At 54.1% G+C, this 57,671-nt stretch carries 53 protein-coding genes and 1 rRNA gene (1 of these 54 running past the window's edge); 24 read left to right on the top strand and 30 right to left on the bottom strand.

All coding sequences use genetic code 11. From position 1 onward, the window contains the following. The 3 genes from ACN0VL_RS06875 to ACN0VL_RS06865 all read left to right on the top strand — a co-directional run. On the top strand, nt 1-275 hold the final stretch of the coding sequence (locus ACN0VL_RS06875; RefSeq protein WP_417615805.1) for a dicarboxylate/amino acid:cation symporter. It extends 1,048 nt beyond the left edge of the window; 275 of the gene's 1,323 nt are visible here — the last part of the coding sequence; its start codon lies beyond the left edge, outside the window; its stop codon occupies nt 273-275. A gap of 229 nt (nt 276-504) precedes the next feature. Next, nucleotides 505-1,992 carry a diguanylate cyclase gene (locus ACN0VL_RS06870; protein ID WP_417615803.1) on the top strand — a complete coding sequence of 496 codons (1,488 nt, stop codon included), beginning with the start codon at nt 505-507 and terminating at the stop codon, nt 1,990-1,992. Nucleotides 1,993-2,217: 225 nt separating this feature from the next. Next, entirely contained in the window at nt 2,218-4,443 is a 2,226-nt protein-coding gene (locus ACN0VL_RS06865; protein ID WP_417615801.1) for an NADP-dependent isocitrate dehydrogenase, read from the top strand. Nucleotides 4,444-4,577: 134 nt separating this feature from the next. On the opposite strand, the gene ACN0VL_RS06860 is transcribed toward ACN0VL_RS06865, so the two are convergent. Continuing rightward, a complete protein-coding gene (locus tag ACN0VL_RS06860; RefSeq protein WP_417615799.1) occupies nt 4,578-4,952 on the bottom strand; it encodes a DUF488 domain-containing protein in 375 nt (124 codons plus the stop codon). 243 nt (nt 4,953-5,195) lie between these two features. Between ACN0VL_RS06860 and ACN0VL_RS06855 the strand changes: the two genes are divergently transcribed. From ACN0VL_RS06855 to ACN0VL_RS06805, 11 genes are all read left to right on the top strand, one after another. After that, entirely contained in the window at nt 5,196-5,954 is a 759-nt protein-coding gene (locus ACN0VL_RS06855; RefSeq protein ID WP_417615797.1) for a MipA/OmpV family protein, read from the top strand. Between the two features lie 396 nt (nt 5,955-6,350). After that, on the top strand, nt 6,351-7,373 hold the full coding sequence (dctP, locus tag ACN0VL_RS06850; RefSeq protein ID WP_417615795.1) for a TRAP transporter substrate-binding protein DctP: 1,023 nt from the start codon (nt 6,351-6,353) through the stop codon (nt 7,371-7,373). Between the two features lie 142 nt (nt 7,374-7,515). After that, nucleotides 7,516-8,109: a TRAP transporter small permease gene (locus ACN0VL_RS06845; protein WP_417615793.1), complete on the top strand. Its 594-nt coding sequence runs from the start codon at nt 7,516-7,518 to the stop codon at nt 8,107-8,109. A 54-nt stretch (nt 8,110-8,163) separates the two neighbouring features. Beyond that, nucleotides 8,164-9,450 (top strand): TRAP transporter large permease, encoded by a 1,287-nt coding sequence (locus tag ACN0VL_RS06840; RefSeq protein WP_417615791.1) that lies wholly within the window; start codon nt 8,164-8,166, stop codon nt 9,448-9,450. Between the two features lie 477 nt (nt 9,451-9,927). Next, nucleotides 9,928-10,371: a universal stress protein gene (locus ACN0VL_RS06835; protein ID WP_417615789.1), complete on the top strand. Its 444-nt coding sequence runs from the start codon at nt 9,928-9,930 to the stop codon at nt 10,369-10,371. Between the two features lie 603 nt (nt 10,372-10,974). Next, a complete protein-coding gene (locus ACN0VL_RS06830; protein WP_417615787.1) occupies nt 10,975-13,248 on the top strand; it encodes a nitric-oxide reductase large subunit in 2,274 nt (757 codons plus the stop codon). A 220-nt stretch (nt 13,249-13,468) separates the two neighbouring features. Next, nucleotides 13,469-13,756 (top strand): flagellar biosynthesis protein FlgE, encoded by a 288-nt coding sequence (locus tag ACN0VL_RS06825; protein WP_417615785.1) that lies wholly within the window; start codon nt 13,469-13,471, stop codon nt 13,754-13,756. A 1-nt stretch (nt 13,757) separates the two neighbouring features. Then, a complete protein-coding gene (locus ACN0VL_RS06820) occupies nt 13,758-14,597 on the top strand; it encodes a putative metalloprotease CJM1_0395 family protein (protein WP_417615783.1) in 840 nt (279 codons plus the stop codon). Nucleotides 14,598-14,842: 245 nt separating this feature from the next. After that, nucleotides 14,843-15,331: a YgjP-like metallopeptidase domain-containing protein gene (locus ACN0VL_RS06815; protein WP_417615781.1), complete on the top strand. Its 489-nt coding sequence runs from the start codon at nt 14,843-14,845 to the stop codon at nt 15,329-15,331. A 150-nt stretch (nt 15,332-15,481) separates the two neighbouring features. Next, on the top strand, nt 15,482-16,096 hold the full coding sequence (locus ACN0VL_RS06810) for a c-type cytochrome (RefSeq protein ID WP_417615779.1): 615 nt from the start codon (nt 15,482-15,484) through the stop codon (nt 16,094-16,096). Next, nucleotides 16,096-17,151: a c-type cytochrome gene (locus ACN0VL_RS06805; protein ID WP_417615777.1), complete on the top strand. Its 1,056-nt coding sequence runs from the start codon at nt 16,096-16,098 to the stop codon at nt 17,149-17,151. Before ACN0VL_RS06810 ends, ACN0VL_RS06805 begins: the two co-directional genes overlap by 1 nt. Nucleotides 17,152-17,238: 87 nt before the next feature. Here ACN0VL_RS06805 and ACN0VL_RS06800 read toward each other — a convergent pair whose 3' ends face one another. The 8 genes from ACN0VL_RS06800 to ACN0VL_RS06765 all read right to left on the bottom strand — a co-directional run bounded on the left by ACN0VL_RS06800 (nt 17,239) and on the right by ACN0VL_RS06765 (nt 24,586). After that, on the bottom strand, nt 17,239-18,225 hold the full coding sequence (locus ACN0VL_RS06800; RefSeq protein WP_417615775.1) for a transporter: 987 nt from the start codon (nt 18,223-18,225) through the stop codon (nt 17,239-17,241). A gap of 2 nt (nt 18,226-18,227) precedes the next feature. Beyond that, the gene (locus ACN0VL_RS06795; protein WP_417615774.1) at nt 18,228-19,466 is read right to left on the bottom strand and encodes a VpsR-related response regulator; all 1,239 of its coding nucleotides are present in this window, start codon (nt 19,464-19,466) and stop codon (nt 18,228-18,230) included. A 231-nt stretch (nt 19,467-19,697) separates the two neighbouring features. Then, entirely contained in the window at nt 19,698-20,153 is a 456-nt protein-coding gene (locus ACN0VL_RS06790) for a hypothetical protein (protein WP_417615772.1), read from the bottom strand. Nucleotides 20,154-20,180: 27 nt separating this feature from the next. Beyond that, on the bottom strand, nt 20,181-20,855 hold the full coding sequence (locus tag ACN0VL_RS06785) for a C39 family peptidase (protein WP_417615770.1): 675 nt from the start codon (nt 20,853-20,855) through the stop codon (nt 20,181-20,183). Nucleotide 20,856: 1 nt separating this feature from the next. Then, a complete protein-coding gene (locus ACN0VL_RS06780) occupies nt 20,857-21,180 on the bottom strand; it encodes a hypothetical protein (protein ID WP_417615768.1) in 324 nt (107 codons plus the stop codon). 46 nt (nt 21,181-21,226) lie between these two features. Continuing rightward, nucleotides 21,227-22,063 (bottom strand): hypothetical protein, encoded by an 837-nt coding sequence (locus ACN0VL_RS06775; protein WP_417615766.1) that lies wholly within the window; start codon nt 22,061-22,063, stop codon nt 21,227-21,229. Nucleotides 22,064-22,557: 494 nt separating this feature from the next. Beyond that, nucleotides 22,558-23,847, bottom strand: a complete 1,290-nt coding sequence (locus ACN0VL_RS06770) for a mechanosensitive ion channel family protein (RefSeq protein WP_417615764.1) — start codon at nt 23,845-23,847, stop codon at nt 22,558-22,560. Between the two features lie 55 nt (nt 23,848-23,902). Further along, on the bottom strand, nt 23,903-24,586 hold the full coding sequence (locus ACN0VL_RS06765) for a glutathione S-transferase (protein ID WP_417615762.1): 684 nt from the start codon (nt 24,584-24,586) through the stop codon (nt 23,903-23,905). Between the two features lie 268 nt (nt 24,587-24,854). Between ACN0VL_RS06765 and ACN0VL_RS06760 the strand changes: the two genes are divergently transcribed. Beyond that, nucleotides 24,855-26,315, top strand: coding sequence for a DUF3360 family protein (locus ACN0VL_RS06760; RefSeq protein WP_417615760.1), 1,461 nt, complete (start codon nt 24,855-24,857; stop codon nt 26,313-26,315). A gap of 204 nt (nt 26,316-26,519) precedes the next feature. Here the strand turns inward: ACN0VL_RS06760 and ACN0VL_RS06755 are convergent, their stop codons facing one another. Beyond that, nucleotides 26,520-29,942 carry an SbcC/MukB-like Walker B domain-containing protein gene (locus ACN0VL_RS06755; protein WP_417615758.1) on the bottom strand — a complete coding sequence of 1,141 codons (3,423 nt, stop codon included), beginning with the start codon at nt 29,940-29,942 and terminating at the stop codon, nt 26,520-26,522. Then, entirely contained in the window at nt 29,939-31,165 is a 1,227-nt protein-coding gene (sbcD, locus tag ACN0VL_RS06750) for an exonuclease subunit SbcD (protein WP_417615756.1), read from the bottom strand. Before sbcD ends, ACN0VL_RS06755 begins: the two co-directional genes overlap by 4 nt. Before the next feature lie 251 nt (nt 31,166-31,416). Between sbcD and ACN0VL_RS06745 the strand changes: the two genes are divergently transcribed. Beyond that, nucleotides 31,417-32,328 (top strand): DMT family transporter, encoded by a 912-nt coding sequence (locus ACN0VL_RS06745; protein WP_417615754.1) that lies wholly within the window; start codon nt 31,417-31,419, stop codon nt 32,326-32,328. Between the two features lie 77 nt (nt 32,329-32,405). Here the strand turns inward: ACN0VL_RS06745 and ACN0VL_RS06740 are convergent, their stop codons facing one another. Beyond that, a complete protein-coding gene (locus ACN0VL_RS06740) occupies nt 32,406-33,023 on the bottom strand; it encodes a glutathione S-transferase family protein (RefSeq protein WP_417615752.1) in 618 nt (205 codons plus the stop codon). A 165-nt stretch (nt 33,024-33,188) separates the two neighbouring features. Further along, nucleotides 33,189-33,713, bottom strand: a complete 525-nt coding sequence (locus ACN0VL_RS06735; protein WP_417615750.1) for a MarR family winged helix-turn-helix transcriptional regulator — start codon at nt 33,711-33,713, stop codon at nt 33,189-33,191. 306 nt (nt 33,714-34,019) lie between these two features. On the opposite strand from ACN0VL_RS06735, the gene ACN0VL_RS06730 reads away from it, so the two are divergent. Then, on the top strand, nt 34,020-34,397 hold the full coding sequence (locus tag ACN0VL_RS06730) for a c-type cytochrome (protein ID WP_417615852.1): 378 nt from the start codon (nt 34,020-34,022) through the stop codon (nt 34,395-34,397). Between the two features lie 105 nt (nt 34,398-34,502). Here ACN0VL_RS06730 and rep read toward each other — a convergent pair whose 3' ends face one another. Further along, nucleotides 34,503-36,521, bottom strand: a complete 2,019-nt coding sequence (gene rep, locus ACN0VL_RS06725) for a DNA helicase Rep (protein WP_417615748.1) — start codon at nt 36,519-36,521, stop codon at nt 34,503-34,505. 258 nt (nt 36,522-36,779) lie between these two features. On the opposite strand from rep, the gene ACN0VL_RS06720 reads away from it, so the two are divergent. Then, complete coding sequence (locus ACN0VL_RS06720; RefSeq protein ID WP_417615746.1) at nt 36,780-37,994, top strand: aminotransferase class V-fold PLP-dependent enzyme; 1,215 nt, start codon at nt 36,780-36,782, stop codon at nt 37,992-37,994. Then, nucleotides 37,994-38,425: a SufE family protein gene (locus ACN0VL_RS06715; protein ID WP_417615744.1), complete on the top strand. Its 432-nt coding sequence runs from the start codon at nt 37,994-37,996 to the stop codon at nt 38,423-38,425. The genes ACN0VL_RS06720 and ACN0VL_RS06715 overlap by 1 nt, the downstream gene beginning before the upstream one ends. Nucleotides 38,426-38,538: 113 nt before the next feature. Here the strand turns inward: ACN0VL_RS06715 and tcdA are convergent, their stop codons facing one another. Together tcdA and ilvC are read right to left on the bottom strand one after the other, a co-directional pair. Then, on the bottom strand, nt 38,539-39,333 hold the full coding sequence (gene tcdA / locus ACN0VL_RS06710; RefSeq protein WP_417615742.1) for a tRNA cyclic N6-threonylcarbamoyladenosine(37) synthase TcdA: 795 nt from the start codon (nt 39,331-39,333) through the stop codon (nt 38,539-38,541). A 346-nt stretch (nt 39,334-39,679) separates the two neighbouring features. After that, nucleotides 39,680-41,167, bottom strand: a complete 1,488-nt coding sequence (gene ilvC / locus ACN0VL_RS06705) for a ketol-acid reductoisomerase (RefSeq protein WP_417615740.1) — start codon at nt 41,165-41,167, stop codon at nt 39,680-39,682. A 149-nt stretch (nt 41,168-41,316) separates the two neighbouring features. Here ilvC and ilvY point away from each other — a divergent pair, with 149 nt between their 5' ends. The 3 genes from ilvY to ACN0VL_RS06690 all read left to right on the top strand — a co-directional run bounded on the left by ilvY (nt 41,317) and on the right by ACN0VL_RS06690 (nt 42,795). After that, nucleotides 41,317-42,201 (top strand): HTH-type transcriptional activator IlvY, encoded by an 885-nt coding sequence (gene ilvY / locus ACN0VL_RS06700; protein WP_417615738.1) that lies wholly within the window; start codon nt 41,317-41,319, stop codon nt 42,199-42,201. A gap of 155 nt (nt 42,202-42,356) precedes the next feature. Continuing rightward, nucleotides 42,357-42,623, top strand: a complete 267-nt coding sequence (gene ubiK, locus ACN0VL_RS06695; RefSeq protein ID WP_417615736.1) for a ubiquinone biosynthesis accessory factor UbiK — start codon at nt 42,357-42,359, stop codon at nt 42,621-42,623. Beyond that, nucleotides 42,610-42,795, top strand: a complete 186-nt coding sequence (locus ACN0VL_RS06690) for a hypothetical protein (RefSeq protein WP_417615854.1) — start codon at nt 42,610-42,612, stop codon at nt 42,793-42,795. The genes ubiK and ACN0VL_RS06690 overlap by 14 nt, the downstream gene beginning before the upstream one ends. A gap of 29 nt (nt 42,796-42,824) precedes the next feature. Here the strand turns inward: ACN0VL_RS06690 and fre are convergent, their stop codons facing one another. The 4 genes from fre to trxA form a co-directional block, all read right to left on the bottom strand. Continuing rightward, entirely contained in the window at nt 42,825-43,523 is a 699-nt protein-coding gene (gene fre, locus ACN0VL_RS06685; protein ID WP_417615734.1) for an NAD(P)H-flavin reductase, read from the bottom strand. Between the two features lie 2 nt (nt 43,524-43,525). Beyond that, the gene (gene ubiD / locus ACN0VL_RS06680; RefSeq protein WP_417615732.1) at nt 43,526-45,025 is read right to left on the bottom strand and encodes a 4-hydroxy-3-polyprenylbenzoate decarboxylase; all 1,500 of its coding nucleotides are present in this window, start codon (nt 45,023-45,025) and stop codon (nt 43,526-43,528) included. Between the two features lie 111 nt (nt 45,026-45,136). Further along, entirely contained in the window at nt 45,137-46,402 is a 1,266-nt protein-coding gene (gene rho, locus ACN0VL_RS06675) for a transcription termination factor Rho (RefSeq protein WP_417615730.1), read from the bottom strand. A 182-nt stretch (nt 46,403-46,584) separates the two neighbouring features. Then, nucleotides 46,585-46,911 carry a thioredoxin TrxA gene (trxA, locus tag ACN0VL_RS06670; RefSeq protein ID WP_417615728.1) on the bottom strand — a complete coding sequence of 109 codons (327 nt, stop codon included), beginning with the start codon at nt 46,909-46,911 and terminating at the stop codon, nt 46,585-46,587. Nucleotides 46,912-47,025: 114 nt separating this feature from the next. Between trxA and rhlB the strand changes: the two genes are divergently transcribed. After that, nucleotides 47,026-48,333, top strand: coding sequence for an ATP-dependent RNA helicase RhlB (gene rhlB, locus ACN0VL_RS06665; RefSeq protein ID WP_417615727.1), 1,308 nt, complete (start codon nt 47,026-47,028; stop codon nt 48,331-48,333). 5 nt (nt 48,334-48,338) lie between these two features. Next, nucleotides 48,339-49,829 carry a guanosine-5'-triphosphate,3'-diphosphate diphosphatase gene (gene gppA / locus ACN0VL_RS06660; RefSeq protein ID WP_417615725.1) on the top strand — a complete coding sequence of 497 codons (1,491 nt, stop codon included), beginning with the start codon at nt 48,339-48,341 and terminating at the stop codon, nt 49,827-49,829. A 490-nt stretch (nt 49,830-50,319) separates the two neighbouring features. Here the strand turns inward: gppA and hemB are convergent, their stop codons facing one another. From hemB to rrf, 10 genes are all read right to left on the bottom strand, one after another. Further along, on the bottom strand, nt 50,320-51,342 hold the full coding sequence (hemB, locus tag ACN0VL_RS06655) for a porphobilinogen synthase (protein WP_417615723.1): 1,023 nt from the start codon (nt 51,340-51,342) through the stop codon (nt 50,320-50,322). Nucleotides 51,343-51,372: 30 nt separating this feature from the next. Then, on the bottom strand, nt 51,373-52,152 hold the full coding sequence (locus tag ACN0VL_RS06650; protein ID WP_417615721.1) for a TatD family hydrolase: 780 nt from the start codon (nt 52,150-52,152) through the stop codon (nt 51,373-51,375). Continuing rightward, entirely contained in the window at nt 52,149-52,898 is a 750-nt protein-coding gene (gene tatC / locus ACN0VL_RS06645; RefSeq protein WP_417615719.1) for a twin-arginine translocase subunit TatC, read from the bottom strand. Before tatC ends, ACN0VL_RS06650 begins: the two co-directional genes overlap by 4 nt. Beyond that, nucleotides 52,899-53,258 carry a Sec-independent protein translocase protein TatB gene (tatB, locus tag ACN0VL_RS06640; protein WP_417615717.1) on the bottom strand — a complete coding sequence of 120 codons (360 nt, stop codon included), beginning with the start codon at nt 53,256-53,258 and terminating at the stop codon, nt 52,899-52,901. 2 nt (nt 53,259-53,260) lie between these two features. After that, nucleotides 53,261-53,527 carry a Sec-independent protein translocase subunit TatA gene (gene tatA, locus ACN0VL_RS06635; RefSeq protein ID WP_417615715.1) on the bottom strand — a complete coding sequence of 89 codons (267 nt, stop codon included), beginning with the start codon at nt 53,525-53,527 and terminating at the stop codon, nt 53,261-53,263. Nucleotides 53,528-53,602: 75 nt separating this feature from the next. Further along, on the bottom strand, nt 53,603-55,240 hold the full coding sequence (gene ubiB, locus ACN0VL_RS06630; protein ID WP_417615713.1) for a ubiquinone biosynthesis regulatory protein kinase UbiB: 1,638 nt from the start codon (nt 55,238-55,240) through the stop codon (nt 53,603-53,605). After that, nucleotides 55,237-55,857: a ubiquinone biosynthesis accessory factor UbiJ gene (locus ACN0VL_RS06625; RefSeq protein ID WP_417615711.1), complete on the bottom strand. Its 621-nt coding sequence runs from the start codon at nt 55,855-55,857 to the stop codon at nt 55,237-55,239. Before ACN0VL_RS06625 ends, ubiB begins: the two co-directional genes overlap by 4 nt. After that, nucleotides 55,857-56,612, bottom strand: a complete 756-nt coding sequence (gene ubiE, locus ACN0VL_RS06620) for a bifunctional demethylmenaquinone methyltransferase/2-methoxy-6-polyprenyl-1,4-benzoquinol methylase UbiE (protein WP_417615709.1) — start codon at nt 56,610-56,612, stop codon at nt 55,857-55,859. Before ubiE ends, ACN0VL_RS06625 begins: the two co-directional genes overlap by 1 nt. Before the next feature lie 57 nt (nt 56,613-56,669). Beyond that, on the bottom strand, nt 56,670-57,056 hold the full coding sequence (crcB, locus tag ACN0VL_RS06615) for a fluoride efflux transporter CrcB (protein ID WP_417615707.1): 387 nt from the start codon (nt 57,054-57,056) through the stop codon (nt 56,670-56,672). Between the two features lie 405 nt (nt 57,057-57,461). Further along, nucleotides 57,462-57,576: ribosomal RNA gene (gene rrf / locus ACN0VL_RS06610) — 5S ribosomal RNA — on the bottom strand. Nucleotides 57,577-57,671 lie beyond the last annotated feature (95 nt).

Below are 57,671 nucleotides of genomic sequence, written 5' to 3'. Positions count from 1 at the left end.
CCGCGGGCGTACCGGGCGTGGGTCTCGTCATGCTGGCCATGGTGCTCAACCAGGTGGGTCTGCCGGTAGAGGGCATAGCGCTGATCATCGGCGTGGATCGTCTGCTCGACATGATACGAACCGCGGTCAACATCACCGGCGATGCGGTCGTCACCTGTGTGGTTGGCAAAAGCGAAGGGGCCATGGATGTGGCGCGGTTTAACGACCCCGGCGCCGGCAAACAAGAAGAAAGCATTCACTTTGCCTCCGCGACGGCTCATCACAGCCGGGACTAGCCCGGGTGTCACTGATCATTTTCCGAGGCGTTAGCCGAGAGTGATGTGGGTCTTTGTTGACCACACCTTGAGTGGTTGTCTGTATCAGCGAGATACAGGCAACCCTCACCCGCATCGGGTGACCGTTCGAGTTCCCCTGACAGTGTGACTGCAGAATATCGAGGGCAAGGATTGCTCTCTGACAGCCAAGACGCCATGATAGTCTGATAACCATTGCATGAGATCAGAAATGGACTCAGTCTTTGTTGTTGCCGTCAAACGGTATTTTTCCAGGATACTGGGGTTAACAGGCCATGCCTTGTGGCCAATGCTGCTCTTGTTATTACTCGGAAGCCCGCCGTTATCAGCCGCCCCCCTTCAGGTCGCGCTGACCCTGACCGACAAGGCCTATGTTAGTGCGCACCCCGTCGTGCCTGTTTGTGTCGATCCCGACTGGTTACCCTTTGAGGCGATAGACCAGCATCAAAATCATGTCGGTATTGTTGCCGACTTGCTGGCCCTGGTGAGAGAAAAGACGGGGTTGCAAATCCAGCTGTACCCCACCACCAGCTGGGAAGAGAGCCTGGCGGCCTCACAAAGCGGACAATGCCTGGCCTTGAGTGCACTCAACCAGACACCGGAGCGCGAGCAGTGGCTTATTTTTACCGATCCCCTGCTGGAAGACCCCAATGTCTTGATTACCCGGGAAGACCATCCGTTTATTTCCGATCTGGCCAGCTTGGAAAATCACTCCATTGCCCTGCAGCGCGGCACCGCCATGGCGGAGCTGTTTGCCCGGGACTTTCCCAATCTGACCATTATTGATACCGATACCGAAACAGAAGCCGTGCAACTGGTGGCGGATGGCAAAGCGGATCTGACGCTGCGCTCCCTGGTGGTCGCCGCACACACCATCAAGCGGGCCGGCTGGTACAACCTCAAGGTATCGGGCCAGATCCCCGGGTATGAGAATCAGCTGCGCATCGGCGTACTCAAGTCGGAACTCACACTGCGCAATATTCTTAATCGCGGCATATTCGCCATCAGCGAGCAGGAGCGACAACAGGTGATGGACAGGCACCTGAACCTGCAAGTGGTGTCGGAAGTCGTCACCGACCACACCCTGGCCTATGGTTTGGGTCTATTGCTGCTGGCGGTTATCGGCACCAGCCTGTTCTGGATGCGCCGCCTGGGTGCCGTGAACAAACAGCTGAATATCATGGCGCAAACCGATGCACTCACCCAGCTGACCAATCGCCACGGCTTGAATTCAACCCTGGCAACAGATTTGGAGCGCGCCCAGCGTTATCAGCATCCGCTCTCGGTCATCATGATGGATATTGATCATTTCAAGCAGATTAACGACCAATATGGCCACCTGACGGGAGACAAGGTGCTGGTGGAATGCAGCCGACTGCTAAAAGACAACCTGCGTAAATCCGATATTATTTGTCGCTGGGGCGGAGAAGAGTTTCTGATACTCTGCTTTGAGACCACTCAGGAGCAGGCGACCCTGCTGGCGCAGCTGTTACTGGAAAAGCTTCGCCATCATCACTTTACCGAGGTGGGCAGTATCACCGTCAGTGCCGGTGTTGCCCAGGCGCGACCGAACGACAACGCCGAAACCCTCACGCAACGGGCTGATACCCTGCTGTACGAAGCCAAGCACAACGGCAGAGACCGCGTCTGCGTGGCCGACGCCACCCCGGACTTGGCCACCGCGACCAGCGACCTATAACCGGCAAATGGTGCCGATATCGGGTATAACACCTCATACCCGGCCGTGATTACGGGTTTGAAACCACAGAATTGACTTAAGTCACTTAAGTCTTGGGGGGCATCTGTCATACAATGGTGCCGAGTATTTACTGCAGCGGCCCCGGTCAGCGTCACTGGCAAGCGATGCCGGGGATCATATCAAGCCGTTGCGTCCCAAATTATCAAACAGGGAAAAAGCGAAATAATGACCACCAAAGAACCCACTATAGTCTATACCTTAACCGACGAAGCTCCCGCCTTGGCCACTTACTCTTTGCTGCCCATAGTGCGCACTTTTGTGAGTGCGGCCGGCATCAAGGTGACTCTCAGCGACATTTCCCTGGCCGGTCGTGTTCTGGCCGCATTTCCCGAGCTGCTGAGTGAAGAGCAACGCGTGGCAGACGGCCTGAGTGAGCTGGGTGAGCTCACCCTGGATCCGAGTGCCAACATCATCAAGCTGCCCAACATCAGTGCCTCTGTGCCCCAGCTAAGAGCCTGTATTGCCGAGCTGCAGGCCCAGGGTTTTGCCATTCCCGATTTGCCGGAAGAAGCAAAAACCGACGAAGAAAAGTCGGCAGCCGAACGCTACTCCCGCATTCTGGGCAGTGCCGTTAACCCCGTATTACGCCAGGGCAACTCGGATCGTCGTGCCCCGACTGCGGTGAAGGCATTTGTACGCAAGTACCCTCACTCCATGGGAGCCTGGAGCAAGGCTTCCCGCTCTCATGCCGATTACATGCAGGGCGGCGACTTCTTCTCCAGCGAGCAGTCGGTCACCATAGAGAAGGACCAGACGGTCCGCATCGAGTTCGTCGATAGCGCCGGCCAGGTACGGGTTAAAAAGTCACTGCCACTGCAGGCCGGTGAAGTGCTGGATGGCATGTTCATGAGCGCCAAGGCACTGTCTGACTTTTTTGAACAGACACTGCAAGATTGTAAAGAAAACGGTGTGATGTGGTCTTTGCACGTCAAGGCCACCATGATGAAGGTGTCTCACCCCATCGTCTTTGGCCATGCGGTTAAAGTCTTCTACCGCGATGTATTCGAGAAGTACGGCGACCTGTTCGACGAACTGGGTGTGAACCCCAATAACGGCATGAGCAGCGTACTGGAAAAAATTAAAACTCTGCCACAGTCGACCCAGGATGAAATCGAGCAGGCGATCCACGACTGCTACGAGAGCCGCCCCGAAATGGCCATGGTCGACTCGGTGAAAGGCATTACCAACCTGCACGTGCCCAGCGACGTGATTGTTGATGCCTCCATGCCCGCCATGATCCGTAACTCGGGTCAGATGTGGGGTCGCGACGGCAAGCAAAAAGACACCAAGGCCGTCATGCCCGAGAGTACTTATGCGCGCATCTATCAGGAAGTGATCAACTTCTGCAAAACCAACGGTGCCTTCGATCCTCGCACCATGGGGACTGTACCCAACGTGGGCCTGATGGCGATGAAAGCCGAAGAATACGGCTCTCACGACAAGACCTTTGAACTGTCGGAAGATGGCATCATGCGTGTCGTCGACGAAAGCGGCAAGGTACTGATGCAACATGCCGTTGAACAAGGCGATATCTGGCGCGCCTGTCAAACCAAGGACGCCGCCGTTCGCGACTGGGTCAAGCTGGCCGTTACCCGTGCACGTCAGTCCAATACCCCTGCGGTATTCTGGCTGGATGCCGAGCGTGCCCACGACCGTGAGCTGCGTAAAAAAGTGGAAGCCTACCTGCAAGAGCATGATTTGAACGGCCTGGATATTCAGATCATGTCTTACAACGAAGCCATTCGCTTCTCGATGGAGCGTATCAAGCGCGGCCAGGATACCATTTCCGTCACCGGTAACGTGCTGCGTGACTACCTCACCGACTTGTTCCCCATTCTGGAACTGGGTACTTCGGCCAAAATGCTGTCCATCGTGCCCATGCTGGCCGGTGGCGGCATGTACGAAACCGGTGCCGGTGGCTCTGCGCCCAAGCACGTACAACAGCTGCTGGAAGAAAACCACCTGCGTTGGGACTCGCTAGGCGAGTTTCTCGCCCTGGCGGTGTCACTGGAAGAGCTGGGCATCAAAGAAGGGAACGCCAAGGCCAAGATACTGGCCAAGTGTCTGGACAAGGCCACCGAGTTGCTGCTGGATAACGGCAAGTCGCCCTCACGCAAAGCGGGCGAACTCGACAACCGCGGCAGCCACTTCTACCTCAGCCTGTACTGGGCTCAGCAACTGGCCGCCCAGGACGAGGATGCCGAACTGGCCGCTCACTTCGCACCACTGGCTGAAACGCTGGCGAACCACGAAGAGAAGATCCTGGCCGAACTGGAAGCGGTTCAGGGCCAGCCCGCAGGGCTAGAAGGTTATTATCACATCGACGCTGCAGCCCTCGAGAAAGTGATGCGCCCCAGCGCGACACTGAACCAGGCGCTTTCAGCCCAGTAAACACAGGTCCGTTTTAAGACTGCCCGTACAAAACCCAGCCCATGGCTGGGTTTTTTTATTGGGCGCTAGGAGTGAGGGGTGAGGAGTGAAGAATAACCACCGCCTGCAGATTCAATGTTTTTGCGCCTAACCCTTCACGACTTACCCCTTACTTGTTTATCCCCCAGCATCGCCAGATAGTGTTTCAGCACCACCGCATTATTGTGCCGTTCATCTTTGGCGCTGTACACCAGAGTGACTTTGCGTTCATTCGCCAGCTGCGCCAGCTCGCGCAATGTTTCTCTATGCTGCTTTAGTTCACTTAAATAACGGCGACGAAAGTCGTCCCACGCCAGCTGCTCGTGATGGAAGGCGCTGCGCAACTCATCACTGGGAGCCACCTCTTTCAGCCAGTCATCCAGCCTGGCCTCTGCTTTGCTGACTCCTCTTGGCCATAGTTTATCGACCAGCACACGGTAACCATCCTGGGGACTGGCCGCGTCGTACGCTCGCTTCAGGCTGACTGACATCCCGCTCCCTCCCTGCCGTAGACAATCTCAATATAGTCAACTTATCGGCGCCCATAACGGGCGGTCGCAACCATCCACGCCATCGCCACCATGCTAAGCTCACTCCGACAGCCATGCGTTTCAATCTGGAAACGGTTGGCATTCAGTTTTGCACCCATAAACACGCCCGCTCGGTATTTACCGGAGCGACCAGGGACAGGTGTGGCTTATTAACCATTAACAATAAGAGAGGATAGCCGTTTTATGTCGCGTTCATTTATCTATTCTTTGGTCGCCCTGACTCCCCTGCTGGCCGCCCCGGCCATGGCGCAGACTCCCTGGAGTGGCACTATAGGTGCCGGCGTTATGGTCGCTCCCGACTATCTGGGCAGTGATGATTACAAAAGTCGGGTATTACCCGATCTCAACATAAAATATGGTGAGCTGTTTTATCTGAATGCGCGAGACGGCCTCGGCTGGAATTTATATCAGCAGCCAGACTGGACCCTTTCCCCTTTTATCGGCTACCACCTGGGGCGCGATAACACCGGCGACCTAAGCGACTTCCAGAAAGTTGATGCCGGCGTGACCGGCGGCATACGACTCAGCTATCAACCCGACCACTGGCGTTACAGCCTGCAAGCCGAAACCCCGCTCGGCGGTGATCTAGACGGCTATCAAATTACGATGCGGGCGGGATGGCGCAGCCAGATTGCCCCAGACTGGTACGCCGGCTTTGGCCCCAGCCTGGTTTACAGCAGCAAAGAGTGGACGCAGGGTATGTTTGATGTCTCCGCGCGCGATGCGGCTCGCAGTGGCTTGGCTCGCTATCAAGCCGACCAGGGCTACTGGCGGCTGGGATTAAGCGGCCACATTAGCTATCGCTTTGCCCCCGACTGGTCAGTTACCGGCCTGGCCGGCATCACCCACCTGAGCGGTGATGCCAAGGACAGTCCCATCGTCAGTCAGGCAGGCGATGCCACCCAAACCCTGACGGCTGTGGTGCTGAACTACCACTTCTAACCCCGCACACTGACGCTTGATCTGGCAGCCCACTGCCAATATCACCATGAGGCAACACGCTTGCCTCATTCAGCCTGATCGCCATCTCTACCAACCCCCACCAACGCCAACAATCATTAGTGATATAAACATATTATTGCAGTCACGCCTATATCACACCTTATTCAACCCGATTTTGTGCTGATTACCGTTTATTACAAAAATAAACCACCAACAATAAACAAATCGTTAAAAAATAAACAAAAAGAATAAAAAACCACCAGATAAGTATATTTAAAAGTCGATAGCCAGCAATAATCAAGACTTAATGACAGCAAACCCTTGCGTCATGGGATTTCTTTTGCCAGTCTGGCACATAACAATGACGTTAGAGCACGAAACAATGGGGATTAATTAATGAACAAGCCATACAGTTTAAAGCGAACGTTAAAGCAACTCACTGGTTTATCCGCGCTGGCACTATTCACCTGTACTGCTGCTCAGGCCGCTAATTGGCGCTACGCTCATGAAGAGTATGCGGGCGACGTGCAAGATGTATATGCCTATAAATTCAAGGAATACATCGAGGAAAACTCGGATCACACCCTGCAGGTGTATCGCTTTGGTGAACTGGGCGAATCCGACGACATCATGGAGCAAACCCAGGCCGGCATTCTCAACTTCGTTAACCAGTCTCCCGGCTTTACCGGCTCCCTCATCCCCGAAGCGCAAATCTTTTTTATTCCCTACCTGATGCCCACCGACATGAGCTCGGTCGTGAAGTTCTTCCGCGAAAGCAAGGCCATCAACGAAGATTTTCCCAAGCTGTATGCAGAAAAAGGCCTGGAGCTGCTGACCATGTATCCCGAAGGTGAGATGGTGATCACCCTGGATGAAAAAGCCACCACGCCGGAAGAGCTGAACAACAAGAAAATCCGCGTCATGACCAACCCGCTATTGTCGGAAACCTATTCCGCCTTTGGCGCCACCCCCACTCCGCTCCCCTGGGGTGAAGTCTATGGAGCACTGCAAACCAACATGATCCAGGGGCACGAAAATCCCATCTTCTGGATTGAGTCGGGCAAGCTGTATGAAGTGTCTCCCAACCTGATTTTTACCGGGCACGGCTGGTTTACTACCGCCATGATGGCCAACCAGGACTTCTATAACGGCTTGTCTGATGACGATCAGCAGCTGGTACACAAGGCGGCCGATTACGCCTTCGAGGAGATTCTGCAACACATAGACGGACTGGCCGATCGTTCACTGAAAAAAATTACCGACAGCAGCAAAGACGTCACCGTTACTCGCTTGACGGATGAACAGATTGGCGCCTTTAAAGCCCGTGCCCCACAGGTAGAAGAGAAGTTCATTGAGATGGCCGGCGACAGTGGCAAGGCGCTACTAGAACAGTTCAAACAGGATCTTGACACATTGTAATACTGGCTTGTTCATGCCCCACCCACAGGCGGGGCTTTCTTTTCACTCCAGCCCTGGGGCTGTTATGGCTTCAGGGCTTGGGACTTGCGGCCGGGCTGATACAACCAGCCTCGGCCGGCAAACCTAGTCTTGGAGTAACACTATGTCTGAGCCTGTTCCTGAACTGGACGACGATATCCCCTCTTATACCTCGGGTTTGCCCGGCGTGCTCGGCATTATCGACGAATGGATAGCCCGCACCGAAGCCGTGATGCTGGCTGCGGGCGTGTTGCTGATGGCCATCAACACCTGTGCCAATGTGATCGCCCGCTTTGTGTTTGGCGAAGGCTTCTTTTTTTCCGGCGAAATCAACCGGGTGTTAATTATCTTTATTACCTTTGCCGGCCTGGGCTATGCCGCCCGCCATGGCCGCCATATTCGCATGTCTGCGCTATACGACTCCCTGCCAGCCAAAGCAAGAAAAGTATTGATGGTATTCATCGCCCTGTTTACCGGCGCCATCATGTTCTTTCTTAGTTATCACGCCTACGGCTATATAGAAGCCCTCTACAGTCGTGGTCGCATTTTGCCGGCGCTGGGCTTTGAAATTTGGTGGATTTACCTGTGGGCACCGGTCGGGTTTGCCATTACCGGTATTCAGTACTGGCTCACCGCCGTTAAAAACTTCACCAGCCCGGATGTGTATTTATCTACCGGTGTAATGGATGGCTATACGGATACCGAAACCGAGGTCTGATCCGGCATGAAGTTAACAAGTCTGACTCCCATAAAAATAAAAAAGGCATAAACCATGGCAACTCTATTAATGGCCATCATGATTGGGCTGCTGTTGTTGGGCTTTCCCATGATGATACCGCTGATCACCGCCTCCGTGGTTGGCTTTGTAATGATGTTTGACGGCTTCGGCCAAATGGGCACCTTTATACAGCAAATGATGGCCGGCATCCGTCCTGCCTCGCTGATTGCCGTGCCCATGTTTATTCTGGCCGCCGACATCATGACTCGCGGTCAGTCAGCCGATCGCCTCATCAATATGGTGATGGCCTTTATCGGCCACATCAAAGGCGGGCTGGCCATCAGCACCGCCACTTCCTGTACCTTGTTTGGCGCGGTCTCCGGCTCAACTCAGGCTACCGTGGTGGCGGTAGGCTCACCGCTGCGCCCCAAAATGCTTAAAGCGGGCTATTCCGACTCCTTTACACTGGCGCTGATCATCAACGCCAGTGATATTGCGTTTTTGATCCCGCCCAGCATCGGCATGATTATCTATGGCGTTATTTCCAAGACCTCGATTGCCGAGCTGTTTATTGCCGGCATAGGCCCGGGGTTGCTTATTCTGGTGATGTTTTCGCTGTATTGTTTATATTACGCTCATAAGAATCAGGTGCCCACCGAGCCGAAAGCCAGCTGGCCAGAACGCTTTAATGCGGCACGAAGGGCACTGTGGCCGCTGTTCTTCCCGGTGATTATTGTCGGCGGTATTTATGGGGGGATTTTCAGCCCCACCGAAGCCGCCGCCGTGTGTGTGCTGTACGCTTTCTTGCTCGAATTTGTGGTGTTTCGCTCGCTCAAGTTGCCCGCAATCTATCGCATCGCCAAGTCCACAGGCCTGATCACCGCCGTGGTCTTTATTCTGGTGGCGGCGGGTAACGGCTTTTCCTGGATACTGTCGTTTGCACAGGTACCACAAGCTATTCTGGAGTCGGTAGGCGTCAACCAGGCTGGCCCGGTCGGCGTCCTGGTCGCCATTTGCGTGGCCTTCTTTATTGCCTGTATGTTTGTCGATCCCATAGTGGTCATTCTGGTGTTAACCCCCATTTTTGCCCCGGCTATTCAGGCAACCGGCCTGGATCCTGTGTTGGTGGGGGTGTTAATCACGTTACAGGTGGCCATTGGCTCGGCTACCCCGCCCTTTGGCTGCGATATTTTTACCGCCATCGCCATTTTCAAACGTCCCTACATGGATGTAATACGGGGGACGCCGCCCTTTATTTTCATGCTGGTGACGGCGGCAGGCTTGATTATTGCCTTCCCGGAAATAGCCCTCTTCTTGCGTGATTTGGCTTTTCCCGACTAGGCGCTGTAACAAAATATCGCGGTAAGCCTTACGCCTTACGTTAAAGACAAACACCGTCTTTTTTGACTTACAGCGTACGGCTTATACCAAACTGATTAAATAGCAGATCTATTTCTGCTCTATAAATGTCGGACAAAGGGTCTCCTCCACCGACCCGCTACAAGCACATCCCTGTGACGCTCAGCACATGACGTCCCTGTCATGTGATGGTCGGCGGAGAAGATCCCTTTATCCTCCTTGATGCTACGGAGTTGCCTGTCCGTGCTGTCTACAGGCAACTCGGTGCTTGAGAAGAGGCAGCAGAGATCGCCTCCCACGACCGTGAAATGCCATGGAGGGCATTTCCCGAGCCCTCAAGGATGAGTTCATGGCGTGTCGTGGGAGGTGGCTGTGGTGCCTCTGGTACTCAGGCGCAAAGAGGAGCAGAACTTTACTGTAATTGGTATTAAAGCGTACAGCCGATAGAAGGAGAACCGCGTGTTTAATAAAATAGTCGTGGCCGTCGATGGCTCAGCCTTGTCATTGAGGGCGCTAAACAAGGCGGTGCAACTGCAGGCTCTGCTGCCTAATGTCGAGATTTACCTGATCTGTGTTTACAAGCATCACAGCCTGTTTGAGGCCAGCCTGTCTATTGGCCGGCCGGTGGGTATGGACATCCCCGACAGGGTATTGTCTGACTACGCGAAAGAAGTGGTCATTCACGCCAAAGAGCACGCCTGGCAACAGGGAGCGACTCATGTCCGCGGGTTTGTCAGAAGCGGACGTCCTTCGAGAGTCATAGTAAAGTTTGCCAGTGAGAAGGAAGCCGATCTCATAGTAGTAGGCACCCGCGGCACCCACAGCGACAAAGACGGCATACTACTGGGCAGTGTGTCGCACCGCGTCACCAGTGCCGCCAAGTGCCCGGTGTTGGTGGTGTGAGTGTTTGCAAAGGTTCAAAGTGAAGGGGGAAGAGAACAATATAACAGCGAGTACGATGAAGTTTCAGCGAATGCCCCGCCCACACCAGTACCTCACGGTTTCGTGCTCGTAGTGGTGGAATAGGCACTGGACAGACCGACAGTCGGCGATAAAAACCTACCTGACCATAACCATTCCGCACGCTGTCGTGTAGCTGGCTGCCAGTGGCTGCCTATTACGCATCCCCCTCCCTGCTCTGTATCTCTTCGCCCAAATGCTGAAGTTCACCATTCTGTAACCCTATAAGCCAGGACACACCAGCCGGGTCAAGGCCGATATCGACCAACTTATCGACCAGCCTATCGACCATATTATTGATCGATATCATGTGGTTTACCGGTAGCCGTAGGTAGAGTTGCGGCAACGGGCCCACCGGGTAGAGGGGATTCGATACCCTTTGCCCGTCGGCCCCCGCGATTGACCTGGACGCAATGCGTCAGCAACGGGAAAGCCATATGCACAAGGAAGAGCAAACACGACCTCACTCAACACCTTACCTAAAAAGCGACATCTTGTTTGAAAAGGATGTTCCAACGTCAATTAACGCACACCGGGAGGTGAGCCATGGCTAATTATCGGCGCCTATGGACGATATTAATCATCGTTCTGACTTTTAGCTTTGCCGTGCTCGGCTACTTTGGCCGAGAAGTGTATCGAACCGCACCGCCCATTCCGGCCCAGGTGGTCACCGAAAGTGGCACCCTGCTCACCACCAAAGAAGGTATTCTGGATGGTCAAACCGCATGGCAATCCGTCGGTGGCATGCAGTTGGGCTCTGTTTATGGTCACGGGGCCTATCAGGCGCCGGACTGGACTGCCGACTGGTTACACCGTGAGCTAATCGCCTGGCTGGAATTAGCCAGCGTCGATGAGTATGGTCAAGCTTACGCGGACTTGAACGACGATCAGCAAGCCGTGCTGAACAGTCGTCTGAAAAAAGAATATCGCACCAATACCTATAACAGCAGCACGGATGTGTTGGTGGTGTCGGATCGTCGAGCCGCCGCCATGGCCAATACCGCCGCGTATTACCATAGCTTGTTTGGTAACGATCCCGCGTATCAGAGCTCACGCCAAAGCTTTGCCATGAAGGAAAATACGCTGCCTAGCGCCGAACGGCGCACCGCCATGACCAATTTTTTCTTCTGGACCGCCTGGACGGCCGGTACCGAACGTACTCCGGGGGAAGCCACTTATACCAACAACTGGCCACCCGAGCCGCTCATTGACAACAAACCCAGCGCAGAAAACGTGGTGTGGTCGTTGATCAGTATAGTGTTACTGGTGGCCGGTGTTGGCGGCTTTATCTGGGCCTGGGCCTTCTTGCGTAACGAAGACAAAAAAGCGCCAGCCGCCCCGGTTCAAGATCCCTTAACCACCTTCAAACTGACGCCGTCACAAAAGTCGTTGGGCAAATACCTGTTTTTGGTGGTGGCGCTGTTCACTTTCCAAATTTTGATGGGGGGTGCCACCGCGCACTACACGGTAGAAGGTCAGCATTTTTACGGCTTCGAGCTGTCTAAATGGTTCCCCTACAGCCTGCTGCGTACCTGGCACTTGCAAAGCGCCTTGTTCTGGATTGCCACCGGCTTCCTGGCGGCGGGCCTGTTTCTTGCGCCCCTCATCAATGGCGGTAAAGATCCCAAGTTCCAGAAACTCGGTGTCGATATCCTGTTCTGGGCCCTGATCGCCGTGGTCGTCGGTAGCTTCGCGGGTAACTACCTGGCCATCGCGCAAATCATGCCGCCTAACCTGAACTTCTGGTTGGGTCATCAGGGCTATGAATACGTGGACCTGGGTCGGCTGTGGCAGATAGGCAAGTTTATTGGCCTGGTGCTGTGGCTGGTATTGATGTTGCGCGGCATGGTTCCGGCATTACGCCAGCCTGGCGACAAGCACATGCTGATCTTGTTAACCGCCTCCGTTATCGCCATTGGCCTGTTTTATGGTGCCGGTTTCTTCTACGGTGAACGTACCCATATTTCAGTCATGGAATACTGGCGCTGGTGGATAGTGCACTTGTGGGTAGAGGGCTTCTTTGAAGTGTTTGCCGCCGTCGCCCTGGCCTTTATCTTCTATAACATGGGTTTGATCTCCAAGCGTATGGCCACCACGGCCAGTCTGGCTTCTGCCTCGCTGTTTTTGGTCGGTGGCGTACCTGGTACCTTCCATCACATGTACTTCTCGGGTACGACCACGCCGGTCATGGCGGTGGGTGCCACCTTTAGTGCGCTGGAAGTCGTACCATTAGTGGTGATGGGCTATGAAGCCTGGGAAAACTGGAGCTTGAAGAAGAGCGCCCCCTGGATGGAAAAGGTAAAGTGGCCTTTGATGTTCTTTGTGGCCGTCGCCTTCTGGAACATGTTGGGTGCCGGTGTACTGGGCTTTATGATCAACCCGCCCATCGCGCTCTATTATATCCAGGGGTTGAACACGACCGCAGCGCACGCCCATGCCGCCCTGTTTGGTGTGTATGGCTTTCTGGCCCTGGGCTTCACGCTGATGGTGTTGCGTTATATTCGCCCCAATATGGTGTTTAACGAGACGCTGATGAAAACCGGTTTCTGGTGGTTGAATGGTGGTCTGATACTGATGTTATTCACCAGCTTGCTACCGGTTGGCATTATCCAGTTTGTCGCCAGCGCCAGCGAGGGTCTGTGGTATGCCCGCAGCGAAAGCTTTATGCAGCAAGGCTTGCTGCAAACCTTACGCTGGGTGCGTACCTTTGGTGATGTGGTGTTTATCATAGGCGCGCTGGCAGTGACCTGGCAGGTGATTATCGGCCTCTGGCCGCGCCGTAAACGGCAAGATCAAGGCATGGCCGAGTGGGCAAAATAACGCTGCTACCTGCCTGAACAAGATCATAATAAAAGACCGCCATGGCGGTCTTTTTATTTGCCTGGCACAGATAGCTCAGCCGGCTGTTCTCTGATTGCCGGTTACCAGGCTCTGGTATTGACTGTCCATTACGGCACTAAAGATAATCAGGCTCGCTTTCAATTGTGTCCGTTATGGTCAATAATTGGCCATACTCAAGGGATTCTTGTGAGGATGCTGCATGAATATTCAATCTGCCTTTGCTGCGGGTTTGCAAGGCTATCAACGCTCGGCGGACAGCGTGACCGATGCGTCACTGAACATCAGCCGGCAAAATATTAATGCCCTTGCCAATCAGTCGAGCACCGGTGCCGAGGTCAATCCGGATCAGTTTGTGGATGCCAGTAAAAAAACCACCGCCGACGGCCTTGTTCAGCTGCAACAAGCCGAACTGCATGCGCAGGCCAACGTGCACAGCATCAAGACTGCCGATGATATGCTCGGCACCTTAATTGATATTCGGGTGTAATATGCACATCTCTCGTCCCATTCAGGATCTCTCTACCTTTACCCAGCCAGTGGCTGCCAGCCAGATCCAGCAGGATAACGAGCAGCGCCCACGTATCGAACCCGTGGTCACCACAGAACAAGCCGCCACCGGGCAATCGGCAACAGACAGCTTTAGCTCATCCGAACAATCCGATGTACCCGAGTTGTATAATCGCCAGGGTAAGACGGATGGTGCGGCCCACAAGGATGATGACCAGACCAGCGAATCGGCTGCAACAGAAACAGATGAGGAGATAGCCGCTTCAACGAAGAAAAATGCAGCGGGCAAAGAGCTGACTCCCGAGCAACAGGAGGCGCTGCTGCAGCTACAACAACGGGATCGGGAAGTACGGGTACATGAGCAACAACATGCCAGTGTAGGTGGCCAACACACAGGAGCGCCCAGCTACCAGTATGAAACTGGCCCCGATGGCAAACAGTATGCCGTAGAGGGGAAAGTATCGGTCGATCTCTCTCCCGTTGCCGGCGACCCCGTGGCCACCATAGAGAAAATGCAGCAGGTGAAAGCGGCGGCACTGGCCCCCGCCGAACCCTCACAGGCGGATAAAAATGCCGCCGCCCGTGCCGAGCAACTCATTATTGAAGCCCGTGCCGAGCTGCAGCAGGCAGCAGCGCCGGGTAAAGATGGCCTGTCGAGGGCCGAAAAGCCCACCACGGTCAAATCGCAAACGGACATTGCCACCGACACGCCCACCGCCAAAGATGCCAGCGGCCAGATGCAACTGAGAAATCAGGTCATTGCCGGCGTATACGGCAAAGCGGCGCAAGCTCATTCACAACAGCTGCTTAATCTAGCTTAAGCAATCTCTTATAACTGATGTGGATTTTAGTGCTGGTTTGCCTTTATCGTCACCCTCGCGAAGGAACGTCATCCTCGCGTAGGCGGGGACGGGGGTCCAGTGCCTTTGCAGGCGCCACGCAGGCTGACAGTTCTGCACCACAAGTCCTGGATTCCCGCCTTCGCGGGAATGACGGCAGATCCACACCTGTTATACTGAGCCACTTACAGCTTGGTTAGCATCCCCGTTTTAAACAGCGAGTACATGTGACAGATCTTAAATACCTCGCCGGCTACCCGGCGTCCATTCAGGCCCAGGCCGCCGAGCTTATCCACAGCGGCAAACTGGGGGCCTATCTTGATCGCAAATATCCCCAGGTTCATGAAGTCCAAAGTGATAAAGCACTATATGGTTATGTGAATGAGCTTAAAAACCAGTATCTGCGCAAAAGTGGTCCGCTTAGCCAGGTGCGTTACGACAGCAAGCTCAAGGTACTCAAGCATGCCCTGGGCGTGCATACCTATCAGTCTCGAGTACAGGGCAGCAAGTTAAAAGCCCACAACAGCATCACGGTTGCCAGCCTGTTCAAGGCTGCACCGCCCGAGTTTCTCCGCATGATAGTGGTACACGAGCTTGCCCACTTTAAAGAGAAAGATCATAACAAGGCGTTTTATCAGCTGTGTTGCCACATGGAGCCCGATTACCATCAGTTAGAGCTGGATACCCGGCTCTGGCTACAGTGGCGAGAGCAATAACCCCGCCCTTTTCACAACTGATGTGAATATTTTATTTCTGAAATGTATGCCGCAGATCAAGTCTGCCAAGCTTATGTGGTAAGTACGTATATCCCCCCGGTCGGCACACTTCTAGAATACGGTCGCAAGCATAGCCTCAGGATAATAACCATGAAAAGACTCGTATTCTTAGCCAGTGCCCTGGCTATCAATGCATTGCCGGCTACGGCCGACATGCCCCCACAGGCCGCACTCTGTGTCAGCTGTCATCAGGCAACGGGCCTGGGTATGGCAAACCTGGCCCCCTCTATTGCGGGTATGCCTGCCACCTATCTGGCCGCTCAACTGGCCCTCTTTAAATCCGGTGAGCGTAATAATGCCATCATGAGACCCATGGCCATGGCCCTGGACGAAGCGGGTATCAAGGCGACCAGCGAGTGGTTTGCCAGCCTGCCACTCGAACTGCCCGCAGACCCTGCGTTTCGTGGTGAAAAGCAGCCACAAGACATGACCGAACTCGGTGAAAGGCTGGCTTACCTGGGTGACTGGCAACGTGACTTGCCGAGCTGCGTGGCCTGTCATGGTCCGGAAGGGGTGGGAGTTGGCGAAACCTTCCCTCCCCTTGCCGGCCAGCATGCCGACTATATTGAAAGCCAGTTAAAGGCCTGGCAGGACGGTTCGCGCAGCGACGACAGCAACGGCTTGATGGGGCATGTGGCAAAAAAACTGACCGCGGAAGAAATGACTGCCGTTGCCAATTACTTTGCCAGCGTGGAGGCTAAATAATGATCAAACTTTCTTCTACACTATGGCTTGGTTTGTCGCTGGCTGCCGCGAGTAACGCTTATGCCGCCAATGTCGGCAAGCTGGCCATTCAGGATGAACTGCCGGTAGGCAAGGCGGTGGGCGAGTATCCGTTGCCACCAAACTGGAGCCAGTTGCCTGAAGGTGAGCTGGGTGAAAAAGTAGTGCGTGGCTATGAGTATTTCGTGAATACCCAGTCGCTGGCACCCGAGTTTGTGGGTAATGGCCTTAATTGCGTCAATTGCCACATGGATGCAGGTAAAAAAGAGAATGCCGCGCCACTGTGGGCCGCCTACATGAGCTACCCGGCATTTCGCAAGAAAAACAACAAGATCAACTCTTACCAGGAGCGAATTCAGGGCTGTTTCCTGTATTCCATGAACGGGACTCCGCCACCAGCGGACGATCCGGTACTGGTTGACCTGTCTGCCTATGCTTACTGGCTGGCGCAAGGCACCCTGAGCGGTGAAGGCTTTGAGGCCGCAGCCATGCCGGTGCCCTCAGATGCCGAACTACTCAAAGGCGGCAAGCGGGACGACTTCCCCTTTATGCAAGCCTACCTGGAGGCGGGTGGCAGCAAAGAGCCAGCACTACCCGGCCGTGGTTATCCCAAACTGGACGAACCGGAGCAGGCCCCGGACATCGCTCGTGGCAAAGCGGTATACGAACAGGAATGTTCGGTGTGTCATGGCGCCAACGGCGAAGGACAAATGGTTAACGAGCGTTATGTCTTCCCGCCACTGTGGGGACCGGACACCTATAACTGGGGTGCCGGCATGCAGCGGGTGAATACGGCTGCCTATTTCATTAAAAGCAATATGCCGCTCGGCCAACCCGGCAAGCTGACCGATCAGCAAGCCTGGGATGTTGCCATGTACCTGGATACCCATGAACGCCCGCAAGATCCGCGTAACAATGGCGACATTGCCCAGACCCGCGAGCAATTCCACGGTGGCAAGAGCTATTACGGTACCGAAGTCGACGGCAAGCTGCTGGGCAGCGAAAGCTACCCCAACCACCCGAACAAACCTCGGTAGATCTCGGTAAGAAAGGAAGAACAGACAACAAGGGCCGGTTATCCGGCCCTTGTTTTATCTGGTCATGGCTGTGATTCAGCCATCATCTTAAAACATGATGGGCATGCCGAAATTCAGCTGCACATCCGGGGCATCTTCGGTCAAACCGGCCTGCAGGCTCATGTTAACCGATGAATTTTCGCTAAGTGCCAGAGAAAAGCCTGTGGTCAGGCTGTCCAACTGCAGCACCTCTCCGGTTTTTCTACCATTTATCTCCGATTCAAACACGGTTCTGTGGTTAACCCCCAGGCTGAAGGACAATCGTTCGTTGACGGCAAAGCCCATCCCCATTCCCAGGAAGAAGCTGTCCCCCAAGGTATACTTGTCATTGGCCAGGTTATCACCATCATTAGGATCAATGTCTATCCCGGCATCCGCTTCCATATTCCAGGTATAGCCACCGGTGGCAAATAGCACAGCCGGATCCAGGGGGTAGATCATGGTCAGGCTGGGTTCAAATGACCAGGCACCAGAGCCGGTTGGCGGATCCTTGAATATCCCATTTGCGTCGACTTCTTGATCAAATGCCGATTCACCGGTATCCGACTTGATTCTTAACCCACCAATCCAGAAGGGCGCCGATTCCAGGTTAAACTGGTAGCGTATTGCTGCTTCGATGTCTCCCAGCCCGCCACCATCAGATGTGAACTTTTCAGGATTATTGGATGAGCCTAACGGTCTTTTAGTAATACTGTCGTGTCGATATACAAAGGGAGCCCTTAGCTCCAGCTCAATGCGGTTGGTCAGCCCGTAACGAGCCGCCAGCGCCCAGGTAAAAGTGGTCAGGTCGGCATCTTCCGCCTCTATAATCCCGACCAGCAGCGCCGGCACTTGAGTAAAACCCAGAATAGAGATGCGATTAGAGGTGTTTTGTGAATAGCTGAAAGTAGGCTCAATTTCGAAACGACCTTTGGGGGTCATTAACCCTTGAGTGGCAAGGGAACTGGCTACGGTGTCAACGACTTGTCTATCTTGCGCCTGAGCAGCACCCATCACAGAGAGCAGCAAGCCGGCTGATATTATCCTTTTTTTCATAGTTATCTCCTGATTCCATATCTTGCTATCAATCGATGTAACGAAGCCCTGGAAATACAAAGCAATTCGGCGGCCCTGCCTGGACGATCCGACACCAGATTAAGTGCTTTCTTTATCGCGAGTGCTTCAGCCTCCTCCCTTGCCTGCCTTAAACTCAAATTAGCGCATTGCTCTGGAGTTCGCTTGTCTTCCAACCCCATTAGATCCGCACTTAAATACCTTCCCTCACAAGAAGATACTCCAGCAACAATTTTTTCGATAAGCTCGGTGACATTACCCGGCCAGTCATACTTTATGATGGCCTGTTCGGCACCATGCGAAAATCCTAATATTATTTTATTTTGCTCTCGACTCAACTTGTAAAGATAATACCTTGCTATTAGAACGCTATCCTGGCCCCGATTTCTTAGTGGTGGTATGCTTATCCAGTTACTCTTCAACAGCATTAAGAACTCAGAGTCAAACAAGCCGCACCCGTCCACTTCATCAATAGGCAAGCCACAGCAAAAAACAAACTCACGCCTGCCTTTTAACTCTAAAGATGAAGCACAGATATGCATTTGTACATCTTGTGGCAAGCATTCGACACCAGCAACCATAATGCAGGCAGACTCATTCAACCCACCATAAAGCAAGCCATCCAGCTGAGATATATAGTCATTTGATTCATGGCTGCTTGAACTAACTTCTAAAAACCGCAGTCCATTAAAGTTCGCCCAGCTTTTAACCAGCAGACGCTTACCTGTCCCGCTTTCCCCTGACAAGGTAATAATACCCGCAGTATGGTGGTAGAGCTGTAATAAGGATTGCTTGAAATGTTCATGCCGCCCTATCACTTCCCCTCGATGAAATGACAAGCTCAATTTTTTTTTAAGGCTTGTCACGCCATAAGCTCGCCCTACTGTAATAAACAGCTTATCTTCCAATACTGGAGCCGTGTGATAATCGTAACAGTGCCTAGCAACGAAGAACTGCCACTCTTGTTTAAGAAGCTGATTTTTAGAGAGAACTGCAATCCAGGATACTCCCTTGTAGCGTTCTAACCAGCATTCCAATTTTGTATCAGGCTGCTCGAGTTCGCTGCAATCAATAATACCAATCGATACTTCTGAGCTATCAAGGTACCCCCCTGCAGCGTCCAGATTTTGATGTCTGACGAGGGTCCAGTCTGGATGCTGAATGCCTGATACGCGCAGGCTAGAAGAATACTGAAGAACTAGGATCTCCCTTTCTAAGGCCATCTTGCACCACCCGCATCATCCAATGATACTTATCACTATAGAACAAAACTATAGAGCAGAACCGATAAAATACGACAGGCAAAATGAAGAAAAAACAAACACTGTAAAATCAAACAATTACCATTGCGCGATAATTATGCATAACTAAAACAAAGATGAATGAGTCCTATGCATAAAAAATCCAGCAAGAATCGTACCTATCTTGCTGGATTTGTATGTTTAATTGCAAAATCAATAGCCTCCCATTCTCACCGCATCCCTAAGCCTGCTTGATGCTCTCAGGCCGTCTTGATAAGCCTTGATATTTATTGGTGTCACTATATCTATGTGCAACTTAACGTCGGTTCTGACATTGTTTGCGGCATTATCCACTATAAAACCCAACTGCCCCCGGCCATTTAACGGGACAATATTCAAGCCTTTAACCCCAGCCACATCTGCTATTACCGCAGGATGAGGGCTGTTTCTATCCATGTTAAAAAGATTGCTGAAAAAAACGCTCTGCCCATTAACCAACGCCTCCATTTTAAGACCAATTGAATAATTTACACCTGGCAAGGAGAAACCGCCTCGTTGCTGTTCCAATATGCTTTCCGATAAGGCAGGCGTATTTTCAAGTGAAACGTCATAACTTTTCGAAAAGGCTATAGCAGGAATAAGCAGCACTGAGACTATCAGCCATTTCATAATTATTACCCCACTAAATTGTGACATTCAGTAATCGAACTCGGATGGTAACATCAAGTCCGTAAGATGAGGCAGCCGCTGCATAAGCGCCATTCTCGACGGTGCACTAGGTGCTGAATGTTCCCAATCCTCTCTCTGATTAAAGCTCGCTTTGGCAACTTCAGTATTATCTCTGATAAAGAGAAAGATGCCATTACTGCTTTCATCAAACTTATCGCCATCCATTATATGTAACCCTATGGAGGGATCACCGATAAGAACCTTGTCATCCTTCACGCCTTTGACAACCACAAAATGATTATAACCATTGTAGTTAACCAGAGCTATCGACGGCATTCCCAGCTTGGTCAAATTATCTCTTGTCAATTGATAACCTTCGGACTTAAGCCCTCTCCTCGCCAAAAAGTGCTTCATATCCAGCATGGAAAAGCCTTTTTCTTCTATTTTCTTCTTGTCACCAAACTTGAACATCTCCTCAAAAATCATTGCTTCGGTAAATGGCATACCATAATGATGAGTCAGTAAAGAAGCCAAGGCAGCAGAACCACAGCTAAAGTCATACTGCTGCTTAACTATCTCACCAAACTTAATCTCACCAAAGCTCTTGACCGGCACCCTAAAATGCCCCCCTCCAGCTCCCGGCAAGTTTATAGCAAAACTTACCACTGGAAACAGAACCAAAAGTAATAGTAGTTTTTTCATATTATCTGGCCGACACTATGTTAACGGAGGTACTCATATTGGTAATGTTATTATTACCCGATGACAGGCTAATCATAATAATACCATTGGACCCCGATAAAGCCCCGGCTGATATATTGTTAGCTCCCGTCAACACTATTGAGTTAGATATATCGTTCCCTGCTATCACCCCTCCCTGGCCTGTTATATTATCCTGATCAATCAAGTTGGCCATGCCCCTGCTCCCGTCCAGAAGTGCATTGTCGGCAACAGGCAGCATGTCCAGTTCCTGGCCGGCGAAGATGGAAGAGCTTAAAAGAGCCGATAACAATATTACCCTTTTCATATTCCCTCCTTGAAATAAGCCGGCCCTCTCGAGCCGGCATAAAAGGTTAGAACTGCACGCTGGCATTGACGTTCACGCTTTGTTGACCCATAGCGCTTTGTCCGGAAATAGCCTGCTGGGTATTAATACCGTGGGTTGCACCGGTATTGCCGACGGTATTGTTACCGGACGTGATCATGGATACCGACCAAACGTTAGTGGCTGCATTGGCTCGGGTTTTCTGATCCAGATCCTGATCGGCCATCAACATGCCAAGGCCTGCACCTGAACCTAAACCGGCACCCAATCCATTACCGGCACCAACGCCAAATCCTGTGCCATCGGCATCATTACTGCCATGGCCTAGCCCCAGCCCCAGAAAGCCTAAGCCCAAGGCATTGCCGCCGTCACCACCTTGGCCCACTCCTGCACCAAAGCCGACACCCAGCCCCAGGCCCAGCCCCAGGCCCAGACCTGCGCCAACGCTGACGCTGTCCTGATCGGCATCTCCATAGTTGCCGCTATAGGCATACGAACCGCCCTTCGCATACGCTTTGGAATCCGTATTTCCGGTATGTCCATACTGGTAGGTCACGTTATTCTGCTTGTTAATCGCATATCTCTTATTGATATGGTAGAAACTATAATCAAGATCCGTGTAGGTCTTATCGATATCTATATGTGTTTTCGATACATACTTTTTATCGATATCATAAACCGCACTATTGTCATTAGCTTGATTACCGTCATCGTTGCTGTTGTGGCTGCCGTCATCGTAGTGTTTGGTTGTATCACCGCCACCACCATAACCGCCACCATAGCCATAACCATTAGCTGCTGCACCAAATGAAGCGCCTACAGACAAGGCGACCAGTACCGCTAATGTTTTCTTTTGCATAGACATATAAAGTCCCTCTTCTTTTATTAAAAAAGTGCCTATTTTATTACTCTGCCCATACATCCTGGCAGATCGAGGGCTTATTAACTTAGTCACTCAGCCCTGACTTAAATATTAGCCGAGTCAAAAAAGAGAGATGTCTTAAAGGTAAGTTATAACAAATCAAATTAATATATAAATGAGTTGATGTATCATTATCGAGAATACACAGTCTTACTTTTAAGACAGCACACTCCATTGAGTCTTTACTGGCGCTCCTATAAAGATACAAATGACCCCAAAACTATTATTACAAGTGACTGACACTAATGATATCAACATCAAGAATACCTTTATTTATTTCAAAATGGAGTCAACCAGATACTAGCAGCAATTAATACTGGCACAATGGTTATGACAGGAAAGAAAGCAGACAAGGGCAGCACTGTGTGCCTCGCTGTTTTTGTGACCCTGAAGGTGATAAAAAAGGGCCCGCAGGCCCTTGTTTATCTCATGTGATTTCACCCTACCCTGCGCAGGTCTTCCTGTGCCGGTGCTCGCGCCAGCGCTCGCAGGTCATATCCCGTGGGTGCCTGATGCGCCCTGAGACCAAACTCTGGCAGCACCGCAAAAATATGGTCGAACAGGTCCCCTTGTATGGCTTCGTACTCCGCCCACTTGGTGGTGTTGGTAAAGGCATAAATCTCTACTGGTATGCCATTCGGTGTTTGCTCAAGCTGGCGTACCATCAGCGTCATCTGCTGGTGAATCTGGGGGTGGCTCTTCAGCAATCTTTCCAGATAGGCCCGGAAAGTGCCGATATTGGTCAAACGGCGACCATTGGCCAGCGAGGATAAGTCCAGCTGTTGATTACTGTTGTGTTGTGTCAGCTCTTGCACCTTTTCATCCAGGTAGGGCGCCAGCATTTGCGCCCGTTGCAGCCGGTGAATATCCTCTGGTTGCAAGAAGTGCACACTGCTGCTGTCGAGCAGCAGGCTGCGCTTGAGACGACGCCCCCCCGACTCGCTCATGCCCCGCCAGTTTTTAAAGGAGTCTGAAATCAGCGCGTAGGTGGGAATGGTGGTAATGGTCTTGTCCCAGTTTTGCACCTTGACCGTGGTCAGCCCTATATCGATCACGGCACCGTCGGCACCGTATTTAGGCATTTCCAGCCAATCACCCACGGTCAGCATATTGTTGGCCGACAGCTGAATACCCGCCACCAACCCCAATATGGGATCTTTGAATACCAGCATCAGTACCGCCGTCATGGCCCCCAGGCCACTGAGCAGCAGCAACGGGGACTTGCCAATCAGCGTCGAAATAATCAGCAGGCCGATAAAGATACTGGCAATCAGCTTGATGCTTTGAAAAATACCGCGCAGCGGAAAATGCCGCATGGCCGGTTTGTGCTGCAAAATATCCAGCAGCGCATCCAGCAACGAGAACAAGGACAACATGCTGTACAGCAACACCCAGATATGGGCCGTCGACTGAATAACGGGCAATAAGGTGGACTCATTCTCCAGCCACAGCCCTGCCTGAATATAAATGATGATGCCTTGCAGGGTCAGTGCCAGTCGACTGAACAGCTTGCGTTCAAAAAATGCCTGGCGCCAGATTTGACGATTACCCTGTGCCCGGCCACCTACCCAGGCAATCACCACTCGGTGTAACAAAAAATGGATACCGGCCGAAATCAATATGATTAACAGTATGGCGGCGGCGGTATACACCAGCTCCGAAAATTGCGGAATGTATTTGTCTAGCCAGGGCATGACCAGCCCTTCCAGATCACTCACCTCATTCATTATGGTTTTTCACTCCTGTTAACGTTACATAAACACGGTACCTGGGTGGTCACCGTCACGTTGCCACCCTGGGCCCATATAGATAAGAACCGCCTTTTTCCAGCGCCCGCAGATAAGCCGGCCTTGCCTGTAACCGGGTCACATAGGCCTTTAACCTGGGGTAGCTGTCGGCCATCTCAGCCCTGTGCATCGCCGCTTCCAGTGGAAAGCTCATCTGAATGTCAGCGGCACTGAAAGACTCCCCCAAAAACCATTCGTGACAGGCCAGATGATCCGCTACAAAATTGAGATGGGTGTGTATTTGCTGATTCAAAAAGGCGCGCTCGACACCGGCCACTATTTTTTTGACCAGGGGACGAATAAAAAACGCCATGGGCGCCTGCTGCACCTTGTCGAACACATGGCGCATCAGCAAAGGCGGCATCAAAGAACCCTCCCCATAATGCAGCCAATAAACATAATCCCACCAGGCTTGAGTATTGGCGGCGGGCAATAGGGTGCTGCTGCCGTAGCGCTGCGCCAAATAGTCGATAATGGCACCCGACTCGGCAAGCCGGAGTTCCCCATCGATTAATATCGGAGCCTTGCCCAGCGGGTGCACGCGCTTCAGAGTCTCGGGAGCCAGGCTGGTATGGGCATCCCGCTGATAACGCTTAATGTCATAGTCCAGTTCCAGCTCTTCCAGCATCCAGATAATTCGCTGCGAGCGGGAATCATTAAGATGATGCAGCTGTATCATGCTGTCCCTCCTTGTCTAGGGTCGCCTCATCTTCACTGAGTAATAAAACAGCACAATAACATACATACCGCCCGCTAATGGCTTGCCATCACTCGCACTCCGCTATCTTGTTCAGTTCAGCCGGGCACCGGCTATCGCCTGCAGCCATGATCAAGATCGCGCCAGTTACTGATCTGCGATCTTCAAATGTTAAGACTTATGTCGAATAGAACAACTTGATAACAACACCTATCATCCACTGTAAAATGACACCACCAAGGAGAGTCCCGTGTCACAAACCGACAACACCAATTATCATGCCAAGCATAAGCCCAGCCGAGATTTTGACAGCCGCGCCGCCTATCTGGAGCATGAATTGACCATAATGGCACCCAAGCGCTGGCGTTTGAATCTCCCATTCAAAGACTATCGTTTTGAGCTGGAAGACCTGGTGCCCGCCCTTGCCGCCACCATAGGTAAAATTGTGATGGTGGCCGCCGTGGTAGCCGCCTTCGCCGGACCTCTGGGACTGTCGGATGCCTTCGTGGTGGAAAACGTCCGCTTTGAAATGCTGATTGCCGCCGTGTTGTTTGTCATTCTGTTTTCCGGGCTTATCAATCCCACCGCCAACCTGGCCGGTACTCACGGCCCCATGATTCCGCTGATCCCACTAATTGTTGCCTCCGGCGGCCACCCGCTCGCGCTGGGGCTGCTGGTCGGCCTGTTTGGCTTACTGCTCAGTATTACCAAGGGTGGCAGCAAGTTAATGGCGCTCACCAGTGATGGGGTTCGAGGTGGCCTGCTGATATATCTCGGTGCCGTAGGTCTGTTTAGCCAGATTAAGGCACTCACCGGCTGGGCCAATGGCATCGACATGGGTTATATCGCCTTCGCGGTGATCCTGAGTACCATTATCATGTATGCCCTGCTGGCCCGACTGGAAATGCGCTGGTTGTCGATTCCGTTGGGCTCGGGTATCGCCTTCGTGATTGCCATCTCTCTGGGCGCGCCCTTTGAATTTGTCACCGAGCCAGGTATACCCCACCTGACTCCATCATACTGGTGGGGTGAAAACACCGGGTGGCAGATGGGCTGGCCCGAGCTGCACCACTTTATTAGTGTGGCTCCCTTTGCCGTGCTGGCGGTTGCCATGTGGTCGCCCGACTTCATGGGGCAGCGGGTATTTCAGGAACTGAACTACCCCAAAAAAGCCACAAAAGTATTGATGAATGTGGACGATACCATGGGCGTCGCCTCGGTCCGCCAGGCAGTAGGCAGCCTGCTGGGTGGCGGCAATCTGGCGTCCTCCTGGGGGACTTATATTATTCCGGCAGCAATAGCCAAGCGCCCCATTCCAGCCGGTGCCGTGTTGACTGGGGTGATGTGTATTATCGCCGCACTCTGGGGCTACCCCATGGACCTGGCAGTGTGGGCTCCGGTATTGCGCGTGGCCTTGATTGTGGGTGTATTCATGCCACTGCTGGAAGCCGGTATGCAGATGACGCGCAGCACCACCAGTAGTCAGTCTGCGGGTATTGTGGTGTTTGCCTCGGCCTTCGTGAACCCGGTATTCGGTTGGTCCATGACCATGCTGCTCGACAACCTGGGGCTGATTGGCGACAAAGAGCGCGGCAAGACACTGCGCCGAACGGACCGCTGGGTGATCCCGGGTGCCACCTTTATTATTCTGCTGGCCATTATGGCGGCGGTAGGCATGCTGCCCGGCATTCCGGCCTTTATCCCTCACTAAGTTTTACTTACTCACCAAAAACCGGAGCCAGGCTCCGGTTTTTTATGTCTGCTCCGCCGACCATCCGCGCCAGGGATGGCGCGGTTTGAGCCTACAGGGAGGTATTCACGGCGAGTCGGAGGAGGAGTGCCCTCTGCCTGACTACACCACTAAGATCAAAAATAGTTGTAACTAAGAGACAGGCTTCAAGCTTTCTGCTTTCTTTCACAGCGCAAACTCTGGCGCCAGTCGGCTTAAGCCCAAACCCTGGCTCTTGCTGAGTTTGATTTGCACCGGCACTCGCTCTTTTAATGCATCTATGTGGCTGATCACGCCAATCATTTTGCCGCTGGCATTCAAGGCATCCAGGGCGTCCAGAGCAACCTCTAATGTTTCTGCATCCAGGGTGCCGAAGCCTTCATCCAGGAATAATGAATCGATGCGCGTCTTGCTGCTCACCAGATCCGATAGCGCCAGCGCCAATGCCAGACTCACCAGAAAGCTTTCGCCGCCCGACAGGGTTTGCGTATCGCGCGCCACATCGGCCTGCCAGGTATCTATCACGGACAATTCCAGCTCGCCGCCGCTCTTGCGCGCCAGCTGATAACGGCCATGCAGGCGAACCAGTCGCTGGTTGGCCAGTTGCACCAGATACTCCAGGGTCAGCCCCTGGGCAAAGCGTCGATACTTGGCACCATCGGCGGAGCCGATCAAGTGGTTGAGCTGCTCCCACAACTGCAGCTGTTGTTGCTGCGCAGCCATGTCATCAAACAGTGCCTGCTGGCGCTGCCGGCGCTCGGCGTCGGCGGTCAGGCTGGCGCGCCAGCCACCAATCTGCTGCTGAATCTGGCTGAGCTCGCTTTGTAGTTGCTGCACCTGTGCCTGTAAAGCCTGCTCATCGGCGGGGTCGATGGAGCCCAGTTGCGCAGTCACCTCTTGCTGTTGCCGCTGTGCCTGTTCGAGCAGGGTATTGGCCTTGTGCAATTCCTGCTCCAGCTGCTGTTGTTGCTGTGCCAATTGCGCTTGTTCGGTGTCACTCAACAGCGCGGCTAAAAAATCTGCTTCATCAATAAAGGGGCTGGCGGCCAGCGCCTCAAGCCAGGCTTGTTGCTGAGTATCAAGCTCACCGCTTTGCTCCGCGGCTTGCTGTTGCAGCGCCTGCAGCCGAGCCGTTTTCTGCTGTAATTGTTCTGTTAGCGCTGGCCACCGCTCTGCCAGCTGAACCAAGGCGGCGTGGGGGTCGGCGACGGCGTTCAGTGCAGGCTGGTCGGCCAATGCAAACGTCCGCCAGCGACTCTGCCACTGGCTTTGTTCGGCCTCGGCCTGCTGTTGCCGAACCACAAGTTGCTGCTGCTCCCCCTGCAGTTGCTGCACTCGGGTCTGTTGCTCTTGCCACTGTCGCCACGCCTGTTCACGCTCCGCCAGCCAGGTGTGCCAGTCTGACGGAGCCGGCCAATTCAGCGCCTGCAGCGAGGCGACCAGTGCTGTTTCTTGTTGCTGCAATAACTGCTGTTGCTGATGGACCTGCTGCTGTAGCTGCTCGACCCGCTCGGTCAGCGACTGCCGTTGTTGTGCCTGCAAACTGTGTTGATGCTGCACCCCGGTCAGGGTCTGCTCGGCTTGCTGGCGTTGCTGTTGCGCCTGCTGCACCCGCTCTTGCTGTTGCTCTATGGCCGAGAGTTGTTGCTCCAGGGTCTGCAGATGCCGCTGACGCTGAGCAATCGCCTGCTGCTGCGCCTCCCGATCTTCCGTCTCGATCGCCAACTGGGCCAGCCAGCCTTGTATCTGTTCGCTAAGCGCTGCCATGTCCTGGGTTAGCTGTTGTAACTGCCGCTCGGCTTGCTGCTGCTCCGCCTGCTGATTGGCAAACGCCTGGTTAAGTTGCAGGCCTTGCTGCTCCAGCTCGGTCCGTTGTTGCTGCTTGTCTGCCAGACTGCGCGCCGTGGCATCATCCAGTGCTTGATAGGCTGCAATGGCGGGGTGGGTTTCACTGCCACAAAGCGGACAGGCTTCGTCTGGTTGCAACCTGGCTCTGTGTTGTTCCAGGGCGCGAATGCGTTGTTCTTGTTCCAGCAGTTTTTCTTTATCGCGGATCTGCTCTTGCAGCAGCTTATAGTCGGCCCGGGACTGCTTGAGCTGTTGATCTAATTGCGCCAGCATGGGTTGCTGAGCCGTTAGCTGCTGCTGTAATGTTTGGTGTGCCGCTTGCAGTTTGGCCAGCTGCGGCCAACTGTACAATAACTGCCCCCACACTGGTTGCTGCTGCCTGAGGCTCTGCACCTGTTGGCGTAAACTAACCTGTGACTGCCCCGCCAGTACTTGTTCCAGCCGCTGTTGCTGTTGCACCTCGGCAGTGCTGGCCCGTTCAAGCTCGCGCCGGGCGGCATCGGCCTGCTGTTGCGACTGCTGCTGTTGCTGAGTAAGGGCCTCCGCTTGTGTTTGGAGCTGCTTCAGCTCCTGACTCAACTTATCGAGCGCCCCCTGTTCTTTCTTTTGCCCGCTAATTTGGGCGCGCCAGCTCGCCAGATGCTCCCCCAGTCGCTCGGCGGCCGGATTGCTGGCCATATCGTGCTTAAGCCGGGCCAGTTCTTCGTTCAATCGCTGTTGTGTCTGATTGAGCTGCTGCACCCCTTGCTCGCTCAGCTGCACCCCTTGCCAGCACGCACCTTGACTCTGTTTGGTTAGCTGCTGCTGTTCGTGTTGCAACTGATCAAGCTGTTGATTCAGTTGCTGCTGTCGGGCCTGAAGCTGCTTCCGCTGTGCCCACGCCGGCTGCAAACGGCTGGCGGGTAGCGCACGCGCCAACCGGGTACGTTGCGGCTCGCCGGCCTGCCAGGCTTGCTCGGCCGCCTGCTGCTGTTGCTGGGCGCCCCGGGTTTGCGCCGTGGCCTGCTGGTAGGCCGCTATTTGCGACAGGCTGGCTTGAGCCTGCTGCAAGACCGTATTTTTTTGCTGCAACTCGGCTTCGGCGCCATCAATCCCGGCCTGCATCTGCTGGCGCTGTTCGTCATCGAGCAACTCCATTCCCTGGGCTCGCGCTTGCAACCGGGACAGCTCGCCTTGCTGTTCGCGTGTCTGTTCAAACACACGCTTCGACAAGTGAGCGTAAATGTCGGTGCCGGTCAGCTCTTCAAGCAACTCGGCGCGCTCGTTGGCATTGGCGTGTAAAAAAGCGGCAAAGCCGCCCTGGGCCAGCAACATCGACTTGGTAAAGCGGCCAAAGTCCAGGCCGCTGAGTTCTTCCGTCAGGCGCAGCTTGTCGTTGATTTTGGTGGTCAGTATGGTGCCATCCAGCTTGGCCAGCTCTACCTTGGGCGCTTGCAGCTTGCCGTCTATTTTGTCCCGCGCACGACGCTGACTCCAGAAAGCACGATAACCCTGGCCCTTGATGTCGAATTCCACTTCCGCCAGGCAATCGGCGGTGTGGCGGGTCATCAACTCGTTACCGCTGGCCGACACCGACTTCATGCGCGGTGTTTCGTGGTACAACGCCAGGCAAATGGCATCGAGCAGCGTGGTTTTACCGGCTCCCGTCGGCCCGACGATGGCAAACAGGCCATTGTCACAAAATGGCGGCAGGGTAAAATCAATTTTCCACTCCCCTTTCAGGGAGTTCAGGTTTTTTAGCCGCAAGCTCAGGATCTTCATGCATCTTGCTCCAGATTCGCCAACAAGGTTTGATACAAATCGTTCAGCGCCTGTTCGCGTTCTACAGGCAAGGATTCAGATGCGAGCCGATGGACAAAGACCTCGGAGGGGGTCATTTCGCTCAAGGTGACACCCGAGTCGGCGGTCAAACCGTCGTGCTGCGCCGTGCGCTGGCGGCGTACCAGCAGGATCTCCAGCGCCAGCCCCTCGGCCAACTGCTCGACTCTGGGTTGCAGGTCACTTAAATAGTCATCTTCAACCACCGTGACTTCCAGCCACACCGGCTGCGTGTGTTCCGCCGCCACCCCTTGTTCTGCCACCTCCTGCATGGCCACTGCCAGCTGCGCCAGGTTACCCTTTACTCTGGCCATGGGCTGAAACACCGGAACCGGCAGCGGGGTCACCGCCTCCAGGCCATCCGGGTTTAGATCCACCAGCAGCACCTGCTTTTGCTGGCCAACCTCGTCGAAGCTCAAGGCGATGGGCGAGCCGCAATAACGAATATGCTCATGGCCGCCCACTTTTTGCGTTCGGTGAATATGGCCCAGCGCGATATAGTCCGCCGGCGGAAAGGCACTGGCAGGAAAAGCATCCAGAGTGCCAATATAGATTTCACGCACCGAGTCACTGCTGCTGGCGCCGACCGTGGTGAGATGACCGGTGGCAATAATAGGCAAAGGGCGACCATGGGCTTGCCGACGCTGCTCGGCCTGGGCAAATAATTGCTGATAATGCTCGGCAATGGCCTGCTGCAGGGTGTGCTGCTTGTCGGCGGCACTTTGTCCCGACTCGCTGGCCATCACCTCCCGGGCGCGAATAAAGGGCACGGCACACAAGACGGCTCCAGGCTCACCGGCACTATTGTGCAGCGTTATCACCTGATGTTCGGCATCGGCCAGCACCCCCGGGATCACCTGCACATTCAGGCACTCCAGCAAACTACGCGACTCGTTCAGCATGGCTACTGAGTCATGATTACCGCCCAGTATCACCAGTTGGGCACCCGTTTGCTGCAATTCGACGATAAAGCCGTTATACAGCTCGCGGGCATAACTGGGCGGGGTGCCGGTATCAAACACATCGCCCGCCACCAATACCGCATCTACGGCTTGCTCTTGCACCTGCTCCACCAGCCAGCGCAAAAAGGCCTGATGCTCTTCAAGGCGGGTTTTACCCATAAAGTGCTGGCCAAGATGCCAGTCGGAGGTGTGCAATATGCGCATAGTGACTCTTGTGATTAACCGCGAAGGTCATTATTAAACCCGCTAACACCACGGCTGGCAAATGCCTTGTATAGATGTGAGGGGGGAGGCGTAAGGGGTGAGGGGGGAGGCGTAAGGGGTGAGGGGTGAGGAGTGTTTGGTTTGTTCCTCTTCCCCATTACCCTTCACTGATGTTTGATGTTTCATTTTTTCCCTTCACCCATTACTCTTCACCCTTCACGCTTTACCGGCCCCTGTGGATTATTTTTCTTATGACTGCCTTTTCTTATGACTACCTGGCTCTGGCTGCGGCGGCTTGCTGGGCCGTGGCCAGCCTCTTGTCGGCCAATGCCGCGCGTCACCTGGGGGCGTTTTCCTTTTCGCGGTGGCGCATGTTTTGTGTCAGCCTCATGCTGTGGGCCATGGCGCTGTTCACCGGTGGCTGGAGCAGTTTAAACAGTCATAGCCTGAGTATCATGGCCATTTCCGGCCTGATCGGGATTTTTATCGGCGATACGGCGCTGTTTGCCGCCATGAATCGTTTGGGCCCGCGCCGTGCCGGCGTGCTGTTTGCCACCCATGCGCTGTTTTCCGCCCTGCTGGCCTATGTCATTTTTGGCGAGATCATTGCCGGCTGGACCCTGGTGGGCTGCCTGTTATTGGTCGGTGGTGTGATGACGGCTATTTTCATGGGCAGACGCGCCAATGAAACCCATGTTTGGGAGCAAGACAACGGTCGACCCTGGCCCGGTATTGCCCTGGGCCTGTTGGCGGCCTTATGTCAGTCGGTGGCCACCTTGATGGTGAAACCGGTCATGATGGATGAGCTGGCTGCGGTCGACCCCGTATCCGCCTCGGCGGTGCGCATGAGCACCGCTTTTCTGGCCCACCTGGCACTGCTGTGGGGCGGCTGGTCGGTGGCTAAATCCCAGCAACGCATCAACTGGCCGATTTTTGGCATGGTAGCCATGAATGCCTTTTTGGCCATGGGGGTGGGTATGACCTTGATCTTGCTGGCCTTGCGTCATGGCGAGGTTGGCATGGTGGCCATGCTGAGTTCGGTCAGCCCGGTGCTGGTGCTGCCCCTGCTCTGGCTGCTGATGAAACGGCGCCCAGCCACTGGGGCCTGGCTGGGCGCCGCAGTGACTGTGTTGGGTACGATATTAATCGTCGCTCGACATTAAGCGACATAGCGCCATCAGCTGGCTGTAAGCAATCAGCCTGACAGGGCAGCTGATCGCTTACAGCTGACGGCTTACCGCTATGTTAATCCTTCTACTGCCATCACCTTTTGTACCCCTGGGTCGGCTTTCATGTCGGCAAAGTGGCGCGCCACATTCGGATAGTCACGCAGCCCCTCAGGCAGCACCTTGGTCGCCCAGTAGCAATATACAAAGGCGCTGGCATCAATAATGCCCAGCTCGTCTTCCAAATAATAGTCACGGCTGGCCAAATGCATATCCATGCGCTTCAGCAAGGGCGCAACCTGTGCCGGCACCGCCGCCTTGATGGCCTTTTTTGCTTCGGGGCTGGTATCCGTTGTGTATTTCTCCGGATTAAAATACGGGGCGAATGCCCGGTATAAATCGGCGCTAAAGAAGCTCAGCCAATAGTCACACTGACAATTCATGACCGGGTCATCACCCGGCCCCAGATGCAGCCCTTCGGGCAATCGGGACAAATAGCGTAAAATGGCGCTGTTTTGATACAGGGAGCCCATTTCTTCGGTGAACAACACAGGCACGGTGGCCAGGTAGTTAACATTGAAAAATTCCGGGTCTCGCGTATCCACCGACTCCAGCTCGTAGGGCAAGCCCAGCCATTCAAGTACGATGTGAGCAGCGAGAGAACAAGTTCCAGGCCGGTAATATAACTTCATTCAACAATCTCCTAGGTGGCCCCTGGGCCGCTCGGTCAACCTTCACGCTTGGCTACCCGGCGCCCCTTTGGATACGACTCGCTTGATTATCAGCAGAAAATCGATCATTTGCGATGTTATGGCGGCGACTTTATCCTGCTAACGTGATGAAAGTTGAAGTGTGTCTCAGTCTTCTATCGCGACCAGCATCTTTTTCAACAAAGCGGCGACCTGCTGCTGCTCATCTGACGTCAAGGTGTTGGCCAGCTCAGCCTCCGCCGCCAGGTGGTGCTTGACGGCTTCTTCCAATACCTTGAAACCCTGCTCGGTGAGGGTAACGATAACGCCGCGCCTGTCATGAGCCGCCTGAGCCCGACTGACCAGCCCCCGGCTTTCGAGCCGGTTAATGCGGTTGGTCAGCGCCCCCGAAGAGATAAGCACCAGGGTCTGCAGCTGGTTTGGTGACAACTGAAAGTTCGGCGGGTGACGACGCAGGGCCGCCAGCACATCAAACTCCCCCACGTTCAAATCGTAGTGTGCCAGGTCTTGCAACACCCGGCGGGTAATAAAGTATTCCAGACGCACTATGCGACCAATCACTTCGGTACTGCCCAGCTCGAGCTCGGGACGAACCTGCTGCCACAGACCCACAATCCGGTCTACCTGATCCATCACCTCATCCTGGGCGTGGTTACTAGAAGTATTCTGCATATAGTTATCGTCCATTATTAGTCGACGCTCCGAGACTCTCACTGCCATTTTCACATCAAGAGACCTTGATAATAACATAAAGCATTCTGTTGCTACCCCGGCGGCCTGGCTTGCAGCACCGTAGGGAAACCCGCTTTTTAACCCCCGCCTATCCCAAGGCGGCCGTTTAATGACCGTGATAGTTACGGTATACTCCGCTGGTTTAACAAGATTAATGGAAGTGACTAAGCCAACTGGGAGAAGAAAAAGGTGAGCCTGTTAAAAAACCTGTTGCTGGCCGGTGTTGCCGCTGCCGCGTTAAGTGGTATGGCTTACGCCGCCAATGATATGTCGCCTGAAGCGATTGCCGAACGTACCAAACCGGTAGGAAGCGTTTATACTGCGGCCGATCTGGAAGGTATTGTCGCCACTACCGCCGCTGGCAGCAGCGACGAACCCGCCGCCGCACGCAGCGGAGATGCAGTCTATAACGCTGCCTGCTCTGCCTGCCATGGCACTGGCGCTGCCGGAGCACCGATTAAAGGTGATGCCGACGCCTGGGGACCTCGTATTGCCAAGGGCCGTGACACCCTGCTGAGCCACGCGCTGAATGGCTTTAACGCCATGCCGCCGCGCGGTGCTTGCGGTAACTGCTCGGATGAAGAAATTGCCCACGCCGTTGATTACATGATAGACGCCATCTAAGTAACACGACGACCCTGAGCCATGTTGATAAAAAGCCGCAGCAATGCGGCTTTTTTGTTTTTTATTGGTGAGGAATAAAGCGTGAGGGGTAAGGCTGGAAATGCCTCACGGCTTCTTGCCAAACATGGCCCTTAGATTGGCAACGCTGGCCTGGCCTTTCTGCATGCGTTCGGTTTCGCTGGGGGGCTTGCGGTTATGCTCCCAGTCCAGATCCTGCTGGGGCAGCTCGAGTAAAAAACGGCTCGGCTCGGGGCGTATTTGTTCACCAAACTGACGCCGCTCCCGGCACAGGGTAAAGGTCAGAGCTTGCTGAGCCCGGGTAATACCCACATAGGCCAGGCGGCGTTCTTCCTCGATATTGTCTTCATCTATGCTGCTTTGGTGGGGTAACAGCCCTTCTTCCATGCCCACCATAAACACATAAGGAAACTCCAGCCCCTTGGAAGAATGCAGGGTCATCAGCTGCACCTGCTCACCGTCGTCTTCGTCTTCTCCCCGCTCCATCATGTCGCGCAAGGTCAAGCGAATCACCACTTCCCCCAGCGTCAGTGGCTCCTCCAGCTCGGATCCTTCCAGCATCTGACTGACCCACTTGAACAGGGTAGACACGTTTTGCATGCGCATTTCGGCGGCTCTGGGGCTGGGCGAACTCTCGTACAGCCATTCTTCGTAGTGAATGTCTTTGATCATGTCGCGCACCGCTTCCAGCGCGTTGCCCCGTGCCGCTTCCTCGCCACGGCGCACCAACCAGTTGCTGAAGGCACGAACCGACGCCAGACCTCGACCATCCAGGGTTTGCTCCAGCCCCAGTTCGAAACTGGCGGCAAACAGGCTTTTCCCCCTGTTATTGGCGTAGGTACCCAGCTTTTCCAGGCTGGTCGGCCCAATTTCCCGACGTGGCGTATTCACAACGCGCAGGAAGGCGTTATCGTCGTCGGCGTTCACCAACAAACGCAGGTACGCCATTATGTCTTTGATTTCGGTGCGAGAGAAAAACGAAGTCCCACCGCTGATCTTGTACGGAATGCGGTTGGTCATCAGCTGCTTTTCCAGCATGCGCGACTGATGATTACCCCGGTAGAGAATGGCGTATTCGCCGAATTTACCGCCGTTCATGAACTTGTGGCCCATGATTTCGGCCACCACCCTCTCGGCTTCATGCTCTTCATTCTTGGCAAACAGCACCCGTATCGGTGCCGCATAATCCATTTCGGAGAACAGCTTTTTTTCAAACACATGAGGATTATTGGCAATCAGGATGTTGGCACACTGCAATATTTGCCCGCGCGAACGATAATTCTGCTCCAGCATGATCACCTTGAGCTGGGGGTAATCTTCTTTCAACAACACCAGATTTTGTGGTCGCGCCCCACGCCAGGAGTAAATCGACTGATCATCGTCACCCACCACGGTAAAGCGCGCCCGCTCGCCGGCCAGCAGCTTGACCAGTTCATACTGACTGGTGTTGGTATCTTGATATTCATCGACCAGCAAGTAGCGAATCTTGTTTTGCCAGAACTGCCGTACCTCGCTGTTGGTTTTCAGCAGCAAGGTGGGCATCAGGATCAGATCGTCAAAATCCAGCGCGTTGTAGGCCTTCATCTGCCGCTGATAACGGGCATAACACTCGGCAAACAGCACCTGTTCGGGATCGTTCGCCAGCCTGGCCGCCCGTGCCGGCAACACCAGATCGTTTTTCCAGTTGGAAATGGTGCCGATCAAGCGGCTCAGTGCATCTTTGTCGCCGTCCAGCTCCTGCTCGGTTAGATCCTTTAACAGCGCCAGCTGATCCTGATCGTCAAACAGCGAGAAGCCCGCCTTTAAATTCAGCGTTTTGTGCTCGCGACGAATAATATCCAGCCCCAAGGTATGAAAGGTCGACACCATCAGGCCCCGGGCTTCACTTTTGCCCAGGGTTTGTGACACCCGCTCTTTCATTTCGCGGGCCGCCTTGTTGGTAAAGGTAACGGCGGCGATGTTTCGCGCCTTATAGTCACACTTTCGCACCAGATAGGCGATTTTATTGGTAATAACCCGCGTCTTGCCACTGCCGGCGCCCGCCAGCACCAGGCAAGGGCCACCTATATAATGCACGGCTTCGTCTTGGGCTGGATTCAGTTTCATAGGGGCATTCCGACAGTTGAACAGGAGCCGTATTCTAACGGTTGCCGCCTCTGGGTTAAAGGTGAAGCGCTTGCGAAGGGGAAAGGGTTGGCGTTAACGCAGCTTATTGCGCTTCATTCGTGCTCAGCTCGCGGCCAACGTGCAGCGGATTTGAATATTTGGCCTTATCTCGTCCTCTTTACCCTTTACTCTTCACCCTTAACCGCACATGATCCTGACAGCGCTTCTTTAATCGACACTGACATAAACGATATTGCCATGGCTCTCGATATACACACTCTTAGACTCGACTTTCCTGCTCTGGCCCAGTCCGTGAATGGCCATCCGCTGGTGTACCTGGATAACGCCGCCACCACACAAAAGCCACAAGGCGTGCTGGATGCGCTCAACCACTATTATCAGAGCCAAAATGCCAATGTGCATCGTGCCGCTCACGCCTTGAGCGGGCAGGCCACCCACGCCTTTGAGGCTGCGCGCTCCAAGGTCGCCCGTTTTATTCATGCTCCCGATGCCAAACACATTATCTGGACCCGCGGCACCACGGAAGCCATCAACCTGGTGGCGTACAGCTTTGGCATGCACAGCCTTAAGGCCGGCGATGAAATTTTACTGTCGACCCTGGAGCATCACGCCAACATAGTGCCCTGGCAGCAAGTCGCCGCCGCCACCGGTGCCATCATCAAGGTGATCCCGCTGACCGAACATGCCGAGCTGGACCTGACGGCCGCCGCGGCGCTGTTTTCAACCCGCACCAGGTTGCTGGCCATTAGCCAGGTATCTAATGCCCTGGGCGTGATCAACCCCATTAAAGAGCTGATTGCCCTCGCCAAGCAAGTCGGCGCCCTTACTCTGGTGGATGGTGCACAGGCGGTGGGGCATTTTCCGGTAGATGTACAGGCGCTGGACTGCGACTTTTATGTGTTTTCCGGGCACAAGATGTTTGGCCCCACCGGCATTGGCGTGCTGTACGGCAAGCGCGCCTTGCTGGAACAGATGCCGCCCTGGCAAACCGGCGGGGAGATGATCAGGCAGGTAAGCTTCGAGCACACCAGCTTTGGCGAGCTGCCCTTCAAGTTTGAAGCCGGCACCCCCAATATTGCCGGGGCCATCGGCCTGGGTGCGGCCATCGATTATTTGTCGGGGCTGGATCGCAGCATATTGGCTGAACACGAACAAAGCCTGTTACAACAACTGCTGGCGGGCCTGACCGCCATGCCGGATGTGCATATTATTGGCCGCCCTGCCGCCGGCGCGGTGTCGTTTATAATAGATGATGTGCATCCGCAAGATCTCGCCACCCTGCTCGATATGCAGGGCATAGCGGTGCGCACCGGCCATCATTGCGCCATGCCGCTGATGCAGGCCCTGGGGCTGAGCCAAGGTACTATTCGCGCCTCACTCGCCTTTTATAATACCGCTGACGACATTGCCGCCTTGCTGGCCGGCATCGACAAAGCACGGGAGTTTTTTTAATGCAGCCTTTTGGCCACACCCTTACCGACACCGATATTCGCGCCCTGTTTAATTCGGCCCACGGCTGGGAAGCCCGTTATAAAGAGCTGATCAAACTGGCCAGGCAATTACCCCCCTTGGCTGATGCGGATAAAACCGCGGCCAACGCCATTCATGGTTGTGAAAGTCAGGCCTGGCTGGTGAGTGAGTTGGTGAGGGAGCAGGATGGCACCGAGCGCTGGCAGTTTCACTGCGACTCGGATGCACGCATCGTCAAGGGCCTGATGGCGGTAGTGCTGGCCGCACTCAACAACAAGTCGGCCGCCGACATTCACGCCTTCGACATAGAAGCATACTTTGCCGAGTTACAGCTGCTGCCCCACCTCAGCCCATCGCGAGGCAACGGCTTGCGGGCCGTGGTAGAAGCCATTAAAGAAAGCTGTAAGTCGTAAGTGATGGTGAGGGGTGAGGGGTGAGGGGTGAGGGGTGAGGGGTGAGGGGTGAGGGGTGAGGGGTGAGGTGTAAAACCCCACATCCGCAAACTCGCTGTTTTACGCCTCACTCCTCACTGTTTAGCCTCACGTTCGCTTTTAGCGGCCAGCTTGCTCAGTATCCGGCTGACCATGAAAAAGCCGAAGGTGGCGGTAATGTGAGTAATGGCGCCGAAGCCGGAGGCGCAGTCCATTTTCATGGTGCCATCTAGCTCTGGTTTAGCGTTACAAATACCCCCGCTGCCGTCCGGGTAACGAGGCTGCTCGGTGGAAAACACGCAATCGACGCCAAACTTGCGCTTGGGGTTCTTGCTGAAATGGTGGAAGCGACGAAGATCGCCCCGGACCTTGGCCGCCAACGGATCCTGAATGGTCTTGCTGAGATCGCGGATCATGATCTGGGTGGGATCCGTTTGCCCACCGGCGCCTCCTGCGGTGATCACCGGGATCTTGTTGCGCTTGCAAAAGGCGATCAAGGCCACTTTCGCCTTCACCGAATCGATAGCATCCAGCACATAATCAAAGTCTTGCATCAGGTATTCGGCCTGATTATCGGCGCTGATAAAATCATCCACCACCGTCACCTTGCACTCCGGGTTGATCAGCGCGATCCGCTCGGCCATGGCCAGGGTTTTCTCCTGGCCAATCTGGTTACTGAGTGCATGGATCTGACGATTGGTATTGGTGATGCAGATATCGTCCATATCGATCAGGGTGATGGCCCCAATACCGGATCGCGCCAGTGCTTCTGCCGCCCAGGATCCCACGCCACCAATGCCGATCACACAAATGTGTGCGCGGGCAAAGCGGGCCAGAGCATCGGCCCCGTACAGGCGGGCAATCCCCCCAAAACGCTCGTCAAAACTCATTGTTCACTCCCATGATTAGCGGGCCATTATAACAACCTCACCCCCAATTGGGGACTGATGCCGTCCGCTTGGCCAGATTTTAATCTTGAACCTCAGAGGCAGTATCAAAGCCGTACCGAATCCTCTTTATGCAAAAGATGGACACGAGTTTGTCGGCTAACGCTCTAGCAGCTAGCTCCGTTTCAGCGGGATTTTAAAATCATCCTGCTAACGCAGGACCAGCAGCTAAAGCGCTGGACTACAGGATACGGTGCTTATCTGTGACTGACAGCTGACAGCTGACCCCTCACGATCAAAAAGGGAGGCCGAAGCCTCCCTTTTATATCGCTTTGTTTAGTATCAGCGATTAACCGCCAACGGCGATGTTTTTCATGTCGGTCATGTAAGAACGCAGTGTCTTACCGATAGTCTCAACCGGGTGATTGCGAATCGCTTCGTTCACGTCAATCAGACGACGGTTATCAACGGAGTTGGACTCAACCTCGAAAGGCTTGCCAATAACGTTGGTGCTCACGTTAGGCATGAACTTCTCACGCAGCAAAGGTACCGCGGCGTTGGCGAACAGGTAGTTACCGTACTCGGCAGTATCGGAAATAACCACGTTCATTTCGTACAGACGCTTACGGGCAACTGTGTTGGCGATCAATGGCAGCTCGTGCAGTGACTCGTAGTAAGCAGACTCATCGATGATACCGGAAGCGGTCATGGCTTCAAACGCCAGCTCAACACCGGCTTTAACCATGGCTACCAGCAAAATAGCGTTGTCGAAGTACTCTTGCTCATCAATAACGACGTCGGTCGCGGGGTACTGTTCGAAGCTGGTGTCGGCAGTCTCTTCACGCCAGGTCAGCAGATCTTTGTCGTCGTTTGCCCAGTCGGCCATCATGCCGGCAGAGAAGTTGCCCTGAATGATGTCATCCATATGCTTGTTGAACAGCGGACGCATCAGGTCTTTCAGCTCTTCGGACAGGTCAAACGCCTTGATTTTAGCCGGGTTGGACAGACGGTCCATCATGTTGGTGATGCCGCCCTGCTTCAGTGCTTCGGTAATGGTTTCCCAACCGAACTGGATCAGCTTGCCCGCATAACCGGCGTCGATACCGTCGGCAATCATTTTTTCGTGCGCCAAAATGGCACCGGCCTGCAGCATGCCACACAGAATGGTCTGCTCGCCCATCAGGTCAGACTTCACTTCGGCAACGAAAGAAGACTCGAGTACACCGGCACGGTCGCCACCAGTGGCAGATGCCCACGCCTTGGCGATGGCCAGGCCTTCACCTTTGGCATCGTTTTCCGGGTGTACGGCAATCAGAGTCGGTACGCCGAAGCCACGCTTGTATTCTTCACGTACTTCGGTGCCCGGGCACTTGGGCGCCACCATCACTACCGTGATGTCGTCACGGATCTGCATGCCTTCTTCAACAATGTTGAAGCCATGAGAGTAACCCAGAGCCGCGCCTTCTTTCATCAGCGGCATAACGGCGTTAACGGCAGAAGTGTGCTGCTTGTCCGGAGTCAGGTTCATGACCAGGTCGGCAGTCGGGATCAACTCTTCATAGGTGCCCACTTTAAAGCCGTTTTCGGTCGCCTGCTTGAACGACTGACGCTGTTCGGCAATGGCTTCTGCACGCAGTGCATAGGCAATGTCCAGACCAGAATCACGCATGTTCAGGCCCTGGTTCAGGCCCTGAGCGCCACAACCTACAATAACCACCTTTTTGCCCTTCAGGTAGTTACAGCCATCGGCAAACTCGTTGCGATGCATAAAGCGGCACTTGCCAAGCTGCTCAAGCTGCTGGCGCAAATTCAAGGTATTGAAGTAATTGTTAGCCATGAGTGATCTTCCTATTAATCCGTTTAATGTAAATTCCTGCACCGTTTGCGGTGACTACCCAGTTACTATACCTCAGGCTTCTCATTGCTTAAAATGATATATTCGGAATAGAGTATTTCATTTTATGAAACGTCAGCCAGTGGAGCCCCATGGACTTTCGCCACCTCGAACTCTTCGTACACCTCAGCCAAAGCCTGCACTTTGGCCACACCGCCGATGTCATGGCGGTCAGCCCCTCTACCCTGAGCCGCGCCATTCAACGGCTGGAGCAGGATACGGGTTGCGAACTGCTGGTGCGGGATAATCGCAGCGTCACACTGACGCCAGCGGGTGCCCAGCTGCAGCAGTTTGCCCTGCGCTGGCTGGCGGATTGGCAGCACCTTAAGCAGGAGCTAAAGCATGGTGATAATAATTTGCAGGGACGCTTACGGGTGTTTTGCTCGGTCACCGCCAGCTACTTTTTACTACCCGGTATTCTAGAGCGTTTTCGCAGCCGTTATCCCCGGCTGGAAATCCGGCTCGAAACCGGCGATCCGGCGCTGGCCATCGACAAGATACTGGGCGATGAAAGCGAGCTGGCCATCGCCGCCCGGCCCGACGCCCTGCCGGCCAAGGTACATTTTATTAACCTGCAAACCGTGCCCATGGTGTTTATTGCACCGACCAGCCCGGGTCCGGTCAGCGAATTGCTGGAACAACGGCCACTGGACTGGCAAAAACTGCCGGTGATCCTGTCCGAGCAAGGCGTCGCCAGAAAGCGGGCCAACCAGTGGTTCAAGGCCAAAGGCATCAGCCCCAATATTTATGCCGAGGTCGCAGGTAACGAGGCCATCATCGGCATGGTGGCGCTGGGCTTTGGCATTGGCGTGGTGCCCAGGGTGGTCATCGATCACAGCCCCATGGGGGACAAGGTGCGGGTACTGGCCGCCAGCCCGGCGCTCAAGTCGATTGAAGTGGGGGTGTGTTTACTGAAAAAGCGGCTGGACGACCCGCTGATCCTGGCCTTCCAGCAGACTGCATTAGAACCAGTGTAAGAAAAGCTATACGCCTGACGCTGTACGCCGTAAGTTAAAGATGAACATCGTCTTGTGTGACGTACGACGTATCGCGTAAAGCGTACAGCTGCCCGAAAGGCTGACGCGGTCGGCCATTTAAGGCTAAAATGCCGCCATAGCCCAAGGAGATCATCATGTTAGACCCTAAAAAACTGGAAGACATCGCCAAACAGATTCAGAACAGCTTGCCCAGCGGCATAAAAAATATGGGTGAAGAAGCAGAAAAACGCATTCGTACCGTATTACAGGCACAGTTGGGAAAACTGGATATGGTGACGCGAGAGGAGTTTGATATACAAACCAAGGTACTGTTGCGCACCCGTGAAAAGCTCAATGAAATGGAAACCAAGCTGGCACTGCTGGAACGTAAGCTGACCGATGATCAGGATGAACGAGGCTGAGTTAGCCGAACAGGTGAGGCGGGCTTGCTTGCGGGCGGCACTGGCGGCTTATGAAGAAGGTGGCCTGCTGGGCTTGTGCCAGCAAGGCCGCTTCGAGCTTGCCATGGATGCCATCAAGGCCCTGGATCTCGCATCCTTGACCCAGGAGCAGCCGGCAAGCCTGAAGAAATAGGGAAGCTTGCTTCCCTATTGCTATCGAGTTTAGATAAACTCGTAGGCATCGCCAAATAGCTGATCCGGCTCTATGCCCTTCTCTTTAAAGGCTTCTCGTGCCACACCCGCCATTTCGAAACGACCGGCAATATAGACGTCATATCCAGACAGGCTGGTAAAGTCCGCCATCACAGCCTCGTGCACCAGGCCGGTGCGACCTTGCCAGTGCTCATCGCCGTTCTGCAATACCGGCACATAGGTCAGCTCTTTATGCTCGGCAGCCCAGGCTTTCATCTCCTGGTCGGCATACAGGTGATCCTCATGGCGCACGCCCCAATACAAAAAGACCGGCTTGTGTAAACCGTTGGCCAGCATTTGCTGCAAAATGGAGCGGGCATAAGCAAAACCGGTACCGCCGGCGATCAGGATCACCGGATGGTGGGATTCTTCGCGCAGGTGAGCCTTGCCTGCCGGCAGCTGCACCTCAATCTGCCCCTGATCCTGCATACGCTTTAGCACCTGCATCGCATAGGTGTTGTCGGGAGTGGCACCAATGTGCATTTCCAGCAGGCCTTCGTCATTCATGGTATTGGCAATGGAAAAAGGACGTTTGTCGTCTTCTGCCATTACCACCAGTAAATACTGGCCAGGAAGAAAATCCACGGGTACTTCAGGCTTTAACCGTACATACCACAGGGTATCGGCCATTTCTTCCAGGGCTTCCACACTACATGTTACTTTCTGCATGACTATCCTTTGAGTTCATTCTGTTTGGTGCTCGAGTCCAGGATCCCCAGTTGATCCCATAAACCGTCGACTCTTTGTTTTATTTCGTCTGTCATGACTATGGGTAAACCCCATTCCCGGTCGGTTTCACCCGGCCACTTGTTGGTGGCGTCCATCCCCATTTTGGAGCCGAGGCCGGATACCGGTGAGGCAAAATCCAAATAGTCGATGGGGGTGTGCTCGATCAGGGTGGTATCGCGCGCTGGGTCCATTCGGGTCGTAATCGCCCAAATCACATCGTTCCAGTCTCTGGCATTGACATCGTCATCACACACGATAACGAACTTGGTGTACATAAACTGACGTAAATACGACCAAACGCCGAGCATAACCCGTTTGGCATGACCCGGATAGCGCTTTTTAATGGTCACTACCGCCATCCGATACGAGCAGCCTTCCGGCGGTAAATAGAAGTCGACTATCTCGGGAAACTGCTTTTGCAGAATGGGCACAAACACCTCGTTCAGTGCCACCCCCAAAATAGCCGGTTCATCCGGTGGGCGTCCGGTATAGGTCGAATGATAAATCGCATCCTGGCGACGCGTAATACGCTCTACGGTAAAGACCGGAAACTCGTCAATCTCGTTGTAGTAACCGGTATGATCGCCATAAGGCCCTTCCGGTGCCATTTCATCCGGGTAAATAACCCCTTCCAGTACGATCTCGGCACTGGCGGGCACTTCCAGATCACTGCCGATGCATTTTACCACTTCGGTGCGACTGCCGCGCAACAAGCCGGCAAAGGCATATTCCGACAGTGTATCTGGCACCGGCGTCACGGCGCCGAGAATGGTTGCCGGATCGGCCCCCAACGCCACGGCCACCGGATAAGGCTGGCCGGGGTTGGCTTCTTGCCATTCCCGAAAGTCCAGCGCACCGCCCCGGTGGCTGAGCCAGCGCATGATGACTTTATTCTTGCCCAACAGCTGCTGACGATAAATACCCAGGTTTTGGCGCTTCTTGTACGGACCTCGGGTAATGGTCAAGCCCCAGGTAATCAAGGGGGCGGCATCGTCGGGCCAGCAGTGCTGAATGGGCAGCTGCGTCAGATCAACCTGATCGCCTTCCAGCACTATTTCCTGACAAGGCGCTTTCTTCAGCCGTTTGACCGGCATGTTCAGCACCTGTTTGAAAATAGGCAGCTTTTCCATCAGCTCTTTCAGGCCTTTGGGTGGCTCGGGTTCTTTCAAGTATGATAACCAGCGCCCTACTTCACGCAACGAATCGACATCCTGCTGGCCCATGCCCATGGCCACCCGTTTGGTGGTCCCAAACAGGTTGCCCAGCACCGGCATATCAAAGCCCTTGGGGTTTTCAAACAACAACGCCGGACCGCCCGCCTTGAGGGTGCGATCGCAAATTTCGGTCATTTCCAGGTAGGGGTCGATTTCATGCTGAATACGCTTGAGTTCGCCCTGAGCTTCGAGCTGTGCGATAAAGTCTCGCAAGTCCTTATATTTCATAGGTTTATTCCAAGAGCATCGACAAATGTCGAAGATTATACCCTGTCCACCTTGCCTTGTATCGGGCAATAAAAAACCGCGGACCAGCCGCGGTTTTTACAGGTACAAGGCTTATTTCTGCTGCCGCTTCATGGCATCGAAAAATTCGTCGTTGGTTTTGGTCATCGCCAGCTTGTCGATCAAAAACTCGATGGCATCGCTCTCACCCATGGGGTGGACGATTTTACGCAGGATCCACATTTTCTGCAGTTCATCCGACGTGGTCAGCAGTTCTTCGCGACGGGTACCGGAACGGGTAATATCGATGGCAGGATACACGCGCTTCTCGGCAATTTTCCGCGACAAGTGCAGCTCCATGTTACCTGTGCCCTTGAACTCTTCGTAGATAACATCATCCATCTTGGAGCCTGTTTCTACCAGGGCGGTGGCGATAATGGTCAGGCTGCCGCCCTCTTCCACATTACGCGCCGCACCAAAGAAACGCTTGGGTCTGTGCAGGGCGTTGGCATCCACACCACCGGTCAGTACCTTGCCAGAGGAAGGCACGACCGTGTTGTAGGCCCGGGCCAGACGCGTGATGGAGTCCAGCAAAATCACCACGTCTTTTTTATGCTCGACCAGACGCTTGGCTTTTTCAATCACCATGTCGGCCACTTGCACGTGACGCTGTGCCGGCTCATCAAAGGTAGAAGCGATCACTTCACCTTTTACCATGCGCTGCATTTCGGTTACTTCTTCCGGGCGCTCATCGATCAGCAAAACAATCAACACACACTCGGGGTGGTTATAAGAGATGCTTTGCGCAATATTCTGCAGCAGCATGGTCTTACCGGCCTTGGGCGGGGCGACGATCAGGCCACGCTGACCTTTACCGATCGGCGAGGCCAGATCCAGTACCCGGGCGGTAATGTCTTCGGTAGACCCGTTACCGCGCTCCATTTTCATGCGCTCATCGGCATGCAGGGGCGTCAGGTTTTCAAAGAGTATCTTGTTACGCGCGTTTTCGGGACGGTCGTAGTTGACCTCGTTTATTTTCAGCAGCGCAAAGTAACGCTCGCCCTCTTTGGGGGGACGAATTTTACCGGCAATGGTGTCACCGGTGCGCAGGTTAAAGCGCCGGATCTGGCTGGGCGAGACGTAAATATCGTCCGGGCCGGCCAGATAGGAAGAGTCGGCACTGCGCAAGAAGCCAAAGCCGTCTTGCAGAATTTCCAGCACGCCATTGCCGAAGATGTCTGCACCACTTTTAGCGTGCGCCTTAAGAATAGCAAAAATGATGTCTTGCTTGCGTAAACGAGCCAGGTTTTCCAGGCCCATTGTTTCTCCAAGCTTTACCAGCTCGGAAACAGGGGTACTCTTGAGTTCGGTAAGATTCATAGTGGTGGGTTTCTATCAACCAGGATGTGTTAAATAGTAGGAAAGTCTGCCGGGATGAGACTTGAAATTGCAGGGCCCTGGGGCACAAAGTAGATTAGCAAACGAACAATAAACTAGCACTAAAAAAACAGCGCGTCTAGCAAAAACAACAAGAGGCGCTTTGCGCACCTCTTGTTCCGGTATTACAGGTTGGCGTCCAGGAACTCTTTTAACTGAGTTTTAGACAGTGCGCCTACTTTGGTCGCCGCTACTTCGCCGTTTTTAAACAGCAACAAAGTAGGAATACCACGAATGCCGAATTTAGGTGGGGTATCGGCGTTCTGGTCGATATTCAGCTTGGCCACGGTGACCTTGCCTTCATACTCTTCGGCTACTTCAGCCAGAATAGGGGCGATCATTTTACAAGGGCCACACCATTCAGCCCAGAAGTCTACCAGAACGGGGCCATTGGCTTTAACCACGTCAGCTTCGAAGCTGGCATCGGTCAGCTGAACAATTTTGTCACTCATCTCCAACTCCAATCAGTTGTTTTATGCCTCAACACACAACGTAAGGCAATTTAGTTGGCCTATTTCAAATGATCCTGTTTATTATTGCAAGCCTAACCTGATATTCTGAACGTTATGAGCAAAACACACTTAACAGATGTAACATTTGCCCAGCTGGGTCTGCAGCCTCAGGTTGTCGCCGGACTGGAAGCAAAAGGATTTCACAACTGCACGCCGATTCAGGCGTTGTCGTTACCCCATTTAATCGCTGGCAAGGATATCGCCGGGCAAGCCCAGACGGGCACGGGTAAAACCATTGCCTTTCTTGCCGCCACCTTTGATCATCTACTGACCACGCCAGCTCCGGAGCAGCGTCAGCTTAACCAGCCAAGAGCCATTATCATGGCGCCTACGCGCGAGCTGGCGGTACAGATTTATAACGATGCCGATACCATGTGTGCCAGTACCGGCCTTAAGCTGGGCCTGGCCTATGGTGGCGAAGGCTACGAGCAGCAGACCGACGTCTTAAACGCCGGCGTCGATATTCTGATTGGCACGACCGGCCGCATTATCGATTTCCTGAAGAAACAGGTGATCGACATGGGCGCCATTCAAGTAGTGGTGCTGGATGAAGCGGACCGCATGTTTGATCTGGGCTTTATCAAGGACATTCGTTTCCTGTTCCGTCGCATGCCCCCCGCCGCACAACGCATTAACATGCTGTTCTCTGCCACCTTGTCGCTAAGAGTGCAGGAGCTGGCCTACGAACACATGAACAGCCCGGAACATGTTGCCATTGAGCCGGAGCGCAAGACGGGCATTCGCATCAAGGAAGAGTTATTTTACCCGGCGCAAGAAGACAAAATGCTGCTGTTGCTGACCTTGATGGAAACCGAGTGGCCCGACAAGGCCATAGTGTTCGCCAACACCAAGCACAGCTGTGAAAAAGTGCATGCCTGGCTGGCCCAGGATGGCCACCGGGTCGGTCTGCTGACCGGCGATGTTCCGCAAAAGAAGCGCCTGACCATTCTTGAGGACTTTACCAGCGGCGCGCTCGATATTCTGGTGGCGACCGATGTGGCTGCTCGCGGCTTGCACATTCCCGACGTGACCCACGTCTTCAACTACGACCTGCCCGATGATCCCGAAGATTATGTACACCGCATTGGTCGTACCGGCCGGGCCGGGGCCAGCGGCTGTTCCATCAGCTTTGCCTGTGAAGAGTATGTGTTCAACCTGCCGGCGGTAGAAGCCTACATAGAGCATGAAATTCCGGTCAGCAAGTATGATAACGAGGCTCTGCTCGACGACGTTACTGCGCCTACCCGTATCCATCACCACAGATCCCAGGCCAATCGCGGCAACCGTGATCGTCAGGGGGGCGGCCAACGACGCCCCGGTGGGCATCATCGTCGCCGCCAGCCTCAGGGCGGACGGAGTTAAGCCAGGTGAACAACAGCGCCCTCTACGCCGCCATCGATCTTGGCTCGAACAGTTTTCATATGCTGGTGGTGCATGAGGTAGCCGGAGGCTGCCGCACCCTGGCCAAGATCAAGCGCAAGGTGCGTCTTGCCGCCGGCTTGCAGGCCGATGGCAGCCTGGATGCAGCCTCTCTGCAACGAGGCTGGGATTGCCTGCGGTTGTTCGCCGAGCAATTGCAGGATATTCCCGCCGACCATATTCGCATTGTGGGCACCGCCACGCTGCGCCTGGCCACCAACATCGACCACTTTCTGCACCAGGCCGAGGCCATACTCGGCCATCCGGTGCGCATTATTTCCGGTGAAGAAGAAGCCGCCCTTATCTATCAAGGCGTAGCCTGGACCTCTTCCGGTACCGGCCGCCGGCTCGCCATCGATATTGGCGGAGCCAGCACCGAATTAATCATTGGGGACGGCACCTCGGCTCTGCTGCTGAACAGCCTGAACATGGGCTGTGTGACCTGGCTAAGTCGGTATTTTTCCGATGAGCGGTTAACCGAAGCAAACTTCGAGCAGGCCATTGCCGCCGCGCGTCATGTGTTAACCCCCGTGGCCGGCACTTACCTCAAACTGGGCTGGCAAGGCTGTATTGGCGCCTCGGGCACCATACAGGCGATTCAGGAAATCATGATCAGTCAGGGCGAGGATGAACTCATCACCCTGGAAAAGCTGCTGCGGCTCAAGCAACAGGCCATTGCCTGCCAACGCCTCGACCAGCTTTCCCTGCCCGGCTTGCAGGCCGATCGCGTCAGCGTTTTCCCGTCTGGCCTGGCGATTCTTATCGCCCTGTTCGACTTGCTGGCCATCGAGGAGATGGTGCTGGCCGGAGGGGCCCTGCGTGAAGGTTTGATGTACGGCATGCTGGGGCAGCGGCAGGAATGCGATGCCAGAGAGCGTACCGCAGACAGCCTGATCAGTCGCTACCAGCTAGACAGAGATCAGGCCGAGCGCGTGCGCAGGACGGCCCTGAAGGCCTTACAGCAAGTGGCCAGCAGTCAGCCTCTGGATGCCTCAGCCAATGCCATGCTGGCCTGGTCGGCCCTGTTGTACGAATTGGGGCTGTGCATCGAATACAAGCGCGCGCCCGAACATGCGGCCTATATTATTCACCACATCGATTTACCCGGCTTTACCACGGCACAGCAACAACTCCTGGGTGCCCTGCTGCTGAACCAGCGCGATGAGTTTCAGCTGGCGGCATTGGAGCAGCAAAGCGCGATAGCCACCGAGCAGGCGATTTTATTGGCCCGGCTCTTACGGCTGGCCATTATTCTTTGCCTGCGCCGCACCCGTGGTACCGTGCCCGAGTTTCAACTGGTGGCTAACGAGCAACAGCTCACGCTGACACTACCGGCAAACTGGAGTAAAACGCACCACCTGCGTGCCAGTGAGTTACAGCAAGAAGCCAAACGCCAAACCGCACTGGGCTGGCCACTGGTGATTGAAGAACGAAGCTGAGCCAATAAAACCCGTCAGGTGTGAAGAGTGAGATGCAGGCTAACCCCGCCCCTTATACCAATTACACTCAACAATTGAGCTGTTTTCACTTCATGTAACAGTCGGACAAACGGCCTACTCCACCGACTCGCTGCAAGCACATCCCTGTGGCGCTCAGCACATGACCTCCCTGTCATGTGATGGTCGGTGGAGCAGAACCCTTTGTCCTCCTTCATGCTGCAAAGTCGCCTGTTGGCACTGTCTTCGGGCAACTCAGTGCTTGTGGAGAGGCAACAGAGTTCGGCTCCCACGACCGTGAAATGACAGGGATGTCATTTCCCGAGCCCCCAGGGATGGGTTTATGGCGTGTCGTGGGAGTTGACTCTGTTTCCTCTGGTACTCAGCTTTAAAATAGATCATGTTTTTACTTAGATTGGTATTACTCTTCACCCTTCACGGTAAAGAAAAGGCGCCTTGCGGCGCCTTTCTTATACTCTTTGCTGTCAATGCTTCATTTGCTGCTTTGTTCTTCACGCAGCCACTGAGCCACTCGCTTGGCGAAGTAGGTCAGAATGCCATCGGCACCGGCGCGCTTGAAGCACAATAGCGATTCCATCACGGTTTCCCGCTCTTTCAGCCAGCCATTTTGAATCGCTGCCATGTGCATGGCATATTCTCCACTCACCTGGTAGGCGAAGGTGGGCACGCCAAATTGATCTTTCACCCGGCGTACCACATCCAGATACGGCATGCCTGGCTTGACCATGACACTGTCGGCGCCTTCTTCAATATCGAAAGCCACTTCCTGCAATGCTTCGTTGCTGTTGGCCGGATCCATCTGATAGGTAGACTTGTTGCCGCCTTTGAGGTTGCCGGCAGAGCCAACGGCATCCCGGAAAGGTCCGTAATAGTTGGAGGCATACTTGGCAGAATACGCCATGATCTGGGTGTTGATAAATCCGGCTTCTTCCAATGCCTGGCGAATGGCGCCAATACGGCCATCCATCATATCGGAAGGTGCCACTATGTCGGCACCGGCCTGCGCATGGCTGAGCGCCTGCTTGACCAGTACCTCTGTGGTAACGTCGTTCAGCACATAACCGTCATCGTCCAGAATACCGTCCTGACCGTGTACCGTAAACGGATCCAGTGCCACGTCCGTCATGACACCCAGCTCGGGAAACGCTTCTTTTAGTGCCCGCACTGCGGCCTGAGCCAGGCCTTCTGGATTGTAGGCCTCTTCTGCCATCAGGCTTTTCTGGTTGGCCTCCACGACCGGAAACAAGGCGATCAGGGGCACGCCCAGCTTCACCAGTTCGGCGGCTTCTTCCAGCAATAAATCAATGGATAACCTGTCTATGCCAGGCATGGACTCGACCGCTTCGCGGCGCCCAACCCCGGGCAGTACAAATACCGGATAAATCAGATCATCAACCGTCAGTCGGTGCTCTCGCACCAGGCGACGGCTAAAGTCGTGCTTGCGGGTACGGCGCAGGCGACGTGAATGAAAACCACCAAATATCTGTTGAGTCATAACTACTCCAAAGTGAGTCCTGAATCGTTCCTAAAGACGGAAAAAGGCGCGGCTGGTTGCCCTGGTATCGGCAATCAGCGCCTCGGGGCTTTCACCCCGGCAGGCGGCAATACGGTGTGCAATATGCGGTAAATAAGCCGGCTCATTACGCCGACTGGCCGGCTTGGGTGACAAATCTCGCGGCAACAGATAAGGGCTGTCGGTTTCGATCATCAGCCGGTTGCCCGGGATCAGCGACACCAGTCGCTGCAGATCCTGCCCCCGACGCTCGTCGCAGATCCAGCCGGTAATGCCGATATGCAGATCCAGCGCCAGGCAATCACGCAGTTCGGCTTCGCTACCGGTAAAACAATGCAGCACGGCCGCCGGCAGCTTGCTCCGCCAGGGGGTCAGAATGTCCATGAAGCGCTGGTGAGCATCCCGGCAGTGCATAAAGACCGGCAGCTGCAACTCGGCCGCCAGCTCCAGCTGGGCTTCAAACACCGCGTCCTGCTGAGGGCGCGGCGAAAAGTCGCGATTGTAATCGAGACCGCACTCACCAATGGCCACCACTTCCGGGCGCATCGCCAGTTCGTGCAGCCTGCTCAAACTGTGCGCGTCGAAGGTCTTGGCATCGTGGGGGTGAATGCCGGCGGTGGCATAGCAAAACCCCGCCTGGCTGGCCGCATAATCCGCCACCGCCCGGCTTTCGGCTAAATTGGTGCCCGTCAAGATCAGGGCAGAGACACCTGCCGCTTTGGCTCGCCCCAACACCTCGTCTCTATCGCCATCAAACTGACTGCTGGTCAGGTTAACCCCAATATCAATCATGATGCTTGATCCTGTTCTTCCTCATCGTTCTTGTTGCGGGTATAGAAGCGCGCAAAAAATACGCCTACTTCAAACAACAGCCACATGGGAATGGCCAACAAGGTCTGGGAAATGATGTCGGGTGGCGTCAGTAGCATGCCAACAATAAATACCACGACAATCACGTAGGGACGCTTGCTTGCCAAGTCCTTCGGCGTGGTCACCCCGGTCCAGCATAACAAAATAGTGGCGATGGGAATTTCAAAGGCAATACCAAAGGCGACAAACAGGCCGAGCACAAAATCGAGATAGCTGGCAATGTCGGTGGCAATGGTTACCCCTTCCGGGGCCATTTTGGTAAAAAAGGCAAAGGCCAGCGGAAACACCACGAAGTAGGCAAAGGCGGCTCCGGCATAAAACAGCAAGGCGCTGGAAAACACCAGTGGCGCTATCAGCCGCTTTTCGTGCTTGTAAAGCCCGGGGGCGATAAACGCCCACACCTGATATAGCACATACGGAATGGCCAGAAAGAATGACACTATCAGCGTCAGCTTCATCGGCGTTAAGAACGGGGTCGCAACGCCGGTCGCGATCATGCTGGTGCCTTCCGGCAGTTGCCGCAGCAAGGGTTCGGCCAAAATGGTGTAAATGTCGTTGGCAAAGTACACCAAGGCCAGAAAGACCAGCACAATAGCGCCGAACGCACGCAACAAGCGGCCTCTCAGCTCCACTAGATGGCTGATAAGTGGCTGATGTATTTGGTTCATTTAAGGTTTATCCTGCGGTGCTTGAGAAGATGAAGTCTGTTCGCCCTCATCGTTTGGCGCTGCTTTTTTTTCGTAGGGTCGCGTGACGGAAGCCGCCGCCTCTTTTAACTGATCAACGGACTCCTGAAGCTCCGGACTCAGTGTTTTCATGTTGAGCTGTTCGGCTTTTTTCAAGTCTCGATGCAGCTCGTCCATTCTTAGCTCTTGCGACAGCTCTGTTTTGACCGCATTGGCAGTATCTCGTACCGTTTTAAAAAGCCGAGACACGGTTCTGATCGCCACCGGAAGTCGCTCCGGTCCCAATACCAGAAGCCCAACCACGGCTATGACCACCAGCTCCCAGAAACCGATATCAAACATGATTATACTCGATCGTTATCTTTGGTTTTTTCCTGATCCTTGGCCTTGAAAGCATCAGCTTGCTCTTTTTTGTCAGACAAAGACGCTTGTTTGAAGTCGGCATCCTGCTGATTTTTATCGCTTTCTTTATCGTCGTCGCTCATCGCCTTTTTAAAGCCTTTGACCGCCGATCCCAAATCGCTACCCATGCCGCGTAATTTTTTGGTCCCGAACAACAGCACCACAATCAAGACGACAATAAGCAGCTGCCAAACACTGATTCCACCCATGATCTTTTTCCTATGTAAAAAAGTAAACCAACATGATATCCGAGCTTGATGACAATACCTTGATATCAGATCACATTAACGCGCTATTTTTTGCCAACCCAGTAACCATACAAACAAAGTCAGTACCAAACCAGACATGGCCCATTCAATTTTATCCATTCCCAGCAGCAAGGTGCTGGCCAGCAGTATGCTCGCTCCCATGGCCAATAAAAAGCGTCCTTTTCCCTGGCGCTTGTTCTGCTGGGCAAATTGATCATAAAGGCCGTGCACCTGTCGCTGCTGGTACTTGGCCTGACGCAGCGCATCGTAGACAAGTTCAGGTAATTCCGGCAGTTTTTCGGCCCAGAATGGCGCTTTTTCTTTCACCGCATTAATGACCGCCTTGTAGCCAACCTGATTCTGCATCCATTCTTCCAGGAAGGGCTTGGCCGTCTTCCACAAGTCCAGCTGCGGGTAAAGCTGGCGACCGACCCCTTCCACATACAGCAGGGTTTTCTGCAGCAAAACCAGCTGTGGCTGTACCGCCATATTGAAACGCCGTGCCGTATTAAACAGATTCAGTAACACATGACCAAAGGAAATTTCCGACAGTGGCTTCTCGAAGATGGGCTCCAGCACGGTGCGAATAGCCGACTCGAACTCTTCCAGCTTGGTGTCGGCAGGTACCCAGCCCGACTCCACATGCAACTCGGCAACCTTGCGGTAGTCACGGTTGAAGAAGGCCAGAAAGTTCTCCGCCAGATAACGCTTGTCGTCTTTATTCAAGGTGCCGACAATACCGCAGTCGATACCAATCCATTGGGGGTCTTCAGGGTGTTCATAGGAGACAAAGATGTTGCCCGGATGCATGTCTGCATGAAAAAAGCTGTCGCGAAACACCTGAGTAAAAAAGACTTCTACGCCGCGCTCGGCCAACAGTTTCATGTTGGTACCATTGGCTTCCAGAGCCTCGATATCAGACACCGGAATACCGTAGATCCGCTCCATCACCAGCACATTTTCCTGGCAATAGCTGGAATAGATTTCGGGTACATACAGCGTGCCCGACCCTTCAAAGTTGCGGCGCAACTGAATGGCGTTGGCGGCCTCGCGCAACAGGTTCAGCTCATCAAACAAGGTCTTGCGGTATTCTTCTACCACTTCGACCGGGCGCAGGCGACTGCTGCGTACCGGCACCAGACGCGCCACCAAAGTGGCCATCGAGTGCATCAGGCTCACATCGGCTTCAATCACTTTCTCGATATTGGGCCGGATCACCTTGATCACGACTTCCTGCCCGGTTTTCAGCCGAGCCGTGTGTACCTGGGCAATAGAAGCCGACGCCAGCGGCGTTTCATCGAAGTCATCGAACAGCTCACCAATAGGCGCCCCCAGGCTGGTCTCGATCTGCTGGCGAGCCAATACACCGTTAAAAGGAGGGACCCTGTCTTGCAATAGCGCCAGTTCTTCTGCGATATCCGGTGGTAACAGATCCCGGCGAGTCGATAACATCTGGCCAAACTTGATAAAAACGGGTCCAAGGTGCTCGAATGCCAGACGAATGCGCTTGCCTCGCGACAGGTCGGGGTGGCGGTTTTTCAGCCAAAACAGGCTTTTTCTCGCCATCCGTGCCGGCCAGATCTGTAGCCGGGCCGGTATCAGCTCATCCAGCCCATAGTCGAATAAGGTTTTCCCAATCTGATAGAGTCGAACCAACTCCCGCAGCTTCTTCATGAATGCCTGACCTTATCTGTTAGCGTCGCCAGCCGTCTTTGCAGCTGTAACATATCTTTATGCAGTTCGGTGACCTCATCATTAAAATCAGCCAATTCCAGCGGCCCCACGGCCAGGCGCGCTTCTTCACGCACATAGTCACCCAGCTGGTCGCGCAAACCCAGGGCCCGTCGCTCTATTGCCGTTTTCAGTTCCCCACCATGACGACACAGCAGGTGCGCGACTATGTCTCCGGTGTAAGGAGCCAGCCAGCCTTCAATATCGATGCGGGGATCTTTCAGCACGGCGGTAAAGTCCTGCCAGGGAGTCGGATCGCCCTGCACATCGATGCGGCCGTCACGGATGTACTGCATCAACAAACCTTTGTCTTTCAGCAACCCCAGCGCATCCAGTGACAAGCTGAGATGACTGTCCACCACGCCTTCGTACTGCTGCAAGACCGCCAGTCGATCGGCAGAAAACAGCAGGTAAAGGCTGGCTACATTGGTGATGGTCAACTGCAGCACCTTGCCGTGCAAGGGTGCCATCTTCTTTAACCGTTCGGCGTCTTGACCTATAAAGCGGTTAAAGGCCGTTTCAAGGGTGCCATTAAGTAAGGGCCGCAACAGTGGAGTCATTAGAATTTGAACCCACGATGCAATGCGACTATGCCATCGGTCAGATTGAAGTATTCCACCTGCTCTAATCCAGCTTGCTCCATCATGCTCTTGAGGGTTTCCTGATCCGGATGCATACGGATAGACTCCGCCAGATACTGATAACTGTCGCTGTCTTTGGCCACTATGCTGCCGACTTTAGGCAGAATGTTGAATGAGTAAAAGTCGTACAGCTTATTCATCACTTCATGCTGCGGCTTGGAAAACTCCAGTACCAGCAAGCGTCCGCCCGGCTTCAGCACCCGTTGCATGGAGGCCAGCGCCTTGTCTTTATCGGTGACATTGCGCAGGCCAAAGGCGATGGTAATCAAATCGAAGTGGTTATCAGGAAAGGGGAGTTGCTCGGCATTGGCCTGTACATACGCAATGTTGCTGCCCAGGCCTTTGTTTCTCAGCTTGTCTCGGCCCACCTTGAGCATGGAGTCATTAATATCCGCCAGTACGACCTGACCGGTTTCGCCAACAATGCGTGAAAACTTGGCGGTCAAATCGCCGGTACCGCCCGCCAGATCCAGCACTTTCTGACCCTTGCGAACCCCGGAGCAGTCAATAGTAAACCGCTTCCAAAGCCGATGAATACCAAACGACATCAGATCGTTCATGATATCGTATTTAGCGGCCACCGAATGAAATACGCCGGCAACCATCTGCTCTTTTTCGTTGGCTTCTACCGTCTTGTAACCGAAGTGTGTCGTCGATTTGTGCTGTTCTGACATGCTGAAGGCACCTATAAAATCAAAGTAAGTGAGTGTACTGCAAATACGCGGCCTGGACTAACGAGAAGCCAGGAGACTGCTCGTTATCTGCATGCCAAAGTAGGTCAACATGATACAGCAAACCACATTCAGGCACACATTCAACATGGCCTTAAGCCATTGACCTTGTTCGAGTAGTAACAGGCTGTCGAGCGAGAAGGATGAAAAGGTCGTCAAGGCGCCCAACATGCCAACCATGACAAAAGGCCGCCAGCTATGCGCACTCACCAGCTGCTGTTGCACCAGTATAAAGACGCACCCCATCATCAGGGAGCCCAGCAGGTTGACCGTTAAGGTGCCATAAGGGAAGGATTTACCCAATAAACGAGCCATTAAGTCCGTGATGCCAAACCGTAATGTGGCTCCCAGGGCGCCACCGAGCGCGATAAATAGCAGGGTTTTCATGTGTGAGCCATGCAGTTAACAATGCAAAGAATAGGAAGAAGTTTACGCCTGACGGTAACAAAAACCCACCCTCATGAATACAATGCAGACAAGAAGCAGACCTTTCGCGCCCCACGGTTGGTGCCGCTCTGGCAAACAGGCATGAAAAAAGCCCGACTCTTTCGAATCGGGCTTTTTAATTGGGTGCCTGGCATGGCCCGTCCCCTTGCCCAGGGAGAAGGCTGCACTCGAGTCGCGAAACACTGAACAAGCGGTTCCGCCTGCGGCGAAATGCGAGAGTAAACGTTCGCCTACAACAGACGATGTCTGTCTTGGCTTGTCCCCTTCACTCTTTACGCTTCACCCTTCACTTTTCTGTAGACGAGAAAAAGCCCTTCACATTGGTGAAGGGCTTTTAAATTGGGTGCCTGGCAGTGACCTACTTTCACATGGCAGCTGCCACACTATCATCGGCGCGGCTGCGTTTCACTTCTGAGTTCGGCATGGGATCAGGTGGTTCCACAGCGCTATCGCCGCCAGGCATAAATTGTCATCTGGAAAACTGGTTTGTTTTGAAATAATTGTTTGTAGTTGCCTGCCTACGCAAGGTCTCACACTTCTTGGGTGTTGTATGGT

Source organism: Oceanisphaera sp., from assembly GCF_048268965.1.
Taxonomy (GTDB): domain Bacteria; phylum Pseudomonadota; class Gammaproteobacteria; order Enterobacterales; family Aeromonadaceae; genus Oceanimonas.
The sequence above is the reverse complement of the archived record's forward strand: the minus strand, read 5'-3'. Positions and strand labels throughout refer to the sequence as shown.

Bases quoted from the DNA above. Each gene is read 5' to 3' on its own strand.
- dctP (WP_417615795.1), top strand. From the start codon at position 6,351: ATGAACAAGCCATACAGTTTAAAGCGAACGTTAAAGCAACTCACTGGT.
- ACN0VL_RS06830 (WP_417615787.1), top strand. From the start codon at position 10,975: ATGGCTAATTATCGGCGCCTATGGACGATATTAATCATCGTTCTGACT.
- ACN0VL_RS06785 (WP_417615770.1), bottom strand. From the start codon at position 20,855: ATGAAAAAACTACTATTACTTTTGGTTCTGTTTCCAGTGGTAAGTTTT.
- ACN0VL_RS06745 (WP_417615754.1), top strand. From the start codon at position 31,417: ATGACTGCCTTTTCTTATGACTACCTGGCTCTGGCTGCGGCGGCTTGC.
- ilvC (WP_417615740.1), bottom strand. From the start codon at position 41,167: ATGGCTAACAATTACTTCAATACCTTGAATTTGCGCCAGCAGCTTGAG.
- ACN0VL_RS06820 (WP_417615783.1), top strand. From the start codon at position 13,758: ATGCACATCTCTCGTCCCATTCAGGATCTCTCTACCTTTACCCAGCCA.
- ACN0VL_RS06715 (WP_417615744.1), top strand. From the start codon at position 37,994: ATGCAGCCTTTTGGCCACACCCTTACCGACACCGATATTCGCGCCCTG.
- crcB (WP_417615707.1), bottom strand. From the start codon at position 57,056: ATGAAAACCCTGCTATTTATCGCGCTCGGTGGCGCCCTGGGAGCCACA.
- ACN0VL_RS06690 (WP_417615854.1), top strand. From the start codon at position 42,610: ATGAACGAGGCTGAGTTAGCCGAACAGGTGAGGCGGGCTTGCTTGCGG.
- ACN0VL_RS06650 (WP_417615721.1), bottom strand. From the start codon at position 52,152: ATGATTGATATTGGGGTTAACCTGACCAGCAGTCAGTTTGATGGCGAT.
- tatB (WP_417615717.1), bottom strand. From the start codon at position 53,258: ATGTTTGATATCGGTTTCTGGGAGCTGGTGGTCATAGCCGTGGTTGGG.
- ACN0VL_RS06735 (WP_417615750.1), bottom strand. From the start codon at position 33,713: ATGCAGAATACTTCTAGTAACCACGCCCAGGATGAGGTGATGGATCAG.
- ACN0VL_RS06740 (WP_417615752.1), bottom strand. From the start codon at position 33,023: ATGAAGTTATATTACCGGCCTGGAACTTGTTCTCTCGCTGCTCACATC.
- ACN0VL_RS06755 (WP_417615758.1), bottom strand. From the start codon at position 29,942: ATGAAGATCCTGAGCTTGCGGCTAAAAAACCTGAACTCCCTGAAAGGG.
- ACN0VL_RS06870 (WP_417615803.1), top strand. From the start codon at position 505: ATGGACTCAGTCTTTGTTGTTGCCGTCAAACGGTATTTTTCCAGGATA.
- ubiK (WP_417615736.1), top strand. From the start codon at position 42,357: ATGTTAGACCCTAAAAAACTGGAAGACATCGCCAAACAGATTCAGAAC.
- hemB (WP_417615723.1), bottom strand. From the start codon at position 51,342: ATGACTCAACAGATATTTGGTGGTTTTCATTCACGTCGCCTGCGCCGT.
- ubiE (WP_417615709.1), bottom strand. From the start codon at position 56,612: ATGTCAGAACAGCACAAATCGACGACACACTTCGGTTACAAGACGGTA.
- tatC (WP_417615719.1), bottom strand. From the start codon at position 52,898: ATGAACCAAATACATCAGCCACTTATCAGCCATCTAGTGGAGCTGAGA.
- tatA (WP_417615715.1), bottom strand. From the start codon at position 53,527: ATGGGTGGAATCAGTGTTTGGCAGCTGCTTATTGTCGTCTTGATTGTG.
- ACN0VL_RS06865 (WP_417615801.1), top strand. From the start codon at position 2,218: ATGACCACCAAAGAACCCACTATAGTCTATACCTTAACCGACGAAGCT.
- ACN0VL_RS06795 (WP_417615774.1), bottom strand. From the start codon at position 19,466: ATGGCCTTAGAAAGGGAGATCCTAGTTCTTCAGTATTCTTCTAGCCTG.
- ACN0VL_RS06790 (WP_417615772.1), bottom strand. From the start codon at position 20,153: ATGAAATGGCTGATAGTCTCAGTGCTGCTTATTCCTGCTATAGCCTTT.
- ACN0VL_RS06840 (WP_417615791.1), top strand. From the start codon at position 8,164: ATGGCAACTCTATTAATGGCCATCATGATTGGGCTGCTGTTGTTGGGC.
- sbcD (WP_417615756.1), bottom strand. From the start codon at position 31,165: ATGCGCATATTGCACACCTCCGACTGGCATCTTGGCCAGCACTTTATG.
- ACN0VL_RS06720 (WP_417615746.1), top strand. From the start codon at position 36,780: ATGGCTCTCGATATACACACTCTTAGACTCGACTTTCCTGCTCTGGCC.
- ACN0VL_RS06810 (WP_417615779.1), top strand. From the start codon at position 15,482: ATGAAAAGACTCGTATTCTTAGCCAGTGCCCTGGCTATCAATGCATTG.
- ACN0VL_RS06860 (WP_417615799.1), bottom strand. From the start codon at position 4,952: ATGTCAGTCAGCCTGAAGCGAGCGTACGACGCGGCCAGTCCCCAGGAT.
- trxA (WP_417615728.1), bottom strand. From the start codon at position 46,911: ATGAGTGACAAAATTGTTCAGCTGACCGATGCCAGCTTCGAAGCTGAC.
- ubiB (WP_417615713.1), bottom strand. From the start codon at position 55,240: ATGAAGAAGCTGCGGGAGTTGGTTCGACTCTATCAGATTGGGAAAACC.
- rho (WP_417615730.1), bottom strand. From the start codon at position 46,402: ATGAATCTTACCGAACTCAAGAGTACCCCTGTTTCCGAGCTGGTAAAG.
- rep (WP_417615748.1), bottom strand. From the start codon at position 36,521: ATGAAACTGAATCCAGCCCAAGACGAAGCCGTGCATTATATAGGTGGC.
- ACN0VL_RS06855 (WP_417615797.1), top strand. From the start codon at position 5,196: ATGTCGCGTTCATTTATCTATTCTTTGGTCGCCCTGACTCCCCTGCTG.
- ACN0VL_RS06800 (WP_417615775.1), bottom strand. From the start codon at position 18,225: ATGAAAAAAAGGATAATATCAGCCGGCTTGCTGCTCTCTGTGATGGGT.
- ACN0VL_RS06730 (WP_417615852.1), top strand. From the start codon at position 34,020: ATGGCTTACGCCGCCAATGATATGTCGCCTGAAGCGATTGCCGAACGT.
- ACN0VL_RS06780 (WP_417615768.1), bottom strand. From the start codon at position 21,180: ATGAAAAGGGTAATATTGTTATCGGCTCTTTTAAGCTCTTCCATCTTC.
- ACN0VL_RS06775 (WP_417615766.1), bottom strand. From the start codon at position 22,063: ATGTCTATGCAAAAGAAAACATTAGCGGTACTGGTCGCCTTGTCTGTA.
- ubiD (WP_417615732.1), bottom strand. From the start codon at position 45,025: ATGAAATATAAGGACTTGCGAGACTTTATCGCACAGCTCGAAGCTCAG.
- ACN0VL_RS06770 (WP_417615764.1), bottom strand. From the start codon at position 23,847: ATGAATGAGGTGAGTGATCTGGAAGGGCTGGTCATGCCCTGGCTAGAC.
- rhlB (WP_417615727.1), top strand. From the start codon at position 47,026: ATGAGCAAAACACACTTAACAGATGTAACATTTGCCCAGCTGGGTCTG.
- tcdA (WP_417615742.1), bottom strand. From the start codon at position 39,333: ATGAGTTTTGACGAGCGTTTTGGGGGGATTGCCCGCCTGTACGGGGCC.
- ilvY (WP_417615738.1), top strand. From the start codon at position 41,317: ATGGACTTTCGCCACCTCGAACTCTTCGTACACCTCAGCCAAAGCCTG.
- ACN0VL_RS06825 (WP_417615785.1), top strand. From the start codon at position 13,469: ATGAATATTCAATCTGCCTTTGCTGCGGGTTTGCAAGGCTATCAACGC.
- fre (WP_417615734.1), bottom strand. From the start codon at position 43,523: ATGCAGAAAGTAACATGTAGTGTGGAAGCCCTGGAAGAAATGGCCGAT.
- ACN0VL_RS06845 (WP_417615793.1), top strand. From the start codon at position 7,516: ATGTCTGAGCCTGTTCCTGAACTGGACGACGATATCCCCTCTTATACC.
- ACN0VL_RS06625 (WP_417615711.1), bottom strand. From the start codon at position 55,857: ATGACTCCACTGTTGCGGCCCTTACTTAATGGCACCCTTGAAACGGCC.
- ACN0VL_RS06765 (WP_417615762.1), bottom strand. From the start codon at position 24,586: ATGATACAGCTGCATCATCTTAATGATTCCCGCTCGCAGCGAATTATC.
- ACN0VL_RS06805 (WP_417615777.1), top strand. From the start codon at position 16,096: ATGATCAAACTTTCTTCTACACTATGGCTTGGTTTGTCGCTGGCTGCC.